The 53,358-nt window shown below is 62.6% G+C and carries 61 protein-coding genes and 2 tRNA genes; 34 read left to right on the forward strand and 29 right to left on the reverse strand.

The features are described 5' to 3' along the window. Nucleotides 1-143: 143 nt before the first annotated feature. On the reverse strand, nucleotides 144-431 hold the full coding sequence (locus NKJ91_RS24795; RefSeq protein WP_352457678.1) for a VOC family protein: 288 nt from the start codon (nucleotides 429-431) through the stop codon (nucleotides 144-146). Between the two features lie 66 nt (nucleotides 432-497). On the opposite strand from NKJ91_RS24795, the gene NKJ91_RS24800 reads away from it, so the two are divergent. After that, nucleotides 498-1,250 carry a sulfite exporter TauE/SafE family protein gene (locus tag NKJ91_RS24800; RefSeq protein WP_352457639.1) on the forward strand — a complete coding sequence of 251 codons (753 nt, stop codon included), beginning with the start codon at nucleotides 498-500 and terminating at the stop codon, nucleotides 1,248-1,250. 38 nt (nucleotides 1,251-1,288) lie between these two features. On the opposite strand, the gene NKJ91_RS24805 is transcribed toward NKJ91_RS24800, so the two are convergent. Continuing rightward, nucleotides 1,289-1,924, reverse strand: a complete 636-nt coding sequence (locus NKJ91_RS24805; protein ID WP_376704967.1) for a TetR/AcrR family transcriptional regulator — start codon at nucleotides 1,922-1,924, stop codon at nucleotides 1,289-1,291. Nucleotides 1,925-1,986: 62 nt separating this feature from the next. Between NKJ91_RS24805 and NKJ91_RS24810 the strand changes: the two genes are divergently transcribed. Next, nucleotides 1,987-2,517, forward strand: a complete 531-nt coding sequence (locus NKJ91_RS24810) for a DinB family protein (protein WP_352457640.1) — start codon at nucleotides 1,987-1,989, stop codon at nucleotides 2,515-2,517. A gap of 457 nt (nucleotides 2,518-2,974) precedes the next feature. Here NKJ91_RS24810 and NKJ91_RS24815 read toward each other — a convergent pair whose 3' ends face one another. Further along, nucleotides 2,975-3,589: a hypothetical protein gene (locus tag NKJ91_RS24815; RefSeq protein ID WP_352457641.1), complete on the reverse strand. Its 615-nt coding sequence runs from the start codon at nucleotides 3,587-3,589 to the stop codon at nucleotides 2,975-2,977. Nucleotides 3,590-3,928: 339 nt separating this feature from the next. Here NKJ91_RS24815 and NKJ91_RS24820 point away from each other — a divergent pair, with 339 nt between their 5' ends. Further along, nucleotides 3,929-4,525 (forward strand): glutathione S-transferase family protein, encoded by a 597-nt coding sequence (locus NKJ91_RS24820; RefSeq protein ID WP_352457642.1) that lies wholly within the window; start codon nucleotides 3,929-3,931, stop codon nucleotides 4,523-4,525. Nucleotides 4,526-4,603: 78 nt separating this feature from the next. Here the strand turns inward: NKJ91_RS24820 and NKJ91_RS24825 are convergent, their stop codons facing one another. Further along, nucleotides 4,604-5,254: an outer membrane protein gene (locus tag NKJ91_RS24825; protein WP_023677678.1), complete on the reverse strand. Its 651-nt coding sequence runs from the start codon at nucleotides 5,252-5,254 to the stop codon at nucleotides 4,604-4,606. A gap of 419 nt (nucleotides 5,255-5,673) precedes the next feature. On the opposite strand from NKJ91_RS24825, the gene NKJ91_RS24830 reads away from it, so the two are divergent. The 7 genes from NKJ91_RS24830 to NKJ91_RS24860 all read left to right on the forward strand — a co-directional run bounded on the left by NKJ91_RS24830 (nucleotide 5,674) and on the right by NKJ91_RS24860 (nucleotide 11,280). Then, the gene (locus tag NKJ91_RS24830) at nucleotides 5,674-6,450 is read left to right on the forward strand and encodes an SDR family oxidoreductase (protein ID WP_023677677.1); all 777 of its coding nucleotides are present in this window, start codon (nucleotides 5,674-5,676) and stop codon (nucleotides 6,448-6,450) included. Continuing rightward, nucleotides 6,447-8,525: an excinuclease ABC subunit UvrC gene (gene uvrC / locus NKJ91_RS24835; RefSeq protein ID WP_352457643.1), complete on the forward strand. Its 2,079-nt coding sequence runs from the start codon at nucleotides 6,447-6,449 to the stop codon at nucleotides 8,523-8,525. The genes NKJ91_RS24830 and uvrC overlap by 4 nt, the downstream gene beginning before the upstream one ends. A 100-nt stretch (nucleotides 8,526-8,625) precedes the next feature. Then, complete coding sequence (pgsA, locus tag NKJ91_RS24840) at nucleotides 8,626-9,222, forward strand: CDP-diacylglycerol--glycerol-3-phosphate 3-phosphatidyltransferase (protein WP_023677675.1); 597 nt, start codon at nucleotides 8,626-8,628, stop codon at nucleotides 9,220-9,222. 1 nt (nucleotide 9,223) lies between these two features. After that, a complete protein-coding gene (gene moaD, locus NKJ91_RS24845) occupies nucleotides 9,224-9,481 on the forward strand; it encodes a molybdopterin converting factor subunit 1 (protein WP_023677674.1) in 258 nt (85 codons plus the stop codon). 3 nt (nucleotides 9,482-9,484) lie between these two features. Then, nucleotides 9,485-9,964: a molybdenum cofactor biosynthesis protein MoaE gene (locus tag NKJ91_RS24850; protein ID WP_352457644.1), complete on the forward strand. Its 480-nt coding sequence runs from the start codon at nucleotides 9,485-9,487 to the stop codon at nucleotides 9,962-9,964. Nucleotides 9,965-10,049: 85 nt separating this feature from the next. Next, entirely contained in the window at nucleotides 10,050-10,817 is a 768-nt protein-coding gene (locus NKJ91_RS24855) for a YbaY family lipoprotein (RefSeq protein WP_352457645.1), read from the forward strand. Between the two features lie 193 nt (nucleotides 10,818-11,010). Continuing rightward, entirely contained in the window at nucleotides 11,011-11,280 is a 270-nt protein-coding gene (locus tag NKJ91_RS24860; protein ID WP_352457646.1) for a hypothetical protein, read from the forward strand. 75 nt (nucleotides 11,281-11,355) lie between these two features. Here NKJ91_RS24860 and NKJ91_RS24865 read toward each other — a convergent pair whose 3' ends face one another. From NKJ91_RS24865 to NKJ91_RS24890, 6 genes are all read right to left on the reverse strand, one after another. Next, nucleotides 11,356-11,964: a class I SAM-dependent methyltransferase gene (locus NKJ91_RS24865; RefSeq protein WP_352457647.1), complete on the reverse strand. Its 609-nt coding sequence runs from the start codon at nucleotides 11,962-11,964 to the stop codon at nucleotides 11,356-11,358. Nucleotides 11,965-12,227: 263 nt separating this feature from the next. Further along, entirely contained in the window at nucleotides 12,228-12,650 is a 423-nt protein-coding gene (gene ndk, locus NKJ91_RS24870; protein WP_023677669.1) for a nucleoside-diphosphate kinase, read from the reverse strand. Between the two features lie 244 nt (nucleotides 12,651-12,894). After that, nucleotides 12,895-13,050, reverse strand: a complete 156-nt coding sequence (locus tag NKJ91_RS24875) for a DUF1905 domain-containing protein (protein ID WP_352457648.1) — start codon at nucleotides 13,048-13,050, stop codon at nucleotides 12,895-12,897. 12 nt (nucleotides 13,051-13,062) lie between these two features. Continuing rightward, nucleotides 13,063-13,191 (reverse strand): hypothetical protein, encoded by a 129-nt coding sequence (locus tag NKJ91_RS24880; protein WP_352457649.1) that lies wholly within the window; start codon nucleotides 13,189-13,191, stop codon nucleotides 13,063-13,065. A gap of 157 nt (nucleotides 13,192-13,348) precedes the next feature. Next, nucleotides 13,349-13,984: a 5,6-dimethylbenzimidazole synthase gene (bluB, locus tag NKJ91_RS24885; protein WP_352457650.1), complete on the reverse strand. Its 636-nt coding sequence runs from the start codon at nucleotides 13,982-13,984 to the stop codon at nucleotides 13,349-13,351. 313 nt (nucleotides 13,985-14,297) lie between these two features. After that, nucleotides 14,298-15,008: a glutathione S-transferase family protein gene (locus NKJ91_RS24890; protein ID WP_352457651.1), complete on the reverse strand. Its 711-nt coding sequence runs from the start codon at nucleotides 15,006-15,008 to the stop codon at nucleotides 14,298-14,300. A gap of 72 nt (nucleotides 15,009-15,080) precedes the next feature. On the opposite strand from NKJ91_RS24890, the gene NKJ91_RS24895 reads away from it, so the two are divergent. The 3 genes from NKJ91_RS24895 to NKJ91_RS24905 all read left to right on the forward strand — a co-directional run bounded on the left by NKJ91_RS24895 (nucleotide 15,081) and on the right by NKJ91_RS24905 (nucleotide 16,832). Then, a complete protein-coding gene (locus tag NKJ91_RS24895; protein ID WP_352457652.1) occupies nucleotides 15,081-15,593 on the forward strand; it encodes a DinB family protein in 513 nt (170 codons plus the stop codon). Nucleotides 15,594-15,607: 14 nt separating this feature from the next. After that, complete coding sequence (locus tag NKJ91_RS24900) at nucleotides 15,608-15,907, forward strand: hypothetical protein (protein WP_352452962.1); 300 nt, start codon at nucleotides 15,608-15,610, stop codon at nucleotides 15,905-15,907. A gap of 136 nt (nucleotides 15,908-16,043) precedes the next feature. Further along, entirely contained in the window at nucleotides 16,044-16,832 is a 789-nt protein-coding gene (locus NKJ91_RS24905) for a GGDEF domain-containing protein (RefSeq protein ID WP_352457653.1), read from the forward strand. A 12-nt stretch (nucleotides 16,833-16,844) separates the two neighbouring features. Here the strand turns inward: NKJ91_RS24905 and NKJ91_RS24910 are convergent, their stop codons facing one another. The 3 genes from NKJ91_RS24910 to NKJ91_RS24920 form a co-directional block, all read right to left on the reverse strand. Continuing rightward, nucleotides 16,845-17,147: a DUF982 domain-containing protein gene (locus tag NKJ91_RS24910; RefSeq protein ID WP_352452964.1), complete on the reverse strand. Its 303-nt coding sequence runs from the start codon at nucleotides 17,145-17,147 to the stop codon at nucleotides 16,845-16,847. 164 nt (nucleotides 17,148-17,311) lie between these two features. Continuing rightward, nucleotides 17,312-19,393, reverse strand: a complete 2,082-nt coding sequence (locus NKJ91_RS24915) for an ATP-dependent helicase (protein WP_352457654.1) — start codon at nucleotides 19,391-19,393, stop codon at nucleotides 17,312-17,314. A 94-nt stretch (nucleotides 19,394-19,487) separates the two neighbouring features. Next, nucleotides 19,488-19,661: a hypothetical protein gene (locus NKJ91_RS24920; protein ID WP_023677660.1), complete on the reverse strand. Its 174-nt coding sequence runs from the start codon at nucleotides 19,659-19,661 to the stop codon at nucleotides 19,488-19,490. Nucleotides 19,662-19,793: 132 nt separating this feature from the next. Between NKJ91_RS24920 and NKJ91_RS24925 the strand changes: the two genes are divergently transcribed. The 8 genes from NKJ91_RS24925 to NKJ91_RS24960 all read left to right on the forward strand — a co-directional run bounded on the left by NKJ91_RS24925 (nucleotide 19,794) and on the right by NKJ91_RS24960 (nucleotide 29,325). Next, nucleotides 19,794-19,973 (forward strand): hypothetical protein, encoded by a 180-nt coding sequence (locus NKJ91_RS24925; protein WP_352457655.1) that lies wholly within the window; start codon nucleotides 19,794-19,796, stop codon nucleotides 19,971-19,973. Between the two features lie 459 nt (nucleotides 19,974-20,432). Continuing rightward, nucleotides 20,433-22,310, forward strand: coding sequence for an ABC-F family ATP-binding cassette domain-containing protein (locus tag NKJ91_RS24930; RefSeq protein ID WP_352457656.1), 1,878 nt, complete (start codon nucleotides 20,433-20,435; stop codon nucleotides 22,308-22,310). A gap of 146 nt (nucleotides 22,311-22,456) precedes the next feature. After that, complete coding sequence (locus NKJ91_RS24935) at nucleotides 22,457-22,864, forward strand: SMI1/KNR4 family protein (protein WP_352457680.1); 408 nt, start codon at nucleotides 22,457-22,459, stop codon at nucleotides 22,862-22,864. A 69-nt stretch (nucleotides 22,865-22,933) separates the two neighbouring features. Further along, complete coding sequence (locus NKJ91_RS24940; protein WP_352457657.1) at nucleotides 22,934-25,042, forward strand: molybdopterin-containing oxidoreductase family protein; 2,109 nt, start codon at nucleotides 22,934-22,936, stop codon at nucleotides 25,040-25,042. A gap of 56 nt (nucleotides 25,043-25,098) precedes the next feature. Further along, nucleotides 25,099-25,797: a DUF2270 domain-containing protein gene (locus NKJ91_RS24945; protein ID WP_254820271.1), complete on the forward strand. Its 699-nt coding sequence runs from the start codon at nucleotides 25,099-25,101 to the stop codon at nucleotides 25,795-25,797. A 170-nt stretch (nucleotides 25,798-25,967) separates the two neighbouring features. Next, nucleotides 25,968-28,166, forward strand: a complete 2,199-nt coding sequence (locus NKJ91_RS24950; RefSeq protein WP_502903632.1) for a cation:proton antiporter domain-containing protein — start codon at nucleotides 25,968-25,970, stop codon at nucleotides 28,164-28,166. 373 nt (nucleotides 28,167-28,539) lie between these two features. Further along, complete coding sequence (locus NKJ91_RS24955) at nucleotides 28,540-28,776, forward strand: DUF680 domain-containing protein (protein WP_352457659.1); 237 nt, start codon at nucleotides 28,540-28,542, stop codon at nucleotides 28,774-28,776. A 276-nt stretch (nucleotides 28,777-29,052) separates the two neighbouring features. Next, nucleotides 29,053-29,325 carry a DUF680 domain-containing protein gene (locus NKJ91_RS24960; RefSeq protein ID WP_352452971.1) on the forward strand — a complete coding sequence of 91 codons (273 nt, stop codon included), beginning with the start codon at nucleotides 29,053-29,055 and terminating at the stop codon, nucleotides 29,323-29,325. 108 nt (nucleotides 29,326-29,433) lie between these two features. Here the strand turns inward: NKJ91_RS24960 and NKJ91_RS24965 are convergent, their stop codons facing one another. The 8 genes from NKJ91_RS24965 to NKJ91_RS25000 form a co-directional block, all read right to left on the reverse strand. Beyond that, nucleotides 29,434-29,949, reverse strand: a complete 516-nt coding sequence (locus NKJ91_RS24965; protein ID WP_352457660.1) for a SixA phosphatase family protein — start codon at nucleotides 29,947-29,949, stop codon at nucleotides 29,434-29,436. Between the two features lie 4 nt (nucleotides 29,950-29,953). Beyond that, nucleotides 29,954-30,247 (reverse strand): type II toxin-antitoxin system RelE/ParE family toxin, encoded by a 294-nt coding sequence (locus NKJ91_RS24970; RefSeq protein WP_352457661.1) that lies wholly within the window; start codon nucleotides 30,245-30,247, stop codon nucleotides 29,954-29,956. Further along, entirely contained in the window at nucleotides 30,240-30,527 is a 288-nt protein-coding gene (locus NKJ91_RS24975; RefSeq protein ID WP_352457662.1) for a type II toxin-antitoxin system ParD family antitoxin, read from the reverse strand. Before NKJ91_RS24975 ends, NKJ91_RS24970 begins: the two co-directional genes overlap by 8 nt. Nucleotides 30,528-30,586: 59 nt before the next feature. Then, the gene (purN, locus tag NKJ91_RS24980) at nucleotides 30,587-31,294 is read right to left on the reverse strand and encodes a phosphoribosylglycinamide formyltransferase (protein WP_352457663.1); all 708 of its coding nucleotides are present in this window, start codon (nucleotides 31,292-31,294) and stop codon (nucleotides 30,587-30,589) included. After that, complete coding sequence (gene purM / locus NKJ91_RS24985; protein WP_023677649.1) at nucleotides 31,291-32,355, reverse strand: phosphoribosylformylglycinamidine cyclo-ligase; 1,065 nt, start codon at nucleotides 32,353-32,355, stop codon at nucleotides 31,291-31,293. The genes purN and purM overlap by 4 nt, the downstream gene beginning before the upstream one ends. Before the next feature lie 111 nt (nucleotides 32,356-32,466). Further along, nucleotides 32,467-32,874 carry a hypothetical protein gene (locus NKJ91_RS24990; RefSeq protein ID WP_352457664.1) on the reverse strand — a complete coding sequence of 136 codons (408 nt, stop codon included), beginning with the start codon at nucleotides 32,872-32,874 and terminating at the stop codon, nucleotides 32,467-32,469. Nucleotides 32,875-33,009: 135 nt separating this feature from the next. After that, entirely contained in the window at nucleotides 33,010-33,642 is a 633-nt protein-coding gene (locus NKJ91_RS24995) for a hypothetical protein (RefSeq protein WP_352457665.1), read from the reverse strand. A 140-nt stretch (nucleotides 33,643-33,782) separates the two neighbouring features. Continuing rightward, on the reverse strand, nucleotides 33,783-34,427 hold the full coding sequence (locus NKJ91_RS25000; protein WP_352457666.1) for a glutathione S-transferase family protein: 645 nt from the start codon (nucleotides 34,425-34,427) through the stop codon (nucleotides 33,783-33,785). Between the two features lie 200 nt (nucleotides 34,428-34,627). Here NKJ91_RS25000 and NKJ91_RS25005 point away from each other — a divergent pair, with 200 nt between their 5' ends. From NKJ91_RS25005 to NKJ91_RS25020, 4 genes are all read left to right on the forward strand, one after another. Continuing rightward, entirely contained in the window at nucleotides 34,628-35,185 is a 558-nt protein-coding gene (locus NKJ91_RS25005) for a CDP-alcohol phosphatidyltransferase family protein (protein ID WP_023677645.1), read from the forward strand. Beyond that, a complete protein-coding gene (locus NKJ91_RS25010; RefSeq protein WP_031212006.1) occupies nucleotides 35,157-36,383 on the forward strand; it encodes an AI-2E family transporter in 1,227 nt (408 codons plus the stop codon). The genes NKJ91_RS25005 and NKJ91_RS25010 overlap by 29 nt, the downstream gene beginning before the upstream one ends. A gap of 5 nt (nucleotides 36,384-36,388) precedes the next feature. After that, the gene (gene hdaA / locus NKJ91_RS25015; RefSeq protein ID WP_352457681.1) at nucleotides 36,389-37,090 is read left to right on the forward strand and encodes a DnaA regulatory inactivator HdaA; all 702 of its coding nucleotides are present in this window, start codon (nucleotides 36,389-36,391) and stop codon (nucleotides 37,088-37,090) included. 62 nt (nucleotides 37,091-37,152) lie between these two features. Next, entirely contained in the window at nucleotides 37,153-37,347 is a 195-nt protein-coding gene (locus NKJ91_RS25020) for a hypothetical protein (RefSeq protein ID WP_352457667.1), read from the forward strand. A gap of 293 nt (nucleotides 37,348-37,640) precedes the next feature. Here NKJ91_RS25020 and NKJ91_RS25025 read toward each other — a convergent pair whose 3' ends face one another. Beyond that, nucleotides 37,641-38,642, reverse strand: a complete 1,002-nt coding sequence (locus NKJ91_RS25025; protein WP_352457668.1) for a GlxA family transcriptional regulator — start codon at nucleotides 38,640-38,642, stop codon at nucleotides 37,641-37,643. Nucleotides 38,643-38,773: 131 nt separating this feature from the next. Here NKJ91_RS25025 and NKJ91_RS25030 point away from each other — a divergent pair, with 131 nt between their 5' ends. Then, nucleotides 38,774-39,601 (forward strand): alpha/beta fold hydrolase, encoded by an 828-nt coding sequence (locus tag NKJ91_RS25030; protein WP_352457669.1) that lies wholly within the window; start codon nucleotides 38,774-38,776, stop codon nucleotides 39,599-39,601. 124 nt (nucleotides 39,602-39,725) lie between these two features. Here NKJ91_RS25030 and NKJ91_RS25035 read toward each other — a convergent pair. Then, nucleotides 39,726-39,802, reverse strand: a tRNA-Pro gene (locus NKJ91_RS25035). Between the two features lie 160 nt (nucleotides 39,803-39,962). On the opposite strand from NKJ91_RS25035, the gene NKJ91_RS25040 reads away from it, so the two are divergent. The 3 genes from NKJ91_RS25040 to NKJ91_RS25050 all read left to right on the forward strand — a co-directional run bounded on the left by NKJ91_RS25040 (nucleotide 39,963) and on the right by NKJ91_RS25050 (nucleotide 41,682). Next, on the forward strand, nucleotides 39,963-40,268 hold the full coding sequence (locus NKJ91_RS25040; protein WP_023677641.1) for an ETC complex I subunit: 306 nt from the start codon (nucleotides 39,963-39,965) through the stop codon (nucleotides 40,266-40,268). Between the two features lie 56 nt (nucleotides 40,269-40,324). After that, nucleotides 40,325-40,401 (forward strand) — tRNA-Arg (locus NKJ91_RS25045). Between the two features lie 60 nt (nucleotides 40,402-40,461). Next, nucleotides 40,462-41,682 (forward strand): anion transporter, encoded by a 1,221-nt coding sequence (locus tag NKJ91_RS25050; protein ID WP_352457670.1) that lies wholly within the window; start codon nucleotides 40,462-40,464, stop codon nucleotides 41,680-41,682. 107 nt (nucleotides 41,683-41,789) lie between these two features. Here the strand turns inward: NKJ91_RS25050 and NKJ91_RS25055 are convergent, their stop codons facing one another. From NKJ91_RS25055 to NKJ91_RS25070, 4 genes are all read right to left on the reverse strand, one after another. Further along, the gene (locus tag NKJ91_RS25055; protein WP_352457682.1) at nucleotides 41,790-42,101 is read right to left on the reverse strand and encodes a cupredoxin domain-containing protein; all 312 of its coding nucleotides are present in this window, start codon (nucleotides 42,099-42,101) and stop codon (nucleotides 41,790-41,792) included. A 14-nt stretch (nucleotides 42,102-42,115) separates the two neighbouring features. Further along, complete coding sequence (locus NKJ91_RS25060) at nucleotides 42,116-42,640, reverse strand: DUF4142 domain-containing protein (protein ID WP_352457671.1); 525 nt, start codon at nucleotides 42,638-42,640, stop codon at nucleotides 42,116-42,118. Between the two features lie 104 nt (nucleotides 42,641-42,744). Further along, nucleotides 42,745-43,416 carry an RNA polymerase sigma factor gene (locus NKJ91_RS25065; RefSeq protein WP_023677637.1) on the reverse strand — a complete coding sequence of 224 codons (672 nt, stop codon included), beginning with the start codon at nucleotides 43,414-43,416 and terminating at the stop codon, nucleotides 42,745-42,747. A gap of 231 nt (nucleotides 43,417-43,647) precedes the next feature. Further along, nucleotides 43,648-44,817: a cystathionine beta-lyase gene (locus NKJ91_RS25070; RefSeq protein WP_352457672.1), complete on the reverse strand. Its 1,170-nt coding sequence runs from the start codon at nucleotides 44,815-44,817 to the stop codon at nucleotides 43,648-43,650. A gap of 427 nt (nucleotides 44,818-45,244) precedes the next feature. Here NKJ91_RS25070 and NKJ91_RS25075 point away from each other — a divergent pair, with 427 nt between their 5' ends. From NKJ91_RS25075 to NKJ91_RS25095, 5 genes are all read left to right on the forward strand, one after another. After that, entirely contained in the window at nucleotides 45,245-46,273 is a 1,029-nt protein-coding gene (locus NKJ91_RS25075) for an amino acid ABC transporter substrate-binding protein (RefSeq protein ID WP_352457673.1), read from the forward strand. Nucleotides 46,274-46,336: 63 nt separating this feature from the next. Next, nucleotides 46,337-47,524: an amino acid ABC transporter permease gene (locus NKJ91_RS25080; protein WP_023677634.1), complete on the forward strand. Its 1,188-nt coding sequence runs from the start codon at nucleotides 46,337-46,339 to the stop codon at nucleotides 47,522-47,524. 4 nt (nucleotides 47,525-47,528) lie between these two features. Further along, nucleotides 47,529-48,686 (forward strand): amino acid ABC transporter permease, encoded by a 1,158-nt coding sequence (locus NKJ91_RS25085; RefSeq protein ID WP_352457674.1) that lies wholly within the window; start codon nucleotides 47,529-47,531, stop codon nucleotides 48,684-48,686. A gap of 70 nt (nucleotides 48,687-48,756) precedes the next feature. Then, the gene (locus NKJ91_RS25090; protein ID WP_031212005.1) at nucleotides 48,757-49,506 is read left to right on the forward strand and encodes an amino acid ABC transporter ATP-binding protein; all 750 of its coding nucleotides are present in this window, start codon (nucleotides 48,757-48,759) and stop codon (nucleotides 49,504-49,506) included. A gap of 255 nt (nucleotides 49,507-49,761) precedes the next feature. After that, the gene (locus NKJ91_RS25095; RefSeq protein WP_352457675.1) at nucleotides 49,762-51,678 is read left to right on the forward strand and encodes a multicopper oxidase domain-containing protein; all 1,917 of its coding nucleotides are present in this window, start codon (nucleotides 49,762-49,764) and stop codon (nucleotides 51,676-51,678) included. Between the two features lie 74 nt (nucleotides 51,679-51,752). Here the strand turns inward: NKJ91_RS25095 and NKJ91_RS25100 are convergent, their stop codons facing one another. Together NKJ91_RS25100 and NKJ91_RS25105 are read right to left on the reverse strand one after the other, a co-directional pair. Beyond that, on the reverse strand, nucleotides 51,753-52,466 hold the full coding sequence (locus tag NKJ91_RS25100) for a HoxN/HupN/NixA family nickel/cobalt transporter (RefSeq protein ID WP_352457676.1): 714 nt from the start codon (nucleotides 52,464-52,466) through the stop codon (nucleotides 51,753-51,755). Nucleotides 52,467-52,496: 30 nt separating this feature from the next. Next, nucleotides 52,497-53,358, reverse strand: an 862-nt coding sequence (locus tag NKJ91_RS25105) for a cation diffusion facilitator family transporter (protein WP_352457677.1), incomplete at its 5' end; no start/stop codon positions are given.

The following is a 53,358-nucleotide window of genomic DNA, read 5'->3' on the forward strand; positions in this document are numbered from 1 at the left end:
GGGTGTGGTCTCCGGAAATGATTCGGATCGGCCTTAGCAACCAAATTCTACGTCATTTCAACGGCTTGAACCACATCCGCCAACCCACCGTGAATTTTTCAGGTTAGGTGGTCGAGAAAAGGAACACCTGACGGCCATCAGGATCACGGACGATCACACGTCTGCCCATAGCTGTCGCCTTGACGTCCGCAATGATTCCAAAGCCGTTGGCCTTTGGCGGCAGAAGCAGCTTCATCTGCGTTGGCGACTTCGAAGCCGATCATCGTTCCCGCTCCTTCCAGCGTCGTTGCTTCTGCCGGATAGAGTTCGATCGCAAGCCCTTCACCTTGGAACGCGAAATGTATCGGACCGGAGCCATGCTGCTCTTGCCTGAAGACAATTCCGAAATTCGCGTAGAAAGCCGCGGCTGATCTGGGATCGGTTGCGAAAATCGTAGACTTCCATGCATGTCAACGCCAACCGACCACATCGATCACTTTGCGGGGAAACAGCACTACATGGATTCGCTTGTTTATACTGTTGCTCTCGGCGCGGTCGTTGCAGGCTTCGTCCAAGGGCTTTCCGGGTTCGCTTTCAGCCTGGTTGCCATGTCGATTTGGGTTTGGACCGTGGAGCCCCAGCTCGCTGCTGCCATGGCGATCTTTGGGGCGCTCACCGGTCAGATCATCGCTGCCGTCACCGTCCGCCGGGGTTTTGATCTCAGGCTTCTGCTGCCCTTCCTGATCGGCGGGACCATAGGGATTCCGGTCGGTGTCGCCATCCTGCCCTTGCTGGATGTGCAGTTGTTCAAGCTGGTCTTCGGCGCGCTGCTGGTCGTTTGGTGTCCCTTGATGCTCTTTGCGCGTCGCCTCCCTCCCATCACGGTCGGGGGTCCTGTTGCAGACGGTGCAATAGGTCTGGTCGGCGGCATCATGGGTGGACTTGGCGGCTTCACCGGCCCGGTTCCAACGCTGTGGTGCGTGCTGCGCCAATGGGAAAAGGACAGCCAGCGTATTGTCATCCAGAATTTCAACCTTGTGACCCTCTCCATGACGATGGCCGCCTATCTTGCGGCCGGAAAGATCAAGCTCGAAATGCTGCCGATGTTCGCCGTCGTCGCGCCGGCGATGTTGATACCGACACTCCTTGGCGCGAGACTCTACATCGGCGTTAGCGAGGCGACTTTTCGAAAGATCGTCCTCACACTCTTGGCCGCATCAGGTGCGGCATTGTTGGCATCGTCCTTGCCACACCTCATAAGCCGGGTTTGAACGACACACAGAAATCCCGACTTCCGCCGTGCCATGCGCTATCGACCGATGCGGCCTGCTCCCGATAGGTAGGCGCAGATCAGTTCGACGAGTTGCTTTTGCAGCTCCGGCGCGGCGAGCATGTTCCGGCGTGCCGCGTTGTGGATCACACCTTCGATCGCTGACGATAGCACGCGCGCCACGGTCTCCGTGTCGGCGCCTTTCCTTGGCTTGCGATAAGTGGCGACAGCAGTCGCATAGTGATTGAGGTATTGTGCCTGGAACGAAGCATGGGCGGCCCTGGAGCCGCGATCGCCCGGCGCCTCGTCGAGCAGCACCTGGTGTAGTGTCGGGTGAATGCTGTGCGCCGCGATCATGCCGCGCACCAGCTCCTGCGCGAATTTCCTGAGCGGCTTTTGGTCTTCCGCCGAATCGCGAATGACCGACAGCACATGATCGAAGTGACGGCGCCGGACGGCAGCGAGCAGGGAAAGCTTGTCGGGAAAATACTGGTAGAGCGTGCCGATGCTTACACCTGCTGTCTCGGCAACCTTGTTGGTGGTGAAGCCGGCCCACCCCAGCCCGCTCAGAACATGAGCCGCCGCCTCGATGATCGCCTCGACGGTTGCCCTGGAACGCGCCTGACGCGGCTGTTTGCGCATGCGCGGATGCGGTTTTGCAATGCGAGTAGACACGTTCGCCCATTCTCCTGAAAATATAAACAACATACTCGCATTTCCGGAAAAGGACACCGACCATGAATGCGCTCGCTCTGCTTCGCAGCCTGTTTGCCTATCAGGCCTGGGCCAATGACGAACTGCTGGAAAAGCTCGCGAGTCTCGACCCGCATGTTCACGGCAAGGAACGGCAGGCCGTGATACGGCTCGTCGATCACAGCCATGTGGTGTCGCGGATATTCTCGGCGCACCTGGTTGACGCAAGCCATGGCTACTCCGCCGACACCACCGAGGACACGCCGGCGTTCGACGAACTTCGCGCCGCGGTCGCAGCGACCGATCGCTGGTATCTCGATTATCTCGAAACCGTTTCGTCGCGGCAGCTGTCCGAGCCCGTCGCATTCGTGTTCACCGACGGGGATAAGGCATTGATGTCGCGACAGGAAATGCTGACCCACGTCGTACTGCACGGCGGCTATCATCGCGGTGAAGCGGGGCGCATCCTGGCGCAGATTTCGGTCATGCCGCCATGGGATACCTTCGCCGTCCATCTCCACAGGGCCGAGCCTTCGCGCCGGCTGCAGATGAGCCGCGAGCCGCTCGGCGCCTGAACGGCCGAGCGCATTCGATCACGAGGTCGGCTCGACCGGATCTATCGAGCGATATCCTGTCTTTCAGAAATGCGAGCTATCTGCTTACTTTCATCGCGTCGTGCAAGATAGTGCAGCGGCGTGCTCGTCGCGTTGCTTCCTACTTACCTATAGTTTATCGTTTCGGACAAGACGAGGCGGGCGACCGCCTTCGCTCTTGACAATGTTCGCGCCGAGCGTCGGACGTTGAAGCGCAAAGCTGGTCGAAAAGGTCCTGAGCTTGACGAGAAGACCGGTCGAGATAGAGCGACCAGAATTTCTGTCGCAGAACTTCGCTGCGGGACACAAAGATTCGCAGCCGATTTTTGCGCGGGTAAAATGGTCGCGCGCTCGCCGTAACCGAAACTTAAGCTACAAAAATCATTCTAATGCTTCGCTGGCTAGCAAGCCGCGAGTCAGATATGCAATGCGCGCCGGGTCAATAACGGCCGTCGGCACAACGGAAGGGGCATGATATGGCTAAGCAGTCATCCAAAGCGCCGGCATCCAAGGCACCGGCAAAGTCACCGGCAAAGAAAGCACCGGCAAAAGCAGCCGCGGCAAAGGCCGCAACTGCTGTGAAGAAAGCAGCACCCGCGGCCAAAGCGAAGGCCGCTGCGCCTAAGGCAAAAGCAGCGCCGGCCAAAAAGCCGGCCGCCAAGGCCGCGGCAAAACCAGCCGTGAAGAAAGCAGCACCTGCCAAGGCAAAAGCAGCACCTGCCAAGGCTGCTCCGGCAAAGAAGGCGGCACCGGCCAAGAAGCCGGCTGCAAAGGCCGCGGCGAAGCCTGCTGCGAAGAAGGCAGCACCGGCAAAGGCCGCCGCTGCGAAATCTTCTGCAGCAGTGAAGAAAGCAGCGCCCGCGGCCAAGCCGAAGGCAGCGCCCGCAAAGGCGAAGGCCAAGAAGTAGTCGCGGTCCTGCTGTCGCAGGGGACAGTACTCAAGACAGCCAGGGCGGGATGCCGGACAGGCGCCTCGCTTCTTGGTTGACAGTCGGGCAGGACCAGAAAGAGGCGGGAGGAAGACGTCTTTTCGCAGCTCCCAGGACTTCGCCATGCGGCGAAGTCCGGTGGGATTTTCGTGGCTGCCAAAACCAACCTTCGGTGCAAGGCCGAGTTGGTAGTTGCTCGGATCTGGATTGTCCGACCTGCTCGCGTCTGCCGCCGCACCTCCGGCTCATCGCATCCGAACGCGAGACTATGGCTGCACGCTGGCGGCGCGGTTTTCCGCCTCTGGCCGTTGATGAACCCTGCATGATCGGTCAACAGTGCCACGCACGAGCCCCTGTCGGAATCGATTTTCGGTAAGGGTCATGCGCGAAGTCACAATGCTACCGCGTCCTTTTGCGCGTCCAACAGGACGTATGGAGCTGTAGCCGGCAAACAGGAATCGACAATGCCCAGACTGCTCTACGCGTCTACTTCCCCCTACAGTTCCAAGGTGCGCATGGCAGCACTTCATGCCGGCATTGCGATCGATCTCGTGCCGATAAAGACCGAGGAAAGGCCGGCCGAACTGATCGGCGCCAATCCGCTCGGCAAGATCCCGGTGCTGGTGCTCGATGACGGCCGCTCGGTCCACGACAGCCGCGCCATCACCCAGCATCTCAACCGGATGTCGAAGAACACATTGTTTCCGCGCAATCCCGACAAGCGCCTTGAGGCGGAGGTGCTGGAGGCATTGGCCGACGGCATCTGCGACTGCGCGCTGTCGATGGTCTACGAGCGGCGCACACGGCCGGAAGAGATGGTCTACCAGCCTTGGCTCGAGCGCCAGTGGACGAAGATTTCGGACGCGCTCGATCTGCTCAACGCGAACCCGCCGAAGCTGCCGAAGAAAATCACCCTCGGCCAGATCGCATTGCGCGCCTGCCTCGGCTATCTCTCGCTGCGCTTCGCTGGAAAATGGGAAAAGGGCCGCGGCCGGCTGACGCGCTGGGCGGCACGCTTCGACGAGAAATTCCCGGAGCTGAAGCCCGCCATCCCGGCTTGAGGGCAAGCGGTCTCAACCGATGCCAACAAAAAAAGCCGGGCGCGAGGCCCGGCTTTTTCGTGTCGTGGCTTGGACGACTTAGAACTTCATACCGACGCCGAAGGTGACGCGATTGTCGGTCGACTTGACCTTGCCGATACCGTCGAAGTCCTTCCTGCCGAAGTCCGTGTAACGATACTCGACACGGCCGAACACATTGTCGGTGATCTTGATGTCGGTACCGACGCCGGCTGTCCAGCCAAACTGCGTGTTGGTGTCGCTTACGCCGGCAGCTTCAATCTTCTGGTTCTTCAGCGCGCCACCGGCGGTGCCGTAGAGCAGGATGTCCGGGGTGACAGCGTAGCCGAGGCGGGCACGCAGCGAGCCCTCGAAGCCACCCTTGGCCTCGATGCCGGCATCGTCGCCCTTGACGCCGTTGTAGCCGATATCGGCTTCGGCACCGTAGACGAAGTTCTCCTGCTGCCAGTTATAGCCGCCGAAGACGCCGCCGACAAAACCCTTGGTGTCGACGTCGACGCCAATGTCTTTGGCTTTGGCATGGCCAGCGAAGCCGTAGCCGACGCTCACACCGGCATAGGGACCGGCCCAGGATGCGACCGGAAGTTCTGCGATCGGGGCAGGTGCCGGCGGCTCTTCCTGAACCACGTCCGCGGCATAGGCGGTTCCGCCGAGGGCGAACAGCCCAAACGCCACCGCGAGCGGTCGCGCAAATTTAAAATTGGCTTGCATTGTTCTTTACTCCTTAAGCCACAGGACACAGGCTTGTTTTTCATGAGCGCCCTCAACCCGTCCGGGGGGTGAAACGGATCCGGCGTTCAACGGTTCCAAATGTCGTGTCGAAATGCGGCTGAAGCGAACCTGAACTTGGGTCATTACCTGGCACGAATGAGGCAGAACCTTGACGTTGCATCTTCGCAACAGCGAATGTCAGCAGGTTCGCCGTGCTGCACTGCACACGGCTTGGTGTAAGGGCTCCAGCGCCCTATATTGCGGGCGGGCTGGCCCGAATTCCGGTCGAGCCAAAACGCCCACCGGCCACTTTGCCACAATCCTGCCCCAGGTGGAAATGGGATTTAACGCTTGGCGGGCCATAATTTGCCGGCGCGATCCCGGCAGGTCGGAATCGGCATCGGATTAAGGATTGACAGATGAGCAAGGTCGCCGCGACGGCACTGGTGACGGGCGGGGCGAAGCGGATCGGCAGGGCGATCGTCGAAGATCTTGCCGCGCATGGTTTTGCCGTAGCCATTCATTGCAATCGCTCGCTGGCCGAGGCGGAGGAACTGGCGGCCCAGATCACCAGTGGTCATTTTGGTCGACATGGCCGGGCCGCAGTGGTTGCTGCCGACCTGACCGACATGGGCGCGGTCAGCAACCTTGTCGGCCGCGCTGCGGCGGCACTCGGGCCGGTGTCGCTGCTGGTCAACAACGCCTCGCTGTTCGAGCACGACAGCGTTGAGGATTTCGACTGGCCGGCCTGGGATCGCCATTTCGCCATGCATGTCAAGGCGCCGGCGCTGTTGGCACAGACTTTCGCCCGGGCCTTGCCGCAGAACAGTGAGGGGCTGATCGTCAACATGATCGATCAGCGCGTCTGGCGACCGACGCCGCGTTATTTCTCCTATGCGCTGTCGAAGTCGACCTTGTGGGCGGCGACCGAGATGATGGCGCAGGCGCTGGGTCCCCGCATCCGTGTCAACGCCATTGGTCCTGGCCCGACCTTGAAGAACACGCGCCAGCACGACAGCGATTTCGATGCCCAGATTGCCGGGCTGATCCTGAAACGCGGCCCGGAATTGCCGGAATTCGGTGCCACTATCCGTTATCTCTGGGCGGCACGCTCGGTCACCGGCCAGATGATCGCGCTTGACGGCGGCCAGCATCTTGCATGGCAGACGCCCGATGTGACAGGCATGACGGAATGAGCCCCATGGACCAGAAACAAAAAACGCGCGGTGGCGCCGACGACCTGCCGCCCGAAATCGACCTCGAGGACGAGGCGGCCGAGGAGGTCGTCGAGCCTGCAGCCAGCGGTCCGGACGTTACTTTCACCGCCATCGACTGGACCCCGCATGCCGGCGACGCCGACGGCATGGTCGGCGCCGAGGTGATCCAGACGCTGGTAAAGCGGCTGCCCAATGCGCCCGGCGTCTACCGCATGATGAATGCCGCCGGCGACGTGCTCTATGTCGGCAAGGCACGCAGCCTGAAGAAGCGGGTCACCAGCTACGCGCAAGGCCGGTTCCACACCAGCCGTATCGGCCGCATGGTGCGAGAGACATCGACCATGGAGTTCGTCGTCACCCGCACCGAGATCGAAGCGCTGCTGCTTGAAGCCAACCTCATCAAGCGCTTGCGGCCACGCTTCAACGTGCTGATGCGCGACGACAAGTCATTCCCCTATATCCTGTTGACCGGCGACCATGTCTCGCCCGGTATTTACAAGCACCGCGGCGCGCGCTCGCGCAAGGGCGACTATTTCGGCCCCTTCGCCTCGGCCGGCGCAGTTGGCCGTACCATCAACTCGCTGCAGCGCGCCTTCCTGCTCAGGAGCTGCACCGACTCCTTCTACGAGAACCGCACCCGGCCTTGCCTTTTGTTCCAGATCAAGCGCTGCGCCGGCCCGTGCACCGGCGAAATCTCGCACGGCGACTATGCAAGGCTTGTCGCCGAGGCGAAGGATTTTCTCTCCGGCCGCAGCCAGAAGGTGAAGACGGAGATCTCCGCCGCCATGCAGCAGGCTTCGGAGAACCTCGATTTCGAACGCGCCGCCATATATCGCGATCGGCTGGCGGCGCTGTCGCATGTGCAGAGCCATCAAGGCATCAATCCGCAGACCGTCGACGAGGCCGATGTCTTCGCCATCCATCAGGAGGGCGGCCAGGTCTGCATCCAGGTGTTCTTCTTCCGCACCGGCCAGAACTGGGGCAACCGCGCCTATTTTCCCAAGGCCGATCCGGCGCTCGAAGCCGGCGAGGTGCTGGGATCGTTCCTGGCGCAGTTCTACGACGACAAGCCGACGCCGCGCACCATCCTGTTGTCGCATGGCGTCGAGGACCAGGAATTGCTGGCGGAGGCCCTCTCCACCCGCGCCGGCCGCAAGGTGTCGATCTCCGTGCCGCAGCGCGGCGAGAAGAAGGACCTGACCGACAACGCGCTGCAGAACGCGCGCGAGGCGCTCGGCCGGCGGCTCGCCGAAACCTCGACCCAGGCGCGGCTGCTCACTGGCTTTGTCGAGACCTTCGGCCTGGAAAAACCGCCGGTGCGCATCGAGGTCTATGACAACTCGCACATCATGGGCACCAACGCCGTCGGCGCCATGGTCGTCGCCGGGCCGGAAGGTTTTGTGAAGAACCAGTATCGAAAGTTCAACATCCGCTCGACCGAGATCACGCCGGGCGACGATTTCGGCATGATGCGCGAGGTGATGCAGAGGCGCTTCTCGCGGCTGTTGAAGGAACATGGCGATGCCCCGCAAACCAAGGGCGCGGACGAGGCGAGCCCTACCGCACCGGGCGACGATATCGAGGACGCGGGCGGCTTCCCGGCCTGGCCCGACGTTATCCTCATCGACGGCGGCCAAGGGCAGATGACGGCGGTGCGCAAGATCCTGGCCGACCTCGGCATCGAGGACCGGGTGGTGGCCATCGGCATCGCCAAGGGTCAGGACCGCGATGCCGGCCGCGAACGCTTCTTCGTCAAGGGCAGGGCCCCATTCTCGCTGCCCGTTCGCGATCCGGTGCTCTATTTCGTCCAGCGGCTGCGCGACGAGGTCCATCGCTTCGCCATCGGTTCGCACCGCGCCCGCCGCAAGAAGGAGATGGTCAAGAGCCCGCTCGACGAGATCAGCGGCATCGGACCCGGCCGCAAGCGCGCGCTGCTGATGCATTTCGGCACGGCCAAGGCCGTCAGCCGTGCCGCCGTCGAGGACCTGGTCAAGGTCGACGGCATTTCCGAGCAGGTGGCGAAATTGGTCTACAATCATTTTCACGAGAGCTAAGACGTATTGCCGACATTTCGGCTGGCTAATCGATTCTGGCCTGTTGACCCCCCACATTCGCTTCTGATTTGACTAAGCAGGCAGAAAGAGTTCCCAAAACATGGCTCAGCGCGCATTCAACCTGCCCAACATGCTCACTTATGCCCGCATCCTGGCGGTGCCGCTGGTGGTGCTGTGCTTCTTCCTGGAAGGGCATCTGAAATCGAGCGACTTCGCGCGCTGGTCGGCGCTCGTCATTTTCCTGCTCGCCTCGATCACCGATTACTTCGACGGCTATCTGGCGCGCGCCTGGCAGCAGACCTCCAACATCGGCAAGATGCTCGACCCGATCGCCGACAAGCTGCTGGTCGCCACTTGCCTGCTGCTGCTTGCCGCCGACACCGACCGCCATGCCGGCATCGCCGGCTGGTCGCTATGGGCGGCGATCATCATCCTGTGCCGCGAGATCCTGGTCTCGGGCCTGCGCGAATATCTGGCGGCCTTGAAGGTCTCGGTGCCGGTGACGCAGCTCGCCAAATGGAAGACCACCATCCAGATGATCGCCATCGCCTTCCTGCTGGCGGGACCTGCCGGCGACAAGATCTTCCCGCTGACCACCCAGACCGGGCTGGTGCTGCTGTGGATCGCCGCCCTGGTGACGCTCTACACTGGCTACGACTATTTCCGCGCCGGCCTCAAGCACATCATGGACGAGTGACATGTCGACCAAGCTCATCTATTTCGCCTGGGTGCGCGAGCGGATCGGCAGACCGGAGGAAGAGGTCGAACTGCCGGCCGGCATCGAAACGGTCGCCGACCTGTTGCGCTGGCTGAAATCGCGCGGCGAGGAGTACGAGAACGCGCTGCAATATCCTGACGTGATCCGCGTCGCCATCAACCAGGAACATGTCGAGCACCGCGAGAAGATTGCCGGCGCGCGCGAGATCGCGCTGTTCCCGCCGATGACCGGTGGCTGAACCATGTCCGCGGTGGTGCCGGTCGTGCGCATCCAGGCGGAGGATTTCGACGTCGCCGCCGAGATCGCCAGGCTGACCAGGGGTCGCAACGACATCGGCGCTGTGGTGACCTTCTCCGGCCTCTGCCGCGACGAGCAAGGCAGGCTCTCCGCGCTCGAGCTCGAACATTATCCCGGCATGGCCGAAGCCGAGATATCCCGCATCGCCGGCGAGGCAATCGAGCGCTGGCCGCTGCAGGGGCTCACCGTCATCCATCGCCACGGCAAGATCGCGCCCGGCGAAAACATCGTGCTGGTAGTGGCGGCTTCCGCCCACCGGCAGGCGGCGTTCGAGGCCGCGAATTTCCTGATGGACTATTTGAAATCACGCGCGCCGTTCTGGAAAAAGGAACACCATAGCGACGGTTCCGAAGGCGGCTGGGTCGACGCCAAGGAGGCCGACGACAAGGCGGCGAGCCGCTGGAAGCAGCCGCCGTCCAAATAAATCCCTGCGACAGCCATCCCATACCCGGCCAGCCATTCATTGACCGCAATCCTGCGAGACCCTTGGCCGGAAGGGGAGCAGGATCATGCTGGACAGGATCGCCGAGTTCTTCATCTTCGGACTGGTGCCGCTGGCCGTCGGCATCCTGGCCGTTCCGGATTATTCCGCGGCTGCCGAAAAGACCCTCAAGGGCGAGGTGATGTATCGCGAGCGCATCGCGCTGCCGCCCAATGCCGTGCTTTCCGTGCAGCTTGCCGACGTGTCGCTGGCCGACGCGCCGGCCGCAATCATCGGTGAGCGCAAGGTGGTGCCGGCCGGCCAGGTGCCGATCAAGTTCGAGATCAGCTTCGATCCGCGGGTGATCCGGCCTGATATGACCTACGCGCTGCAGGCGCGCATCACTGTCGACGACCGGCTGCTGTTCGTCACAGATGCGCGCCACCAGGTCGACCCGCTCAGCGACGCGCCACAGACCATCATGCTGAAAATGGCGGCGCCGAGCGATGCGCCGGCGGCAGCTTCGGTGTTCGGCCAAAGCTGGCTGGTCGAATATATCGACGGTGTCGGCGTGATTGCCGAGCCGCGGGCGACATTCCGGATCAGCGAAGCCGGCAAGGCCGGCGGCAGCGGCCCTTGCAACGTCTATTTCGCCACCGCCAGGGTAGACGGCTCGACGATCGCCATCAGCGACATCGGCTCGACCTTCAAGGCCTGCGCGCCTCAGGTCATGGCCGAGGAAAAGGCGCTGTTCGAGGCGCTGGCCAAGGCGACATCCTACCACGTCGACGCCGGCAAGCTTGTCATCATTGACAGCGGCGGCCGCGACATTCTGCGCTTCAACGCCGCGAGCTAGCGCATCACCCAAGCCGATTACTCTCTGCGGCAGCTGCATGCCGATCACATTGTGTTTCAGCGGGAATAGGCCGGGCAGAGGGCGCGTTAGTTCCACATAAAATTGCGGGTAAGGCAAAAGGGACGTTGTCCCTTCGTTGAAGCCGCCAGAATGGCTGCGGCTCGTTCTGGCCTTAACTCAAAGGAGTCCAGACATGAAAACGCACACGCTTATCCTTGCCGCCACCGGTGCATCGCTCCTTGCCTTTACCGGCCTTGCCAAGGCGGACGACCATCTCGTCAATGCTCTTGACCACGGTCTCAAAGCGGACAGCCAACCGTTCCAGACCAACAAGGCCGGCAATAGCGGCGATCTCGCACCGGGGCAGGGCAGCCCGTTTTCAGGTGAAGAGACCAAGACCCCGTCCACCGACACGGAAGCGGCGAACGAACATGCGAACGTGAAGGAACGCCAGGCGAAATAGACTGGCAGAACCCGCCGCTAGGGGGCGGCGGGCGACATGTATCGGGCGACGATGCCGCATCTCATGCGATATTTCTCAATTCGTCGCGAGTTTGAATACCGCGCCATAGTGATAGGGCGGCACATCAACCAGCTCGGCGAGCTTGAACCCGCTCGCTTCCACCGACGCGGTGGTCTGTTCGGGTGACAGCCTCAGCTCGGTCTTTGGCCCGCGCGGCTCGCCCAGGACCGTGGTTTGCTCGCGCGGATATTGGTGCCAGTTGACGATGGCAAAACGACCCGCAGGGCCAAGCGTCGCGCGCACGGCGCGGGCAAGCCGCGGCCGATCCGGAACGCCGTGGAAAGCGTTGGCGATAAAGACGAAGTCGACGGTTTGAGGCACCAGCCTGGCAAGGTCATAGGCGTCGCCCGCCAAAAACTCGCAATTGCCAGCGCCTCCTTCGGCCAGCCGCCGCCTGGCGACTTCGAGCAGATCGGCATCGATGTCGATAGCGATCACATGACGGGCGACCCTGGCGATTGGCAGCGTGAACCAGCCGTCGCCGCAGCAGAGATCGACCACGTCCGTGCCGGGCTTCATGCCGACCGCCGCCAGGACGCTGGCGGGCTCGGGCCACAGCGCTTCCCACCAGCCGCCGGTTGGCATTTCGGTGCCTTGGAAGAAACCGGGAATGGTGCTGGTCATGGCCTGGTCGGCTCCATTGTCGGGACCGCGTTTGATCCGCCCCTCCGAGCTTAACGCACCCGTGACCCGTCGAGGAGCGTGAAGCTGAAAATGTCCGCCACTGCATGTCGCGCAAAAACTGTGCAGCGGTTTTGCGATAACGACATGCATCAAGACAAGAAACCTAAAGCGCGTCGCATGAGGCCGGTCGAACGCGACGCGCTTTAGCAAAAGAAAAAGGCCGGCGTTGCGCCGGCCTCTTTGATGAGGTTCGGGATGCCGGCTCAGCCGACGATCTCGGTGTCCGAGAACCAGTATTTGATCTCCTGCGCGGCGGTTTCCGGCGCATCGGAACCATGCACGGAATTCTCGCCGATCGACAGCGCGTGCAGCTTGCGGATGGTGCCTTCGGCGGCGCTTGCCGGATTGGTGGCGCCCATCACTTCGCGGTTCTTGGCAATGGCGTTCTCGCCTTCCAGTACCTGCACGACTGTCGGGCCCGACGACATGGACTCGACCAGCTCGCCGAAGAACGGACGCTCCTTGTGGACGGCATAGAAACCTTCCGCCTCGCGGCGGCTCATCCACACCCGGCGCGAAGCGACGACGCGCAGGCCGGCATCTTCCAGTATCTTGGTGATAGCGCCGGTGAGATTGCGACGGGTCGCGTCCGGCTTGATCATGGAAAAGGTGCGTTCGAGCGCCATGGGATCGTCCTTGTGATGGAGAGTGGAATTGAAAGTGGCGGGCTCTATACAAGCCGCCCGCCGCCTTGCCAAGGGGAGGCCGGCCCGGCGCGCATTTCTGCGCTGGGGCGGCGGACTTTCAAGTCGAACCATGCCGCCGCTCCATCTTTTTGCTGAGCATCGGATTTTCCAGAAACCGTACTCACTTTGGGTCCGATCGACTGGCCGCCCTATAGCGCGTCGTCGCCAGCCTGAGACTACGTCGTCATAACTGCATCTCGATCGTCAGGTTGGCCGTGTCGCCAGCCCCGAGGCCTTCGCGAACCCGCACCGCGGTCTTGATCGGCAAGAGCAGGCTGCCGGATTTCTTGTCGGGAAACAGCGATGTCCGCCATCTGGTCTGGCCGATGACGGCTTCCACGCCAAGCGAGCCCTAGGGCCGTGCCATCCCCACCATCGCCGTCTTGATCCGGGCTCCAAGCTCCGGCGGCAGCGTCACGAAATGCCAGCCGCCCTTGCCCGGATAGACCCAGATCTCGGCCTGCATGTCGTAGCGAAACATTCTATGCCCTTCCTCAGGTTAAGGCCGTCACGACTGGCTTTGCCATGGTGTCTTGCTGGCAATGATGACGATCGGCGAAACCATCCATGACATCCACAGCCCTGCAGGGGGAGGAGTCATTCTTCAGCGCAAAGAGGATGGCAGCGCCGCCATTGCACTACCGCCTTGTCACGATAGACGGCCGCCGGGTTTCCCAGCCTTCCCGTTCCAGTTCCGGCACGCTGTGGTTCTCGCTGGGGTAGCCGATGCAGAAGTAACCGATCAGCGTCCACTCCGCCGGCACGTCCAGGATCGTCGCCATCTCGGCCGGATCGAGGATCGAGACCCAGCCCATGCCTATTCCTTCGGCGCGCGCCGCCAGCCACATCGTGTGGACCGCCATGACAGCGGAATAGTCTATGGTGGCTGGCATGGTCAGGCGGCCAAGCCCATGCCCTTGCTCGGTTGCGCGGTCGGCGAAAACCGCAAGCTGGCAGGGCGCCTCATTCAGGCCGGCAAGCTTCAGGCGCCCATAGAGCGCGGCGCGTTCACCGCAAAAATTTGCGAGTGCCTCCGCGTTGCAGCGCTCGAAGCAGGCCCTGACGGCGGCGCGGCATGCTTCGCTCTCGACGACGACGAAGCGCCAGGGCTGGCTCAGCCCGACGGACGGCGCGGCGCTGGCAAGCTCGAGCAGCCGCTCCAGCGCCCCTTCCGGGAGCGGCGTCGGCTTGAACCGCCTGACGTCGCGCCGCCACAGGAAGAGCTTGGCGAGCCCGGCGCGAAAGTCGGCCGGGAAATCTGGGTTTGCGATCATGGCGCGCTGCCTTTGTTGTGATTGCCCGGTTCGCCGGATGTTCGTCTTGTTTGCTTCGATCCAGGCGCTGATGAGGCGCTTCAAGCGACACTTCGTCTACCCGCATTGTCGCATTTCGCCGGCTGGCAACTTTCAGCTAAGGCCGGACGACGTCCCTGCCGGCAACGCCGTTGGACCTCGATCGGCAAAACAAAACCCGCCTCGGCAAGCCGGGCGGGGCGTCGGTGCGAATCATCACCATATCGAGATTAGTAGCATAGCTGCCGGCACAAAGCAAGAACAAAATGTGGCGTTGCCGATGAAATTGCCGATTTCAACTCTCGAGCGGGGAGATCGCTGCCGCCGCGACGTTGCGGCCGAGGCTGCCATGCAGATCGAGGCATCGTTCGAACCATTGCGCCACGACATCGCCGTCGTCGAGCAGCCGGTAGGGCGTGGCGATGCGCGCCCATTGCAGCGCGCCGAAAACGATGTAGTCGGCAAACAGCGGCGACGGGCCGCCGATGAAGGGCTGATAGCCAAGCATCGAGCGGAGCGGCTCCAGCGAGGCGCGGAAGCCGGCGAGCCCACCGTCGCGGGTCGCGTAAACCGCCTCCAGGCGCTTGCCGAAGCGCTGCTCGCGGTTCTGCCGGAAATAGGCGGCGTTCGCCTCGTCCTGCATGGCGTGCAGGTCCAGTATCGCAGCGGTGGTGACGTAGGGATGGATGGTCAGCTGCGACCAGCGTTCGATGAAGCGCGCCGTCGCCTTGCCGCCGTCGCCGGAAAACAATGTCGGGCGCTCAGGATAGGCCTCCTCGAGATAGAGCGCGATAGCGAAGGAATCGGCGACCACCGTCTCGCCGTCGCGGATCACCGGAACGAGCTTCGAGACGCCGCCTTCCACCTTCGGCACTTCGAGGAAACGGGTCGGCACGCTGGTGATGTCGAGCCCTTTGTGGGCCAGCGCCATCGCCGCCTTCCAGCAATGTGGGCTGAACGGGCGGGCGGCGTCGCGTCCGACAAGGTCGTAGAGCAGAATGGTCATTGGCGGCAGCGTCCTTGCAGTCTAACTATGCCCGAAACGGACCCGCGCAGGGGTCTCGCAGGTCGAGAGAAAATGAAACAGCATTTCAGGATGTTTGCGGCCTACAATCAATGGGCCAACGGCCGCATCTACGATGCCGCCGCCGATCTCGATGAGGAAGAGTTCGACCGCAATATCGGCGTCTTCTTCGGTTCGATGATGGGAACGCTCAACCACCTCCTGGCAGCCGACCGTATCTGGATGAAACGCTTCACGGGCGAGGGCGACGCGCCGGCAAGGCTCGACACGATCCTGCACCGCGCCTTGCCCGGCTTGCGGCTGGCGCGCGAGGCCGAGGACAAACGGATCATCGACTGGGTCGACGGCCTGAGCGACAAGGCGCTGTCGGGCCGCTTCTCCTACATGACCGTCTCGGATATGCGCACCGTCTCGCAGCGGCTGGCGCCGGCGCTCGACCACTTTTTCAACCACCAGACCCACCACCGCGGCCAGGCGCATGCGATCCTGACCATTCTGGGCAAGCCAAGCCTCGGACTGGACCTGACGATGTTCCAGCGCAGCGAGGAGGGCAGGGCTTTCGCCTGAACCTGGGGCGGCTGGTGAAGCGGACGGTGGATAGAGGACGATCTGCCGAGATTGCAAAACGCGCCAAAACATTTTATGGAGCGGACGGTCGTGAGGGCGGCCGCTTCAGCAGCATTCAGCAGCAACAGCGAGAATTGGCACGCATGCCCAATGAACCCTTGCGCCTCGTGGCGTTCTTCGCCGTGGTCCTGGCGCTTCTCAACTCCGGTTATTATTTCCACCAGGGCGACATTGTCGCGACCATCTATTTCATGATCGGCGCCATTCTTGTGACCGCGGTAACGCGGATGAGCATCAGACGGCAGCTGATTTAGGACCGATCTTCTTATCTGGCCGCCATCTCGACGGCTGGTTCGCTTCGACTGCGATCGAATTGAAAGCAAAGTCTTAGGACTTCGTTTGCGCTGTTGCTTCAAGGTAGCCTGCTGAAGCAGGAGCAAAAGCAAAAGCATGCAGATCGATTTGTCCCCGACGAGCTGGGGCAGGGTCGTGGGGGTTACAATCGCGGGCACGGCGGTCTGCATTGCAGCCGCGTTCTTCGTCGATTCCTTCAATTTTCCATATTCGTCGCCGGAAGCGCTGTGGCGGGCGCAGCTCACAGACCTGCTGCTGCCGCTTGTCCTGGCCAGCTCGTTCTTCTTCTTCCTCATGTGGAAAATGCGCCAGCTGGCGATCGCGCAGAAGGTACTGGCTGTCGTCGCGGCGACCGACAGCCTGACGGCGGTATTCAACCGGGGTGCGTTTTCCATGCTCGTCGAGGCCTATCTCGAACAGGCCCGCAGCCATTCCGTCGTTAATGCCGGCGCCTTGCTGATCGTCGATGCCGACCATTTCAAATCCGTCAACGACCGCCTCGGCCACGACTGCGGAGACCAGGCGCTCAAGCTGATCGCCAAGACAATCCAGGGCCAGTTACGCGGCGCCGATATCGTCGGCCGGATCGGCGGCGAGGAATTTGCGGTTTTCCTTCCCGGCGCAGATCCTTCGCAGTCCTGGCTGGTGGCGGAGACAATTCGCCGACGCGTCCGTGAGGCGGAGTTCACGCGTGGCGGCCGGCCCTGTCCTCTCACGGTCAGCGTCGGCGGCGTCGCCTTCAGCGGGCCGACCACCTACGCCGAGATATTCGTGGTGGCGGACAGGCACCTTTACAAGGCCAAATCGAACGGCCGCGATCAGGTCAGTTTCGAAACCGCGGCAGCGGGCGACCCGCCGGGCGGCGGCCCGATGACGGTCCATTGATGGTCGTTTCTGTCAGGCGGCGTAGCCGCCGAGACCCCGGGCGACCGGCTTGACCGAGACTGCCGGCTGGGCGGCCGGCCAGAGGATGCCTGCCGTTACGGCAAAGGTGATCAGGGCGTCGCGTGCCGCTTCGGCCGAGATCTCGCCGGCACGTGCCGCCTCGCAGGCCTTCACCGCGGCGCCATAGCTCAGCCGGCGGCGCGAAGGCGGGAACTCGGTGAGGAATTCGTGCATCTCGGAGAACGAAGCGATCGTACGCTTGTAGCCGGCGCCAACGGTTAGGGCGACCGGGGTGGAAAACGTCCTGTCGTGCATTCTGGCCTCTCGAATGGGCGGAGGTCACGGCGGACGCCGTTCTCCGGTCTGGGGGTCGGGCAGAAACGCGGATCACGGCGCGAGGTTCCATGTTGCCGGTATTGTTTTTTCGCCGGCTCCGGGAGCGGTCGCCGGGCGAGCAGCGCCGACGTCGAGGCGGGTGCCTATTTCCACATGCCGCGCATGCGGGCGCCGAGGTCGACACGCACGTGCGGCTGGCGGCGCGGATCGTCCGGGGCCTGGACGCTGGCCCAAGCCACCTGTTCGAAGGCGCCTAGGATCGAGCGCGGGATGAAGCGCGTGCGCGAGGCATAGACATGGCGGTCGCCGCGCGCCGCCTGCCCGTGGACGAAAAAGCGATGCGGCATGACCAGGTGCAGGCTGTCCTTGGCCCGCGTCATCGCCACGTAGAGCAGCCGCCGCTCTTCGTCGACGTCCTCCTTGCTGCCGACGCCGAGATCGATCGGGATGCAGCCGTCGACGGTGTTGAGCACGAAGACGTTCTTCCACTCCTGGCCCTTGGCCGAATGGATCGTCGACAGGATCAGATAATCCTCGTCGCGGTGCGGCGGGCCGGCCTCGTCGCTGGTCGCGTCCGGCGGATCGAGTGTCAGCTCGGTGAGGAAGCGCTCGCGCGACGCATAGCCGGAAGCGATCTGCTCGAGCTGCAGGAGATCGGCCCGGCGCGTCGTTGCATCCTCGTGGATACGTTCCAGATGCGGCTCGTACCAGAGCCTGACCTGTTCGATGTCGGCCGGCCATTTTTGCGCGCCGGCACGCAGGCCGCTATAGAGCGCGACAAAGCCCGGCCAGTCGTCGGCGGCACGCTGCGGCGGCCGATAGCGGGCAAGCCCCATCGTCTCGTCAAGCGAATTTGCCATGGTCTCGACGATCGCATTGGCGGCCGAAGGGCCGATGCCCGGCAGAAGTTGCAGCACGCGAAAGCCGGCGACGCGGTCGCGCGGGTTTTCGGCAAAGCGCAGCACGGCCAGCAAGTCCTTGACGTGAGCTGCATCGAGAAATTTCAGCCCGCCGAACTTGACGAAGGGGATGTTGCGGCGCGTCAGCTCGATCTCCAGCGGGCCGCTATGGTGGGAGGCGCGAAACAGCACCGCCTGTGCTTTGAGAACGGTGCCGGCTTCGCGTTCGGTGAGTATCGCCTGGCAGACATAGCTCGCCTGCTCGGTCTCGTCGCGCACGCTCACCAGCTTCGGCTTTTCCGCCGATTTGCGCTCGGTCCAGAGATTTTTGGTGAAACGCTCCGAAGCTTCGCCGATCACCGCATTGGCGGCCGCCAGGATGGTCTCGGTCGAGCGGTAGTTGCGCTCCAGCATGACGACTTCCGCCGGCTGCGCGAACTGCTTCGGAAAATCCAGGATATTGCGCACTTCCGCGGCGCGGAACGAATAGATCGACTGCGCGTCGTCGCCGACCACCGTCAGCCCAGATCCGTCGGGCTTGAGCGCCGTCAGGATCGATGCCTGCAGCCGGTTGGTGTCCTGGTACTCGTCGACCAGCACATGGTCGAAACGTGCACCCAGATGCGCGGCGATTTCCGGCTCGCCGGCCATCTGCGCCCAGTAGAGCAGCAGGTCGTCGTAATCGAGCACGTTCTGCGCCTGCTTGGCCTCGACATATCGGGCGAACAATTGCTTCAGCTGTTCGGCCCAGCCGGCGCACCACGGGAACACCGAACCCAGCACCTCGCCGAGCGGCGCCTGTGCGTTGACGGCGCGCGAATAGATCGCCAGGCAGGTGCCCTTGGTCGGGAAGCGGGCTTCGGTCTTCGAAAACCCAAGCTCGTGGCGGGCGAGGTTCATCAGGTCGGCGGAATCCTCGCGATCGTGGATGGTGAAGGCCGGATCGAGACCGATCTCCAGCGCATAATCGCGCAGCAGCCTGGCGCCGATGCCGTGGAACGTGCCGGCCCAGCTCAGCGCATCGGTAATCACCGAGGCATCGCGCCCCAGCACCTCGCCGGCGATGCGCTCGACCCGCTTGGCCATTTCCGCTGCGGCACGGCGCGAAAATGTCATCAAAAGGATGCGGCGCGGGTCGGCACCCCTGACGATCAGATGCGCGACCCGGTGCGCCAGCGTGTTGGTCTTGCCGGAGCCGGCGCCGGCAATGACCAGCAACGGCCCGGCGATCTTGCCGTCGCCATGTTCGACGGCAAGCCGCTGCTCGGCGTTGAGCTTCGCCAGATAGGCGGGCTGGAAGGACGAATCACGGGCGGCGAGGTTCATCGCCCACCAAGCATCGTTTCTGCTTTGTTCGCAACGGTTTGCGGAGCCGGAATAGGGCCCGTAAGCGAAGAAGCCTTGCGGGCAGGCCTGTCGACTAACGCTCGGGCTCGACGCCCATCCTTGCCGATTGCCGCCGCAGCGCCTCGCGATCGTCCTGTGGCGGTGGCAACAGCAGCGGATCGAAATCGTCGGGCACCTCATCGATCACTTTCTTGGCGACGCGATAGGCAACATAGACGATTGCCCCGGCGATGAGCAGACGGATCATGCCTTCCTCCATTGATTGTGGAGCAACCGGAGACGCGGCATTTTGTTCCCAGGCCCCTTGGCGAATGCAGGAACGACACCGGCCGCGCAACCAAATCGCCGACGCCTCGTTGTCGGGCGAGAGGAGACTGCGATGAAAAAGCGCTCAATCCTGCTGCTTATGGCAGCTCTGACTGTTGCGGGTTGCGACAACAATATCCAGCCGACCAAGGCCACTGGCGACACGGTCGATCAGAACCCGCAGGTCGACAAGAATCCGGTGCCGAAGTCGACGACCGGCGGCGATCAGCCCGGCACGCCGCCGAAACAATGACCGCCTCAAATGGCGTCGATCGGGCAAGCGGCGCCGGTCAAGGAAGGTGGCCGGCGCCGCTTGGGAGGAAGCTGATGGCGCCGGCCAGGCGGAGATCAGGCCCGCCGCACATCCAAGGATAGCCGAGTCTTTCCGCAGCGTCATGGTCGATAGCGTACAGACGGCACGCCCCTGTGGACAAACCTGCCGGCCACAGCAGCGTTTGTTCATCACATAGTTCGTTCTTCCCATGGAACAAACCAAGCTGCTGCGTGTTTGGATGTCGATCGGACGCTCCCAAGGCCGCCGTTCACGAAAGAGCCCGCTCTCCTTGTCCCCCCTCAGGATAGCGGGTTCTTTTTGCGTTTTGCGGGAAGTCGCGGCGCGGCCGCTGACTTGCTTGCCGGTTTTCGCGGCTTATGCGGCGAACCGGGGCTCAAGCCCTTGCGAAGCATGGTTGTCCCGTGCAAAAGCCCGGCCATGCTGATCATCAACGACCTTTCGCTCCGCATGGCCGGACGCCTGCTTCTCGACCATGCCTCACTGACCTTGCCGGCCGGCAGCAAGGCCGGCCTTGTCGGCCGCAACGGCACCGGCAAGACGACCCTGTTCAAGGCGATCACCGGCGACCTCGCCTCCGAGACCGGCTCGATCAGCCTGCCCAAGAACACGCGCATCGGCCAGGTCGCGCAGGAAGCGCCGGGCACCGAGGAGCCGCTGATCGAGATCGTGCTCAAGGCCGACCTCGAACGGAGTGCGCTGCTCGAAGAGGAAAAGACGGCGGCCGACCCGCACCGCATCGCCGACATCCACATGCGGCTGGCCGATATCGATGCGCACTCGGCCGAGTCACGCGCGGCCACCATTCTCGCCGGCCTCGGCTTCGACGATGCCGCGCAGCGGCGCCCGGCCTCGTCCTTCTCCGGTGGCTGGCGCATGCGCGTCGCGCTGGCCGCCGTGTTGTTTGCCGAGCCCGATCTGCTGCTGCTCGACGAGCCGACCAATTATCTCGATCTCGAAGGCACGCTGTGGCTGGAAAACTACGTGTCGAAATACCCGCACACCGTGCTGCTGATTTCGCACGATCGCGACCTCCTCAACCGCGCCGTCAACTCGATCGTCCATCTCGACCAGAAGAAGCTGACCTTCTGGCGCGGCGGCTACGACCAGTTCGAGCGTCAATACACCGAGCAGCGCGAATTGCAGGAGAAGGGCCGCGTCAAGCAGGAAGCCGCGCGCAAGCACATGGAATCCTTCGTCGAGCGCTTCCGCGCCAAGGCGTCGAAGGCGAGGCAGGCGCAGTCGCGCATCAAGGCGTTGGAGAAGATGAAGCCGATCGCCGCGATCGTGAACGACACGGTGCGGCCGTTCTCCTTTCCGGAGCCGGTGAAGTCGGTGGCCTCGCCGATCATTGCGCTGAACAACGTCAACGTCGGCTACACCGAGGGCGAGCCGATCCTGAAGAAGATGACGCTGCGCATCGATGCCGACGATCGCATCGCTCTGCTCGGCGCCAACGGCAACGGCAAGTCGACTTTCGCCAAGCTTTTGGCCAGCCGGCTGAAGCCGGAGACCGGCAGCATGACGGTGGCGCCCGGGCTGAAGGTGGCAATCTTCGCCCAGCACCAGCTCGACGACCTCAGGCCCGACGAAAACGCCTATGAGCATGTCCGCCGGCTGATGCCGGACGCGCCGGAATCGAAGGTGCGCGGCCGCGTCGCCCAGTTCGGCCTGACCACCGAAAAGATGAACACCGCCGCCAAGGATCTGTCCGGCGGCGAGAAGGCGCGGCTCCTGATGGGCCTGTCGGCCTTCGAGGGGCCGAACCTGTTCATCCTCGACGAGCCGACCAACCATCTTGATATCGACAGCCGTGAATCGCTGATCCATGCGCTGAACGATTTTCCCGGCGCGGTCATCCTGATCTCGCACGACCGCCATCTGCTCGAAGCGACCGCCGACCGGCTGTGGCTGGTCAAGGACGGCGCGGTTAACCAATATGACGGCGACCTCGAGGATTACAAGACGCTGGTCACCGGCGTCTCCGGCGACCGCCGCGGCAAGCGCGAGGCGGACAAAGCCTCGAAGGCCGACCGCCGCCGCGATGCAGCCGCGCGCCGCGCCGCCTTCGAGCCGCTGGCCAAGGAAATCCGCGCCACCGAAGCGCTGATGGACCGTCTCCGAAAGCGCATCGACCTGATCGAGGACGAGCTCGCCAATCCGGCCGTCTACGAAAAGGACCCCTCGACCGCGACAAGGCTGGCCAAGGAGCGCTCACAACTCGCGCAACAGCTGGCCGGCCACGAGGAAAAATGGCTGTCGATGTCGGCGGAGTACGAGCAAGGCACGGCGGAGTAGGAAGAGCGCAATCTCCCCCCTCGCGGGGGAGATGCCCGAAATGCCGCGCCTACGACGCGTTGCTCAAGCGTGTCGCGGTCATGTGGCCGGGTACGTTCCCGGATACCCAAATGGTTCGCGGCAGGAGGTGGCAGGAGGTGAATGAGATGCTTGAAGGTCGGGAGTGGCGCAAAAAAGATGGAGCGTCAGACGAAGCGATCGAGAAACTCAGGGACGTGGGGCCTTTGGTCCTGCCTGAAAGCTATGCTGCCCTTCTCTCTTTCAGCAACGGTGGTGAGGGCCCCCTGCCAGTCCAGCCGCTATGGCTTGCCTTGCACGCTGCGGAAGAGGTGATCGAAATAGAGCAACAGGGGACATTCAAGGAGTTCTTTCCGGGTTTTTTCGTTATCGGCAGCAACGGGGGCGGCGAGGCGATTGCGTTCGATCTACGCACAGTGGGGCTTTATCCGCTCGTTGCGTTTGACATGACAAATATTGATCTTGTCGAAAGCGTTTGGCCCATTGCGCCGGACTTTGATGCATTCTTGGACTTGATCGGCCTTTCCGACGAATAGCCCAGAGGGGGATGTAGGCCCGCCCATCTGGCCCTACACGCCGCCGCCACAAACGGCTAGTTTGCTCCCATGAATCAGCACGCCAAGCTCAAAATCGGCCATTCGGCCTGTCCGCATGATTGCCCTTCGACCTGCGCGCTCGAGGTCGAGCTGCTCGACGCCAGGCGCATCGGCCGCGTCCATGGCGCCAAGGCCAACAGCTATACGGCCGGCGTCATCTGCGCCAAGGTCGCCCGTTACGCCGATCGCGTCCATCATCCCGACCGCCTGCTGAAGCCGCTGGTGCGGGCCGGCGCCAAGGGCGACGGCGCCTGGAAGGAAGCGAGCTGGGAGGCGGCGCTCGATCTGGTCGCTGAAAAATTCATCGCGGCGGAGGCAAAATACGGCTCGGAGACGGTCTGGCCCTATTACTATGCCGGCACGATGGGGCTGGTGCAGCGCGACGGCATCGAGCGGCTCAGGCACGCCAAAAAATACTCCGGCTTCTTCGGTTCGATCTGCACCAATCTGGCCTGGACCGGCTGGATGATGGGCGCCGGCGCGCTGCGCGGTCCCGACCCGCGCGAAATGGCAAAGTCCGACTGCGTTGTGATCTGGGGCACCAATGCCGTGGTCACGCAGGTCAACGTCATGACCCACGCCATCAAGGCGCGCAAGGAACGCGGCGCCAAGATCGTCGTCATCGACGTCTACGAAAATGCAACGATGAAGCAGGCCGATCTCGGCCTGGTGCTGAAGCCCGGCACCGACGGCGCGCTGGCCTGCGCGGTGATGCATGTGCTGTTCCGTGACGGCATGGCCGACCGCGCCTATCTGGAAAAATACACCGACGATCCGCACGGTCTGGAAGCGCATCTCAAGACGCGGACGCCGCAATGGGCCGCTGACATCACCGGGCTTTCCGTCGACGAAATCGAGGCCTTCGCCCGTCTCGTCGGCACGACGAAGAAGACCTATTTCCGCCTCGGCTACGGTTTTTCGCGGCAGCGCAACGGTTCGGTCAACATGCATGCCGCAGCCTCGATCGCGGCGGTCACCGGCTGCTGGCAGTATGAGGGAGGCGGCGCCTTCCATACCAATTCGGGCATCTTCAAGCTCAACCAGGAACTGCTCGAAGGCACACGGATGCGCGATCCCTCGATCCGTCATCTCGATCATTCGCGCATCGGCCCGGTGCTGACCGGGGCTGAGGATGCGCTCTATGGCGGCCCGCCGGTGACGGCGCTGCTGATCCAGAACACCAATCCGGTGAATGTCGCGCCGGAGCAGCGGCTGGTGAAGCAAGGTTTTCTGCGCGACGATCTGTTTTCCTGCGTGCACGAGCAGTTCATGACCGACACCGCCAAGCTCGCCGATGTGGTGCTGCCGGCGACGATGTTTCTCGAGCATGACGACGTCTACAAGGGTGGCGGCAACCAGCACATCACGCTGGGGCCGAAGCTGATCGAGCCGCCGGAAGGCCCGCGCACCAACCATTTCGTTGTCGAGGAGTTGGGCAAGCGCCTCGGCGTTGCCGACATGCCGGGCTTCGGCCTGACAGAACAGCAGCACATCGACATCATCCTGGGCAAGCGCGGGCTGGGCAGTTTCGACAGTCTGAAGGAAGACAAATGGGTCGACCTGCAGCCGGATTTCGAGGCCGCGCATTTCATCACTGGCTTCGGCCATGCCGACAAGAAGTTCCATTTCCGCGCCAACTGGACCGGGCAGGCAGCGCCCAACCGGCCGCCGAAAAGCATGGGCCTCTTCGGGCCTGTGCAGCGGCTGCCGGAATTTCCCGATCACGTCGACCTGATCGAGGTGGCGGACGCGGCGCACCCGTTCCGGCTGACCACCTCGCCGGCGCGCAATTTCCTCAATTCGACCTTTGCCGAAACGCCGGTGTCGCAGGCAAAAGAGCGCCGGCCGGAGCTGCTCGTGCATCCCGATGATGCGGCGGCACTCGGCGTCGCCGACGGTGGCCGCATCGAGGTCGGCAACCAGCGTGGCGAAGTGGTGCTGCACGCAAAACTGTTCGACGGCATCAAGCGCGGCGTCGTAGTCGCCGAAGGCATCTGGCCCAACAGCGCCCATGAGCGCGGCGAGGGCATCAACGTGCTGACCGGCGCCGATGCGCCGGCGCCCTATGGCGGCGCCGCCTTCCACGACAACAAGGTCTGGCTGCGCCCGGCGGATTGAGCGCCGGAACGATATCTCCATCCGGCCGTTTTCGCGTGGCGGGTGGAGGCATTGTCATGGCAGAAGTGTTGCCGGCGCCGGATCCCATCGGAAGGACACTGTCGTCCGGCGAACTCGTAACCACGATGTCCCACTTTCATCGCGCCGAGATTGCGCGCATGGCTGGGTGGCGTGACCGCCTGGACCGGACGAGCAACTGGGCGATAACCGTTGTCGCAGCCATGCTGTCCGTTTCGCTTTCGACAGCCAGCGCTCACCATGGCGTGCTGCTGTTTGCCATGCTGCTTGTTCTGCTGCTGCTGTGGATAGAGGCCCGCCGATATCGCTTCTTCGACTTCTATCGGGCTCGCGTGCGCCAGTTCGAACGGCACTATTTCGCGCAGATATTCTCGCCGCAGCCGGACTTCGCGTCCGATTGGCTGTTGATCGTCGGCGAGAGCCTGCGCGCGCCGAAATTCCTGATTTCGCAACGCGTGGCTTTGGCGCGCCGCCTGCGTCGCAATTACATCTACATGCTGCTGATCCTGCTGCTGGCGTGGATCCTCAAACTGTCGACCCCCAGTCTTCTGACCGAAGGCGTCCGCATCGGCTTCGTCGGGTCGATGCGTGAGGCCGTCGCCAGTGCTGCCCTGGGTCCCGTTCCTGGTGGCGCCATCGTCGTGCTGGTCGCCGTCCTCTATGCAGGCCTGCTGGTGACAGCCTTTCTGACAGAGAGCGACGACGGCGAACTCTCCTTCGGTGACGTCCACGTCTAGCAACGCAACGCCCTGTCGCGCGTTGTTGGACACGTGCATTGGGCGATGGGGGTTTCATGGCTTGGCAGGCTCCGACACGTTCCAGCCTGACACTGCTGGTTTGCGCTTTCGTCCCCGCGGGCGCGGCCTGGGCAGCGGAGACGCTCGTTGCCGGTACCCGGGCCTCCGGCATGGGTGGTTCGGGCGAAGGCGCTTTCGTCGCCGAGATCGTGCTTCTGCTGCTTGTTGGGCGCGGCCTGGGCGAAGTGCTGCAGCGTTATGGCCAGCCGGCAATCATGGGCCAACTGATCGGCGGCATCCTGCTCGGTCCTTCGCTGTTCGGCTGGCTATGGCCGTCGGCCCAGCACCTGATCTTTCCCAGCGATCCTGCGCAAAAGGGCATGATCGACGCCGTCTCGCAGCTCGGCATCCTGATGCTGCTTTTGCTGACCGGCATGGAGACGGACCTGCGGCTGGTGCGCCGGGTTGGCGCGGCATGTTTTTCCATTTCGGCGACCGGCATTGTGGTGCCCTTCATCTGCGGTTTCGCGCTTGCGCAATTCCTGCCGGACGCACTGCTGGCCGACGCGACGCAACGCACCGTCGCCGGGCTGTTCCTGGGCACCGCGCTGTCGATCTCGTCGGTCAAGATCGTCGCCATGGTGGTGCGCGAGATGAACTTCATGCGCCGCAACCTCGGACAGGTGATTATTTCCTCGGCGATTATCGAGGACACGATCGGCTGGCTTATCATCGCCGTAACCTTCGGCATCGCCACCAATGGCAGGCTGCAGTTCGCGCCGCTGGTGACCACCATCGCCGCAGTGGCACTGTTCATGGTGTTCTCCTTCACCATCGGCCGCCGTCTTGTCTTCACCTTGATCCGCTGGACCAACGATCAATTCCGCAGCGAGTTTGCGGTGATCACCATGATCCTCATCATCATGGGCGTGATGGCGCTGATCACCAACATGATAGGCGTCCATACCGTGCTGGGGGCGTTCGTCGCCGGTATCCTTGTCGGGGAATCGCCCATCCTCTCCAGCCATATCGAAGGCCAACTTCGCGGCGTCATCACCGCGCTGTTCATGCCGATCTTCTTCGGCATGGCGGGGCTTTCCGCCGATCTCACCGTGCTTGCCGATCCGACGCTTGCCATGCTGACGGGCGCTCTCGTGGTCATCGCCAGCATCGGCAAGTTTGGCGGCGCCTTCATCGGCGCCAGGCTCGCCGCCATGTCGTTCAAGGAAGCAATCGCCGTCGGCAGTGCCATGAACGCGCGCGGCTCGACCGAGGTCATCGTCGCCAGCATCGGCCTGTCGATGAACATCCTGTCGCACAATCTCTTCACCATGATCGTCACTATGGCCGTGATCACCACGCTGGCCATGCCGCCGATGCTGCGCTGGGCGCTCGGCCGGCTGCCGGTTGGGCACGACGAGCAGCAGCGGGTCGAGCGCGAGGCGTTGGATGAATACGGCTTCATTTCCAGGCTGGAGCGGCTGCTGGTGCTGGTCGACGACAGCAGGATCGGCAAGTTCACTGCATATCTCGCCGGACTGGTCGGCGGAGGCAGCGGCATGCCCACCACCTTGCTTCAGCCGAAGGACGGCCGAATTGACAGGCCAACCGACAGCAAAGGACAGGAGCGCACCCTGAAGGAAATCAAGAAGGGTGCAAAAAAAAACGCCCGGGCGGTGAAACGGATTGAAGATACGCTTGTCGGCAAAGTCCACCTGACGGCCCGCACCGAATTGGAAGCCACCGGTGAGACGATCGCCGAAGAGGCCCGCAAGGGATACGGCCTGCTGCTGGTCGGGCTTGACAATGTGCTGACCGCCGATGGCGCCTTCGCGCCGGCCCTCAACGACATTGCCGGAGGATTTGACGGCCCGCTTTGCCTGGTCCTGAACGGCGGCAATGCTGGCGAAAAGATGCCGACGCTGAAGGCCGGCACCAGCATTCTCGTCCTCAACGGTACTCAAGTGGCGCGTCGCGCCGCCGACTTGGCGCTGGCGCTGGCCCGTCCAAACCGGGCGCGGATCAAGGTTCTCTACGTCTCGCAAAAGGCAGCCAAGGGCCGCAGGTCGACATCGGTGTCGCATAGCCGCGAAGAGGCCGTCCTGAAAGACATCGCCGACCTGGCGGGCCGCTACGGCCTGCATATCGACACAGCGTTCCATACCCGCGTCACACCCGACAAGGCGATCACCCGGGAGGCGGCCAAAGGCGCGGCGATCGTCGTGATGGTCGTCACCCAACGTCCGGGCGAGGACCTGTTCTTCGGTGAAACCGCCGGCGCTGTTTTAGCCGCCTGCAACTGCCCCGTCGTGCTTCTGGCCAGCGCGCGGCCCAAGCACGACGCCGCTGGCGCTGAGCTGGCAGCGTGAATTTCACGGCGCCCGTCGGCAGGAATGTCGATCGAGCCTCTGAAAGCGCTGATCAGCCAAACGTAAAAGCACTCGAACCGAACGGTTCGGTTCTGTTGACAGAGAGTACAGGAAAGGGTGAACGCCGGCTCAAAGAATGTTCGCGCGGCAAATCACCACTGACCGCATAACTAGTTGAAAAGAAAGAAGAACATTGTGGCGCAAGGAGCTGCATGTCGAATTTCAAGCGGCCAATTTGGCGCACCCGTACAAAATTTTCGTGATTGGAAACGACAGACTTGCCGACCCATCTCGGGGTGGTCCGAGCGACGCGAATTCCTCCCGAGGCACGCCACTTGACGGACAGACCAAAGAAACTACCGGAGTACCCGAAATGACCAAGCTCGCTCTTACCGCCGCCGCCATCCTCGTTGCCACCGGCACTGCTTTTGCCGGCAGCGACCATTATGGCTCGGACAACGTCAACCAGCCGGCCGCTGCTGCTGCTGCCAACGTCGACAACACCTTCACCGGTTCGATCCGCAAGCCAGTTACTTCCGAGCATACCGGTGCCAAGATAACCTCCGAGTCGGTGGCGCCTGAATCCGGCCAAGGCATCTGGGGCCGCTGATTATCACGGCCCGCACCCCAAAGAGCGGCGGGCTTGGCCCGCTACTCTTGCTTTCGCGTATCAACGGGCGTGTGCGCCGAATAGCATCCTGCGCCAATCGAATACTTTGATTTGCAGGTTTCATCTGTAGCCACAATCTCGGTTGCTGAAATCGTCCAGCAACGTGCACATCGGAAAAAGCCGGGTGCGTATTCGTCGGCGCGGACAGCGCTCTCATCTCGAATGCGTCGAAAGCAACGACAACTCACGAATGACCAGTACACTGGAGTACCTGAAATGACCAAGATTGCTCTTACCGTCGCCACCATCGTCCTCGTCGCCACGGGCAGCGCCTTTGCAGGCAGCGATCACTATGGTTCGGACGGCGTCAACCAGCCGGCCGCGCCTGTTGGCAACGCGCCTGTCGGCACCATCGACAGCGGGTTTACCGGTTCCATCCGCAAGCCGCTCACGGCCGAGCACAACGCCGTCGACACCGAGGCGACGACCCGGTTCGGCACGGATCAACCCGTAGTGCCCCAATCTGGCCGGGGCAATTGGGGCCGATAGTTCCTTAACCGGGAGCACAAAGAGCGGCGGGCCTGGCCCGCCGCGCTTGTTTGGGCAAAGCCCGGTCGGTCGAAAGGATCGGCGATCCCCGGGCCTGTTGGTAAATCCCTAACGCAGATCCTTCGGCCAAATGCAGTGCGTCAGCCGGGCGCTGCCGAAGGTGAGACCGGCCCAATCGCCATCGACGTCGAACCGAGCCAGGGCCGCGGTGGGGTATTTTTCCGCCAGCTTCTTCAGCGCCGCTTCATCAGATCCAGCCCCGGCAAGCCCGCGCGCGAACTCCTCCAGCCCGGGATTGTGGCCAAGCACCAGCAGCGTTCCAGTCCCCGCCTTTACTTGCCGCACCTTGGCGAGGATGTCCGCCGCCGCTGCCTCGTAGAGCGCCTGGGAAAATTTGACCTGCACCTTCGCCGGCAATTCCGCCGAGACCAGCCGCCACGTGTCGCGGGTGCGCAGCGCCGGCGACACCAGCGCCAACTCCGGCAGCCAGCCGCACCGGGCCAGTTCGCGCCCGACCAGCGGCGCTGCCTTCAGCCCGCGCGCGGACAGCGGCCGATCGAAGTCGATGAGGTTGGGATCGTCCCAACTCGACTTGGCGTGACGCAGGAGCAGCAGTTGCTTCATGGATTCAAAATAAGGCCGAAGCGTCGCGTGCGCCATGCACGACGCGGACGATCTCGACCCGCTGTTCGGCCAGGCGATAAAGCACGAGATAGTTGCCGATCGTCAACGCCCGCACCTCGGCAGCGATGTCGGGCCTCTTGGGACCGGATTCCGGGAATGTGCCCAATTGCACGATGCGCTCGGCAATAGCATCCAAAAAGCGGTCCGCGGCAAGCGGGTTGTCCCTTGCAATGCCAAACCAAATATCGATCAGGTCGTCTTCTGCCGCCGGGCTGCGGACAATGCGGATGTCAGCCATTCCGCCGGTTTTTGCTGGTGTTGCCCAACCGGCTGCGGGCTTTCTGTTTTATGTCCTCGATGTCGAACGGCGCAAACGGACCGCTCTCCAGCCCTTCCGTCCAGGCTTTCCGCAACCGCTCCGCTTCGGCCTCGCGCAAGGGCTGGCGAAGCCGCCATTCGCGCAGTGCCTCGCGGATCACTTCGCTTGCCGAACCGTACTGCCCGCTGGCCACCGCGCCTTTGACCATGTCCAGCAGTTCCGGGGAAAGCGCTACGCTGACTTTTTCGACTGTCGCCATCAAGCCGTCTCCTCCCGAATACGGTAGCAATATTTGCTACCAAATTCAAGAACTGACCCTTACGGCGTTATCCGCGCCAGGTGCTCGAGATCGGTCTCTTCGCGCAGCGGGTCGGGGGCAATCACCACCGACGTGGCGTTGTCGGCATCGTCGGCGAAGCGCGAAAACACCGTGCGGCCGCCTTCCATCCGCGCCTTGCCTTCGGCGACAAGGCCCAGCGCCAGCGGATAGAGTTGGTGCTCGGCCTTGAGCACGCGCGCGGCCAGCGTGTCCTCATTGTCGCCGACCATCACCGGCACGGCGGCCTGGGCGATGATCGGCCCGTCATCCATGTCGAGCGTGACGAAATGCACCGTGCAGCCATGGATGCGCATGCCTGCGCGGAGGGCCCGCGCATGCGTATCCAGCCCCTTGAAGGCAGGCAGCAGGGCAGGGTGGATATTGATCATGCGGCCCTGCCACTTCTCTACGAAGCGCGCGCCGAGGATGCGCATATAGCCGGCCAGCGCGACGATCTCGGCGCCGAACGACAACAGGGCCGCATCGATCGCCTCGTCATGGGCTTGCTTGCTGGCATAGTCGGAGCGCGAAATCACTCTGGTGGCGATGCCGCGCGCCGCGGCGATGCCAAGGCCGGCGGCATTGGCGCGGTCGGAGATGACGCCGACGATCTCGGCCGGATAGGCCGGGTTGCTCGCCGCCGCAACCAGCGCCGTCATGTTGGAGCCGCGCCCCGAGATCAGTACGACCGTCCGTTTCCTGGTCATAGGCCAATCGAGCCCCGATAGATGACGCCGGCATCGCGACGCGGCACGATCTGGCCGATCGGCGTCACTGTCTCGCCGGCCTCCTGCAGAACGGCAGCGACCTGCGCCGCCTGGCCGGAGGCGACGACCAGGATCATGCCGATGCCGCAATTGAAGGTGCGCATCATCTCTTCCGGCGCGACGCCGCCGGTCTTGGCCAGCCACGAAAACACCGGCGGTACCTCGATGGCGCCGAGATCGAGCTCGGCCGAAAAATCCTTGGGCAGAACGCGCGGGATGTTTTCGGGAAAGCCGCCGCCGGTGATATGGGCCAGCGCCTTGATGCCATGCGTGTTGCGGATCGCCTTGAGGATCGACTTGACGTAGATGCGCGTCGGCTCGAGCAGCGCCTCGGCCAGCGTCGCCTCGTCATTGAACGGCGCCGGATCGCCCCAGCCAAGGCCGCTTACGGCGACGATGCGGCGGACCAGCGAAAAGCCGTTCGAATGCAGGCCCGACGAGGCGAGGCCGAGCAGCACGTCGCCTTCGACGATGTCGTCGGTCGGCAGCAGCTGGCCGCGTTCGGCGGCACCGACGGCAAAGCCGGCAAGGTCATAATCCTTGTCGTGATACATGCCGGGCATTTCCGCCGTCTCGCCGCCGATCAGCGCGCAACCGGCCTGCCGGCAGCCCTCGGCGATGCCGCCGACGATCGAAGCACCCTGGTCGGGATCGAGCTTGCCGGTGGCGAAATAGTCGAGGAAGAACAGCGGCTCGGCGCCTTGCACGACGATGTCGTTGACGCACATGGCGACGAGGTCGATGCCGATCGTGTCGTGCTTGCCGGCGTCGATGGCGATCTTCAGCTTGGTGCCGACGCCGTCATTGGCGGCGACCAGCACCGGATCGGTGAAGCCGGCGGCCTTGAGGTCGAACAGGCCGCCGAAGCCGCCGATCTCGCCATCGGCGCCCGGCCGGCGGGTTGCGCGCACCAGCGGCTTGATCTTCTCGACCATGAGATTGCCGGCGTCGATGTCGACGCCCGCTTCGGCATAGGTGAGCCCGTTCTTGCGCTTGCTCATTTCCGGCGCCTGCTCATCTGTTGCGCTTGCCTGTCGCTGTTTTCACTCGCGTGCGGGCTCTTCGCATGAACGGTTTTGCCCCGCAAGGCAAGCGCGCGATTAATGGTGTTTTCAGTTGGATGCCGCGGGAACCGGGCGTGATACACTCCAACAATAAAAAGAAATGCCTGCCAGAATTGCGGCGAGGCCACCGACGGTGGCAAGAGATCTGATTTCACCGTCGAAGGGCAGGGTTCCATACGAGAAGCCGGCGGCGACCAAAGCCGCCGCGGCAGCCCACAGACCTGGATTTGCAACGACCGACCGCGCGAACAGGAACGCCACGACCGCAGCCGTCAGCCAGAGGGGCCAAGAGACGACCACGCCCACGGCCAGCTCAAGAGCGAAGGCCCACAGAAGATCTTGCGTCGCTGCGTAGCGGTGCGGGGCTCCGAAAGATGCGAAAGCCAGCAGACTTTCTGTCAGTCCGGCCAGATAGCAAAGCGTTACTCGCCAAGCGATTGTGATTCTCTGCGCCATCGTCATTCAGCAGTGGGGAAATAGGCTGTCGCTTCACGGGCTCTTCGCATGAACGGCCGCACCTCGCAAGGATGACGGCGGGATCAGACGGTCTTGGCTCGACAAAGGAGTGGACAGTCGCCCAAGCTGCCCCCCTTATGGACGCCCCTCTCGTTCCGCCAGAACCATGTCGACGCGGTCGAGTTGTGCCTTGGCATAGCCGCTCAGCGCTATTCCGCTATTGTTCGTTCGAATCCAGTGCACAGCCTGCTTCACCCGCTCGTAGTGCCCAAGTTCGATTTCGCAGGCAATTAGCGCGAGGATTCGAACTGCGAAGGGCTGTGTGAATTCGTAAGGTTTGTCGAGCAACTCGCTATGTCCGGCGACGTAACTGGCGAGGTCCGGGTTCTGAGCCCTGATCCGTCGCGCCAGCTCGACATATTTCCCCAGCAACCTATCTATGCTCGTCTGGTCAAGGTGCTCGAAGTAACGAGCATAAGCTTTCAGCTCATTGTTAAATATCGTTTCAGGATGAAACTGCGACAGTCCGGGCCAGATCCATTTTTTGCCGTACAGCCTTTCAAGCAACGGCCTGACGGTAAGAAAGTCCAGGTAAACGAGCATGTTCAAATGAACATCGCCATAGCTTGCAGTAAAGGCCTCTTCGAGAATCAGGCTGATATCGTCGCTCCGGTCGACTTCGAAGACGCCTTTCCGGATGCGGCGAAAGCCATGTCCCGTCATGAACGTATCGAGATACTTACGCGCTTCGCCAACGGCCAAAGACAAGGTTCCACTCCCTCTTTGTGCGCCATGGTGCCTTGCTAGCGGCCTATTAGTCCATCCACTGCGCGCCTTGTTTCCTAACGGCCAAAGGATAGCGCGCTTCGGGCTCGCTTCCATTTGGTTGGTTCAACGCTGGCTGTTCTTCACGCCCCCTCTGCGTTGATTGCAAATTGCGCGGCGAAAGCCCGGATATAAGCCGGCCGAGCTTCCCCGCGCGCTACATAGGCAGCCAAGTTTTGATATTCGTCCAAAATGCCTGACATTCTTAGTCGCAGCAGCACCGATACCATCAATAAATCGCCTGCGCTGAACGTATCATCGAGCCAGTCGGCGACGCCCAAGTGGGCCGAGAGTTTGTCCAGCCGAGCGCGAACACGGTCCTTTACCAACGGCAAGCGCTCCTCGCTCCAAGGCTTGTCACGTTCGAATATTCTTGCCGTCGTTAATTCGAGGATCGGCGGTTCGACGGTGTTGAGTGCGGCAAACATCCACGTGATCGCACGCGCGCGGGCATTGCGATCCTTCGGCAGCAATCCCGCATGCTCCTCAGCAAGATGAAAGACGATCGAGCCGGTCTCGAACAGCGAGAGAGAACCTTCCTCATAGGTGGGGATCTGGCCGAAGGGATGGATGGCCAGATGTTCAGGCGCCTTCATCTCCGCGAAGGAAACAAGACGAACCTCATAAGGCTGCCCCACTTCTTCGAGCGCCCAGCGAACGCGCGTATCGCGCGCCAGTCCCTTGCCGCCATCGGGCGATCGTTCAAATGCTGTGATAGTGATTTTCATCGCGTCCGTTTCCTTGCCTGGGCGAATTCTTCGGCTTCCTATCGTGAGACGAATGAGTTTCCCCGAAATCGACATTGGTCTTGAACTATTTCATTGCTGGCGCCCTCGTGGGGAGATTGGCAGCTTCGGTGTCGCTTCTCACTTGCCGTAACCCTCCATCTCCATCATGTATCGACAAACAAGAGCGACGGGATATGCGTTTGACCATCCCCAACATGATCACGATCATGCGCTTCGTGCTGGTGCCGGCGGTGGTGCTGGCCATGCTGCAGGAACGCTGGGACTGGGCCTTTGCCGGCTTCCTCATTGCCGGCATTTCCGACGGGGTCGACGGCTTCATCGCCCGCCATTTCAACCAGTTTTCCAGGCTCGGCGCCTATCTCGATCCGATGGCCGACAAGCTGCTGCTGGTCTCGGTTTTCGTGGTCCTGGGCTTCAGCGGCGAACTGCCGCTGTGGCTGGTCGTTACCATGGTGTCGCGCGACGCACTGATCGTCTGCGCCGTGCTTTTATCCACCGTCATGGCGCATCCGGTCGAGATGAAGCCGCTCCTGGTGTCGAAGGCCAACACCGCGATCCAGATCGTGCTGGCGGCAGTGGTGTTGGGCGAACTCGCCTTCGACATCCGTCTCGATCCGCTGAGGCCGGCCCTCATATTGCTGTCTGGGGTCTTGACCGTGGCTTCGGCCGCGGCCTATCTCGTGGCTTGGCTGAGGCATATGAGCGGCTATGGCGAAGGCTCCACACCCGGCACCTGAACGCGGGGCACCTGACCACCGGGCACCTGACGAACGGTCCATCGACGCCGAGGCCGAAGCCGCGGCAGCGGAGGCTGCGGCATCGGCGTCGTTTCGCCGGCAGATCCGCTTCTGGCTGGTCAGCGCCATCATCCTCGCTGTCTTCCTCTATGTCTTCAGCGGCATCCTTCTGCCCTTCGTTGCCGGCATGGTGCTCGCCTATTTCCTCGATCCTGTCGCCGACCGGCTGGAGCGGCTCGGCCTCTCCAGGCTGATGGCGACGGTGGTCATCCTCATCGCCTTCATCGTCGTCCTGGTGCTGGCTGTCGTCATCCTGGTTCCGGTGCTCGCCTCGCAGATGGCTGATTTCGCCAGCAAGCTGCCGGACTATCTGACCCGGCTGCAGGGCCTGATCACCAGCTTCGACCCGAAATGGCTGGAAGAAAAATTCGGCGTCGACGCCAACGGCCTGCGTGAAGGCTTGAACTCGCTGCTGACCTCCGGCTTCGGCCTCCTGACCACCGTCTTCACCTCGATCTGGAGCTCCGGCGTGGCGCTGGTCTCGGTCGTCAGCCTGTTCGTGGTAACGCCGGTCGTCGCCTTCTACATGCTGCTCGACTGGGACCGCATGGTGGCAATCGTCGACAGCTGGGTGCCGCGCGATTACGTCAAGACCGTCAGGACGATCGCCAGGGACATCAACACGGCGACCGCCGGCTTCGTGCGCGGCCAGGGCACGCTGTGCCTGGTGCTCGGCGCCATGTACGCCACCGGCCTGACACTGACGGGCCTGAATTTCGGCATCCTCATCGGTCTGTTCGCCGGGCTGATCTCCTTCATCCCCTATGTCGGCTCGCTGACCGGCCTGGTGCTGGCCGTCGGCGTCGCCTTCGTCCAGTTCTGGCCGGACTGGACCATGATCGCGGCGGTGGCCGGTGTGTTCTTCGTCGGCCAGTTCATCGAGGGCAACATCCTGCAGCCCAGGCTGGTCGGCAAAAGCGTTGGCCTGCATCCGGTATGGCTGATGTTTGCGCTGTTTGCCTTCGGCGCGCTGTTCGGCTTCGTCGGCCTGCTGATCGCCGTGCCGGCTTCCGCCGCCGTTGCCGTTCTGGTGCGCTTCGCCATCGCCCGCTATCTCGAATCGCCGCTCTACAAGGGCCACGCCGACGAGCCGGTGCCGCCGCTGCAGGTGCGCCGCCGCGGGGGCGCGCGCGGTTGAGCCAGATGCCGGACAAGATCGATCCGCCGCGTCAATTGCCGCTCGATCTAGGCCACGGCACCGGCTATTCGCGCGACGAGCTCGTCGTCTCCAGCACCAACAGCCAGGCGGCGGCGCTTGTCGACCGCTGGCCGGACTGGCCGTCGCCGGTCGTTGTGCTGGCCGGGCCGGCCGGCTCGGGGAAAACCCATCTGGCCTCGATCTGGCGGACTCGCGCCGACGCGGTGAAAGTGGAGGCCGGCCGCATCGGCGACTGCATCGAAAACCTCGGCCCGCATCCGGCCCTGATCGACGATATCGATTCCGAACCGATCGATGAGCACGGCCTCTTCCACCTGATCAACGCGGTGCGCGGCGCCGGCTCGAGCTTGCTGTTGACGGCGCGGCGCTTCCCGTCCGCCTGGGGCGTCAGGCTGCCCGACCTGGCGTCGCGGCTGAAGGCGGCGGCGACCGTCGAGATCCACGAACCCGACGATCTTCTGCTGGCCGGCGTCATCACAAAGCTGTTCGCCGACCGCCAGGTCGAGGTCGAGCCGCATGTCGTGCAATATCTGGTGCGCCGCATCGAGCGCTCGCTGGCCACTGCCATGCGGGTGGTCGAACGGCTCGACCGCACCGCGCTCGAGCGCAAGACGCCGATCACCCGCGCCCTGGCAGCCGAGACCGTCAGCGCCATGGATGAAGGGCAGGGCGAGTTCGAGATATAGCGGGATGATCTCGTTTGGCGGGTGTGCTAATCAAGTCGATCTTTTTGACAGTAGGTATTGGAATGAGCCCGATCGTCAGACGAATCGCACTGATATGGCTTGTCTCATCGCTGTTCTGGTCGGCGATCGTGGTCAAAGAGATGTTCGATTACGCGGACTTGATGCTCAGGGCTTACGGCGAGGAGCCTGCTCATATCACCTGGCTCAGGCAAGCCTTTTCGGAGTTTTGGCCAGCTATTCCCTGGGCTCGGCCGTGATCCTGGTCGTGGAAGTCGGAGGCGCATTACTGCTGATTTCAGGAATTCGACTGATCCGGCACATCAGGCAAAAAGCCTCGGCATGAACATCAGGGAGCTCACTTCCGTCTGTGTCCCATTTCGAGAAAAAAGACTGGCACCTGTCTTGCAACAAAGAGCTTGCCGGCTAATCCCGGTCCTGATTGCGTATCAAATCAGGTAGTAGGCTCGCCGGGAGATGGGTGGTTGGGGTTCTCGCCCGGCGAGCTTGCCTTTGGCAGCATCGAATCGATAGCGCCATTGCGCGGCTGGCCTCAGCTCTCTCCGCCTGCAACCACCGCTCGTTCCGTGCCAAAGCGCTTGCGATAGTCGCCGGGCACCAATCCGGTTATCCTGGCGAATACTTTGCGGAACGAGCCGGGATCGTCATAGCCGACCTCCCAGGCGATCTGGTCGATCGATCGCATCGTGGTTTCCAGCATCTCGCGCGCCTTGCCGACCCGCAGGTGCTGACAATATTCGGTCGGCCTGAGGCCAGTGGCGTTGCGGAAGCGTCGCAGAAAGGTCCGCTCCTCCAGCCCCGCATGCTCGGCCATGGCGCCGAGCGTCACGTCGCGCGCGCCGTTCGCCTGCAGCCAATGCTGCACCTTGAGGATCGCTTCGTCGTCGTGGGTCAGCCGCGGCGCGAACGGGCTGTAAAAGCGTTGCTCGCGGCCCGGCGGGTCGACCAGCATGAAACGCGCCGTGTCCATCATGACGGTCGGCCCGAGCACCCTATCCACCAGCTTCAGGCCGAGATCGGTCCAGGCCATGTAGCCGCCGGCGGTGATGATGTCGCCATCGTCGATGACCAGCCTGTCGGCGTCGAGCAGGATGTCGGGAAAGCGTAGCGCCAGCGCGTCGCAATAAGCCCAGTGCGTCGTCGCCGCACGGCCGGACAACAGGCCGGTTTCGGCAAGCACGAAAGCGCCGGCACAGACCGAACCGAGCGTCGCGCCTGCCGTGTGGCGATCCCTGAGCCAGCCGGCATAGGGCGCGGCTGCTTCCCGAGCGATCGGATCTCCCAAGGTCGGTGGGAGGATAACCATGGCTGGTTCATTGTCGGCGCCGGGGTCGCTGTCGAAGGTGCGGACTACGGTGTGGCCCGCGTCCTCCAATTGCCAATGGCTGACGCGAAGCCTCGCCGCCTCGGGCGACCGCTCGACAGCCAGCCGGTTTGCCAGCATGAAAAGATCGGTCAGGCCGAGCACGGCTGCTTCCTGCACGCCGGGATACAAGACAAGGCCGATTTCGATCAGATCACGCGCCGCCGTCATTTGTCAGTTTTGCCACGTTGAATGTCCGTTTTGCCAATGCTCACCCTGACCGCACTGTTATAATTTGTCCAGCTGAAGGGGGCTAAAAGCTTCCCTGTTACCCCCCGACTTTTTCATCAAGGAGTAGAACGATGAGCACATTCACCACCCATGACGGCACCGAGATTTTCTACAAGGACTGGGGTAAGGGCCAGCCGATCGTTTTCCATCACGGCTGGCCGCTCAGCGGCGACGATTGGGACAACCAGATGCTGTTCTTCCTCGAAAAGGGCTACCGCGTCATCGCACATGACCGCCGCGGCCACGGCCGCTCGTCGCAGACCGCGACCGGCAACGAGATGGACACCTACGCCGCCGACGTTGCGGCGCTGGCGGCGCATCTCGATCTCAGGGATGCGATCCACATCGGCCATTCGACCGGTGGCGGCGAGGTGGCCCGTTACGTCGCGCTTTATGGCGGTGGCGGCCGCGTTGCCAAGGCGGTGCTGATCGGCGCCGTGCCGCCGATCATAGTCAAGACCGACAGCAATCCGGGTGGCCTGCCGATCGAGGTCTTCGACGGCTTTCGCGCCGCTTTGGTCGCCAACCGCGCCCAGTTCTACAGGGATGTGCCGGCCGGCCCGTTTTACGGTTTCAATCGCGAGGGCGCCAAGGTCTCGCAAGGCGCCGTCGACAATTGGTGGCGCCAGGGCATGATGGGCGGAGCCAAGGCCCATTACGACTGCATCAAGGCGTTCTCGGAGACCGATTTCACCGACGACCTCAAGAAGATCGAGGTTCCCGTCCTGATCATGCATGGCGACGACGACCAGATCGTACCGATCGCCGATTCCGCGCTGCTTGCGGCCAAGCTGGTGAAGCACGGCACGCTCAAGGTCTACAAGGGCCTTCCGCACGGCATGTGCACCACCCATCCGGAGATCATCAATCCGGATCTGCTGGCCTTCATCCAGGGCTGACGGCTTGCATATCGGACGGGCAGCGCGGGCTCGTGCTGTCCGTCCGTCGCTTAAACATGACCGGCGACGGGAGACACACTCGAGCGTGACCCGCTTGCCCTGCCGACGAGATTTGCTTGATGAATGGTCGGAGTGGAGAGATTCGAACTCCCGACCCTCTGGTCCCAAACCAGATGCGCTACCAGGCTGCGCTACACTCCGAACGGTCTGTTGCCTAGTGATTTCAGCCCGCCAAAGCAAGCGTAAAAAGCCATCGGCCTTGCTGCCGGCGGCATTGCGCAGTAATGACGGGCTAGTGCATAGCCAGAGAACAGTAATGTGGTCTCGGGGTCGTGTGCTTGCAACCAGCAATGAGGTGGTCATGTCAGCCCGCATTTTCAGCCCAGCCAAAACCGCGATGCAGTCCGGCAAGGCCAAAACCGGCTATTGGGTGCTGGAATTCGATCCGGAGCAGCGCAAGAAGATCGATCCGCTGATGGGCTACACCACGTCCGGCGACATGCGAAGCCAGATCAGGCTGACCTTCGACACAAGAGAAGAGGCGGTCGCCTATGCCGAGAAAGAAGGGCTGGCTTTCCGCGTCGAGGAGCCGAAGGAAATCAAGCGCCGCCAGATTTCCTATGCGGAGAATTTCCGCTATGACCGCAGGACGCCCTGGACGCATTGATCCTATGCCGGCCCTGCCGGCGCCCAACAAATCAGCCGGTCATGCGGCCGGCCAGCGGTCCCGTAGCTCAGCTGGATAGAGCACCGGCCTTCTAAGCCGATGGTCACAGGTTCGAATCCTGTCGGGATCGCCAATATTTTCAAGGTCCATTCCGGACAGGTTCACTCGCCAGTCGCACAGGATTTTCCAACACATGACAGCGATGGGCGCGGCGGCACTGCTGATCCTTGTCCTGACCTATGCCGGCGTCGCAATCGGCAGGATACCCGGGCTGCGCCTCGACCGGGCAGGCATCGCGCTGCTCGGCGGTGCGGCGATGATCGCCATCGGCGCGCTCACCATGGAAGACGCCTACCGCGCCATCAGCTTCGACACCATCACGCTTCTGCTCGGCATGATGATCGTCGTGGCGCATCTGAAAGTGTCGGGCGCCTTTCGCGCGCTCGGCGGGTTCGCCATCGAGCATGCGCATGCGCCGTTCATGCTGCTGGTGATGGTGACGCTGTTGACCGGCGTCCTGTCGGCGTTCCTGGTCAACGATGCCATCTGCCTGGTCATGGCGCCGATCGTCGTCCATGTCACCCGCGTCATCAACCGCAATTCGGTTCCCTATCTGATCGCCACCGCCACGGCGTCGAATTGCGGCAGCGTCGCCACCATCACCGGCAATCCGCAGAACATGGTCATCGGCGCGCTGTCGGGGATTTCCTATCCGGCCTTCTCGGCGGCGCTGGCGCCGGTCGCGGCGTTCGGCCTCGTCGCCGTCATCGTCATCATCCGCATCGTCTACCGCGCCGAATTTTCGCGCAAGGCCGAGCTCAGCCCGGAAGTCTATCGCGGCCGCATGCTGCCGGGGCAGGTGGTGAAGGCGGTGGTCGTCTGTGTCGGTTTGGCGATCGCCTTCTTCGCCGGAGTTCCAGTCGCCAAGGCAGCGCTGATCGGCGGCGCCATTCTTCTGTTGACCCGCGCCATCAAACCTGAGCGCATCTATCGCGAGATCGATGGGCCGCTGCTGTTCATGTTCGCCGGGCTGTTCATCGTCGTCGCCGGGGCGGAGAAGACGCTGCTGACGCCCGACATCGTCGCCTCGGCAAAGGACCTCGGGCTGAATGATGTCTGGCGGCTGTCCGGCTTCACCGCAGTGCTATCCAACATCATGAGCAATGTCCCGGCCGTGCTGGCGCTGAAGCCGTTCGTGCCCGGACTGGAAGACCCCGAGCGGGCCTGGCTGGTCGTCGCCATGAGCTCGACGCTGGCCGGCAATTTCACGCTGCTCGGCTCGGTCGCCAATCTGATCGTGGCCGAGCACGCGCGGGTCTCCGGCAAACCGCTGGGCTTCATCGCCTTCTTCAAGGTCGGCCTGCCGTTGACGCTGGTCACGCTGCTTGTAGGGACGGCATGGCTGGCGGCCTAAAAGCGCGTCGCATTCGACCGGCCTCATGCGGCGCGCTTTAGGCTCTTGTTTATGCATGTCGTTATCGCAAAACCGCTGCACACTTTTGCGCGGCATGCATCAGCCAGTCAGGGCGACGTCACCGTCACATAACCCTTCATGTTGGGATGGAAGCGGCAGAAATAATCGACCGATTCCGCCTTCTTCACCGTCAGGCTCGCCGCCTTCTTCGGCGGGATCGTCACTTCCCAACCGCCGTTGACGGTTGCCGTGTGGGCGAACACGTCCTTGTTCACCCACCTGATCGTGTCGCCGACCTTCGCCTCGATCTTTGCCGGCGAAAACACAAGCTTCTCGATCGTCACCTCGATGGTGTCGGCCTTGGCCGGCGCGGCACCCATGGCCAGTGCCAGCGCAACCCACAGATGCCGCCTCGACATCATCGGCCCAATCCTCACTTCAGCATGCCGGCGACGTGTTCGGCGTGCTGTTCGTGGCCCTCGAATATTTTCAGGCCGGTTTCCAGCAGGCTTTTCAGCTCGGCATTGCTGGCCGACGGAATCAGCAGTGTTTCGAGCGCGCCATTGACCTGCTTATGGTAGGCCACCTCGCTGGCGACATAGGCCTTGTCGAACGCCGCGCCCTTGAGCTTGGCAAGCTTGGCACGTTCCTCGGCCGCCGCCTTGGTCAGCGCTTTGCTGGTCGGATTGTCCTCAGGCGTGACCTTGAGCTTCTTGACCAGGTCGAGAGCCTGTTTGTTGACCGCCTCGTGATCTCGCACCATGTCCTTGGCGAAATCCACGACCTCCTTGTTCTTCGATTTCTTCAGCGCCTGCTTGGCCGCCTCGACGTCAAGCACGCCCGCTGTGTAGGCGATATGTGCGATCTGCGGATCGGTCGGTTTGTCGGCAGCTTGCGACAAGGGCGCTGCGCTAAGCAGGAAAACTGCGGCCAGTGCCGTGGTCGATCGAATAAACATGATGCTCTCCTTCGCCCCGACGCGGAACTGCATCGGGCTTCGTTTTCAGTGATGCTCATTGGATGCAGGTCGCCGCCAAACGTTCCCGCGAAAATCGGCGCGGCCTATCCGGAAAGACCAAGCCGCTGCATCACGGCATTGGTCAGCCGTTCGCAGCGCCGGCCCGCGAAGGGAAAGGCGTCGAGCAGCACCGGGCCGATCTGGTCGTCCAGCGCCTTGCGCACCAGCGCGCGGGCGCGGTGCAGCCGGGTCTTGATGGTTTCTGGTCGCACGCCAAGCAGTTCGGCGGTTTCCTCGATGCTCAATCCCTCGATGACGCGCGCCACGAACACCATCCGGTAGACATCGGGAAGACTGTCGGTTGCCCGTTCGACAAGCTCAAGGATCTGCCGTTGCGCCATCGTCCGCTCCGGATCGTCGCTCGGGTTGAGGGGAAACCGGATGATTTCGGCTTGCGGGTTTTCAGGCATCGCTACCATTCGCCGCCTTTTGCGCAAGCGGCCGAGCGCTTCGTTGATGACGATACGCGATAGCCACGTGGCGAGCGAGGCATCGCCGCGAAAGGCCTCGAGATGGGCAAAGGCGCTGACATAGGCCTCCTGGACGATGTCCTCGGCCTCGCTGTCGTTACGCACGACGCCTCGGGCGATGCGGTAGAGCCTTTGGTTGTGCGTCTTGATGATGGTGCGGAATGCATCGCCATCACGTGCCAGCGCGCGGCCGACAAGCTGCATGTCGCCGGAAGCGGCGGGCGTTGCCGTCAACGCAGCAGGCATAGCCGATCTCCTGATAGGCTTCTCATCGCGACATTGGATGCATCGGCCGACAAAAGGTTCCCGACCGATCCCGCCGGCCAGCCTCAATCCGTGTCAAGGACTGGCAGAGGCTATTCTACCGCCTTCACCACACCGCCTCATCGGCCGATCGGTCGCCATGATATCGCTCAGGATCGCAATTTTTCCAGGCTGTTACGCCGATTTTCTGACTCAGTGTGAAAAGGTGCTGGCTCAGGCCTCAGCGGCCGCCGCCAGCCCGCGCGCCAGGTCGGCCTTCAAATCCCCTACATCCTCGAGCCCGATCTGCAGGCGCACCAGCGGCCCGTCATACGGGCCCTTGGCGATGGTGCGGTCGCCAAGGAATACCGGCACGGCAAGGCTCTCATAGCCGCCCCAGGAATAGCCGAGGCCGAAAAACTTCAACGCGTCGAGGAAGGCGTGCTGCTGCTTCTGTCCGCCGCCCGCGAGAACGATCGAGAAGATGCCGCTCGATCCGCAAAAATCGCGCTTCCACATGGCGTGGTCGGGATGACTGGGCAGCCCCGGATGCAGCACCTGCGCCACGCCCGGCTGGCCCTCCAGCCAACCGGCGAGGGCAAGCGCGCTCTTTTGATGGCGCTCCAGCCGCACGCCCATCGTGCGCAGGCCGCGCAGCACCTGGTAGACGTCGTCGGGCCCGGCACAACAGCCCATCGTGTTGAACGTCTCGCAAAGCTGCTTCCAGCAGTCCGCATTGGCCGACACCGTGCCAAGCAGCACGTCGGAATGGCCGGCCGGGTATTTCGTCGCGGCGTGGATCGAGATGTCGACGCCATGGTCGAGGGGGCGGAAGTAGAGCGGCGTCGCCCAGGTGTTGTCCATCATGACGATGGCGCCGGCGGCATGTGCTGCCTTGGTGATGGCCGGTATGTCCTGCACCTCGAAAGTGTTGGAAGCCGGCGATTCGGTGAACACCACCTTGGTGTTGGGCTTGATCAGCGCCGCGATGCCGGCGCCGATGCGAGGTTCGTAGTATTCGACCTCGATGCCCACCCGCTTCAGCATCGTGTCGGCGAAGTTGCGGGTCGGATGATAAACGGAATCGACGATCAGCAGATGATCGCCGGCCGACAGGAAGGCGAGCAGCGGCAGCGTCACCGCCGCCAGGCCGGACGGCACCGCGACCGTGCCTGCCGAACCTTCCAGCGCATCGATCGCGCTGTTCAGCGCATCGGTGGTCGGCGTGCCGCGCGTGCCGTAGGTGTATCTCTGGCTGCGTGAAGCCATCGCCGCCGCATTGGGATAGAGCACGGTCGAGGCATGCACCACCGGCGGATTGACGAAGCCGAAATAGTCATGCGGGTTGTTGCCGGAATGGGCGAGCCGCGTGTTGGCGCCCATCTCGCTGTTGTCTTTTGCCATTGCTTTTCGTCCCATGGGTTGGTCGTTAGCCATAGTGCGGCGGCATTGGCCGCGCAACCGCACCGCACCCGCCAGGCCAAGGTCTTGAATATGCCAATTCAGCAACGAGCCGTGGATCCGCGGGAAGGCTGCCAAGTGCGCTTGGCAACTCACGGTCGGACTTTGCCGGCTTTATTGGCGCGCTGACCAATTTGCGAGCGCGTTTGTCTGCAATTTCAGGCATTTCAGGCGGTTGGTTTTCAAAGTCTTTCGGATTTGGTCATTTCCCTTGACCTCACAGGAATAATCGCCTTCGATGTTGTTCGTGAATGGGAGGCAGCGCGTCGGTGACGATGCGGGATTCCGGTAACGGGCCGGGATACTTAGCTGCGTTCACACGGGAAAAAGTCAGGTTCGCCTGGAAAAAACAGAAAAGGGTCTGTGGGTCATGAAACACATTGCAATCGGCCTTTTGGGCGCCGCCGCGTTTGGCTTCGCGGCTTCGGCCGCATCGGCGAGCACGCTCGACGATGTCAAGGCGAAAGGCTTCATCCAGTGCGGCACCAATACGGGTCTTGCTGGCTTCGCGGCGCCTGACGACAAGGGTGAATGGAAAGGCATCGATGTGGATTTCTGCCGCGCCGTGGCGGCCGCCGTCTTCGGCGATGGCACCAAAGTCAAGTTCACGCCGCTCAGCGCCAAGGAGCGGTTCACCGCGCTGCAGTCGGGCGAGGTCGACATCCTGTCGCGCAACACCACCTGGACCATCAACCGCGATACGGCGCTTGGCCTGAACTTCGTCGGCGTCACCTATTATGACGGTCAGGGCTTCATGATCAACGCCAAGAAGCTTCCGGGCGTGAATTCGGCACTGCAGCTTTCGGGCGCGGCGGTGTGTGTGCAGAGCGGCACCACGACCGAGCTCAACCTTGCCGACTATTTCAAGTCGAACAAGATGGAGTACAACCCCGTCGTTTTCGAAAAGCTGGATGAGGTCAACGCCGCATATGACGCCGGCCGCTGCGACGTCTACACCACCGACCAGTCGGGTCTCTACGGCATTCGCCTGACGCTCAGCTCGCCGGCCGACCACGTCGTGTTGCCCGAGATCATCTCCAAGGAGCCGCTTGGGCCGGCCGTGCGCCAGGGTGACGACCAGTGGTACCACATCGTCAAGTGGACCTATTTCGCGCTGCTCAATGCCGAGGAACTGGGCGTCACCCAGGCCAATGTCGACGAGATGAAGAACTCGGACAATCCCGAGATCAAGCGCGTGCTCGGCCAGGAAGCCGACACCAAGATCGGCACCGATCTAGGTGTCTCCAACGACTGGGTCGTCAACATCGTCAAGGCCGTCGGCAATTACGGCGAGATGTTCGAACGCAATGTCGGCTCCGGCAGCCCGCTGAAGATCGCCCGCGGCATCAACGCGCTGTGGACCAAGGGTGGCCTGCAGTACGCTCCGCCGATCCGCTGATCGAAAATGGATCCGGAAGGCAGATCGTCTGCCTTCCGGTCTCTCTTTCCAGGGGACTGTCGAATGGCATCGCAGGAAGTTCTTCGCGAGGAGCCAAGCCGCGGTTCCTTCATCAATGATCCGCGCGTCCGCGGCATATTCTTTCAAGCACTGGTCCTCGTCCTGCTGGTAGCGGGTGTCTGGTGGGTTACCCACAACGTCATCGCCAATTTGACGCGGCTGCACATCGCTTCCGGCTTCGGCTTTCTTAAGGGCCGCGCCGGCTTCGACATCAGCGAAAGCGCCATCGCTTATTCATCGGATTCGACCTATTTCCGTGCCATCCTGGTTGGCTTTATCAACACCGTGATCGTTGCTGTCGTCGGCATCATCACCGCCACCATCATCGGTTTCATCGTCGGCATCGGCCGGCTGTCGCATAACTGGCTGATCAGGAAGATCTGCACCGTTTATGTCGAGGTGTTCCGCAACATCCCACCGCTGCTGGTCATCTTCTTCTGGTATTCCGGCGTGCTCGCCGTGCTGCCGCCGCCGCGCGAGAGCATCAATCTGCCGTTCGGCTCCTTTCTCAACCAGCGCGGCTTCTATTTTCCCCGCGCTATATGGGGCGAGGGCTCCTGGCTGATCCTGGTCGCACTGCTCCTCGGCATCGCCATGGCCTGGTTCGTCGCCCGCAAGGCGCGGCAGCGGCAGATGGCGACGGGACAGCCATTCCCGGTGTTCTGGACATCCATGGCGTTGATCGTCGGCCTGCCGCTGCTGGCCTACGCGCTGAGCGGCTTTCCGCTGAGCTTTGAATTTCCAAAGCAGTCGACCTTCAATCTCGTCGGTGGCTTTCAGGTCAGGCCCGAGTTCCTGTCACTCTATCTGGCGTTGTCCTGCTATACGGCCGCCTTTATCGCCGAGATCGTGCGCGCCGGCATCAGGGGCGTCAGCGCAGGCCAGACCGAGGCGGCCGCGGCACTCGGGCTGCGCTCGGGATCGATCCTCAGGCTTGTCGTCGTGCCGCAGGCGATGCGCATCGTTATTCCGCCGCTGACCAGCCAGTATCTCAATCTGACCAAGAATTCCTCGCTCGCCATCGCCATCGGCTATCCGGACCTGACGGCGACGGCCGGCACGGTCTTGAACCAGACCGGGCAGGCAGTCGAAGGCGTGGTGATCATGATGGCGGTGTACCTGGCGCTCAGCCTGATCACGTCGGCGATCATGAACGTCGTCAATGCCAGGATGGCGCTGGTGGAGAGGTAGGGCCATGCAAGAGCACGATATGTCCTGGGTGCGGACGGAGATGGCGCTGGCGCAGCCGGCGCCGTCGAGCGAGCGCGGCATCACCGCCTGGGTCCGCAAGAATCTGATCGCATCGACCGGCGACACCATCCTGACCATCATCGGCATCGTGCTGGTTGCCATGATCCTGCCGCAGATCGTCAATTGGGCTTTCATCAACGCCCAGTGGACGGGACCGGACCGCACGGTCTGCGCCACCGTGGCGCAGGGCGGCATCCAGTCGGACGGCTGGACCGGCGCCTGCTGGGCTTTCGTCAACGCCAAGTTCGGCCAGTTCATGTTCGGCCGCTATCCCCTGGAAGAGCGTTGGCGCCCGATCCTGGTGGCCATCCTCTTCGTGGCGCTGCTGGTGCCGCTGCTCATTCCGCGCGTACCGCGCAAGGGGCTGAATGCCATTCTTCTCTTTTTTGCACTGCCGGTCGTCGCCTTCGTTCTGCTGATCGGCGGCATGTTCGGCCTGCCCTATGTCGAAACCCCGCTCTGGGGTGGACTGCTGGTGACACTCAGCCTGTCCTTTGTCGGCATAGCTGTGTCGCTGCCGGTCGGCATCGTGCTGGCGCTCGGCCGGCGCTCGAACATGCCGATCGTCAAGCTGCTGTGCGTGATCTTCATCGAGACGGTACGCGGCATCCCGCTGATTACGGTGCTGTTCTTTGCCAGCGTGATGCTGCCGCTGTTCCTGCCGGCCGGCGTCAGCTTCGACAAGTTCCTGCGCGCGCTGATCGGCGTGTCGCTGTTTGCCGCCGCCTACATGGCCGAAGTGGTGCGCGGCGGCCTGCAGGCGATCCCCAAAGGCCAGTATGAGGGCGCCGATTCGCTCGGCCTCAGCTACTGGCAGAAGATGGGTCTGGTCGTCATGCCGCAGGCGCTGAAGCTGGTCATTCCCGGCATCGTCAACACCTTCATCGGCATGTTCAAGGACACCAGCCTGGTCATCGTCATCTCGATGTTCGACCTCCTCGGCATCGTCAAGCAGAACTTCTCCGACGCCAATTGGGCGACGCCGCAGACGGCCAGATCCGGCCTGGTCTTCGCGGCCTTCATCTTCTGGCTGTTCTGCTTCGGCATGTCGCGCTATTCAATGTACACGGAACGCCGTCTCGACACCGGCCACAAACGCTAAAAAAGGGGACCTTGTCATGGCCATAGAAAACGCCGTCAGCGCGGAAGAGATCAAGGTCAATGCCGCCAAGATGCACATTTCCACCACCGATGTCGCCATCGACATCATCGCCATGCACAAATGGTACGGCGAATTCCATGTGCTGAAGGACATCAATCTGAAGGTGATGCGCGGCGAGCGTATCGTCATCTGCGGCCCGTCGGGCTCCGGCAAATCGACGATGATCCGCTGCATCAACCGGCTGGAGGAACACCAGAAGGGCAAGATCATCGTCGACGGCAAGGAACTGACCAACGATCTGAAGAAGATCGACGAGGTGCGCCGCGAGGTCGGCATGGTGTTCCAGCATTTCAACCTGTTTCCGCATCTGACCATTCTGGAAAATTGCACGCTGGCGCCGATCTGGGTGCGCAAGATGCCGCGGAAACAGGCCGAGGAAATCGCCATGCATTTCCTCAAGCGCGTCAAGATCCCGGAACAGGCCAACAAATATCCCGGCCAGCTTTCCGGCGGCCAGCAACAACGCGTGGCGATCGCCCGCTCGCTGTGCATGAACCCGCGTATCATGCTGTTCGATGAGCCGACCTCGGCTCTCGACCCGGAAATGATCAAGGAAGTGCTGGAGACGATGGTCGGGCTGGCCGAGGAAGGCATGACCATGCTCTGCGTCACCCACGAAATGGGCTTTGCGCGCAAAGTCGCCAACCGGGTGATCTTTATGGATCAGGGTCAGATCGTCGAGCAGAACACGCCGGCCGAGTTCTTCGACCACCCGCGCCATGAGCGCACGAAGCTGTTCCTGTCGCAGATCCTGCACTGATCCTGTACGCCGGTTCGGGACAAGACCGGCGGACCGGGCTCTCTGTCTTGCTGGCTTCGCGCGTATTCGACGAGCGCTGACCGTGCGCTGCGCGAGAAGATAGCAAGCGTGCTTCAAGCCGTTCGAGTGACCACCTTGCAACCTGGTAACTAAGGCCGGCACGGATCATAAGCGCGCCGGCTGCGTTCATTGCCATTGGGAGTTGTATAACAAGCAGCGTGGGCGCGTGCGGCGGCAGGTCAAGGTTTCATCCTGATGCTCATCCAACCGATCGATTATTTTCTTGTCGTCTGGTTCGCGCTGGCGCTGGCTTCGACGCTTTATGTCGGCTTCGACCAATATCGCAACAATCCCGAGCCGGTGGTGATGAAATGGGGCTTCATCCTGGTCACCCTCTATATGGGTCCGCTCGGCTTGCTGCTTTACGTGCTCGCGGACAAGGAGCCACGGCCGGGCGAGCATGAGGTGTTCACCCGGCCGCTCTGGAAGCAGGGCGTCGGCTCCACCATCCACTGCGTCGCCGGCGATGCCACCGGCATCATTCTTGCCGCCGCCATCACGGCGGCGCTCGGCCTGCCGATGTGGATCGACCTGATCGTCGAATATCTCGCCGGCTTTGCCTTCGGCCTGTTCATCTTCCAGTCGCTGTTCATGAAATCGATGATGGGCGGCACCTATTGGGAAAACGTACGCAAGAGCTTCCTGCCCGAGTTCATCTCCATGAACTTCATGATGGCCGGCATGGCGCCGGTCATGAGCTTCCTGATGATGGGCCGCGACATGCGCGCGATGGAACCGACGGAGCTGCTGTTCTGGGGCGTGATGTCGATCGGCGTCATCGCCGGTTTTGCGCTTGCCTATCCGGCCAATGTCTGGCTGGTCGCCCGGGGGCTGAAACATGGGTTGATGACACAGCGCGCGCAGGCAGCCGGCATCGATGGTCGAGAGCAGCCTGCAACGAGGCAACATGCGCAGATGCAAATGCAGCAGGCCGACGCCAGTGGCCATCGCGGACAGCGCCACGATATAGCTTCCCACAAAGGCAAAGGCGGCGGCCATCACATGGAGACGGATGCCACAACGCCGCAGGTGGCTGCCCTGGGTGCCGTCTCCCTGCTGGCGCTCGCCATCGGCATGATCGCGCCGGCGAATTGGCTGAACCTGACGCTGTCGGCACGCGACGTCGGCGGGGTGATCATGCCGCAAGGCATGATCATGGATCGCGACACGCCGGCTGATACGATGCGCGACATGGCCGCTACCGATCCACGTCTCGTGGCCGCCTCTTATGGCCTGACGGCAAGGGGCGACCAGGAACTACCGTTTCGGATAGAGAACGGCATCAAGGTGTTCGAGCTCAGGCCTTCAGTGGTCCGCTGGCAGATACTGCCGGACGTCGCGGTCGACGCCTATGCCTATAATGGCCAGATTCCCGGCCCGCGAATTCACATTCGCCAGGGCGATCGGGTCAGGATCAACGTCACCAACGGCCTGCCTGAAGAAACGACGGTGCATTGGCATGGCTTGATCCTGCCGAACCAGATGGATGGGCCGGCCGAGATCACCCAGGCGCCGATCGAGCCCGGCCAATCCTATTCATACGAATTCACCGCAACCCAGCGCGGAACCTATTTCTACCACCCCCATGCCAAGCCGGACCGGACCCAGGCGCTCGGCCTCTACGGTGCGCTGATCATCGATCCCGCCAATCCCGCCGACGAGGTCGCGGCCGACCATGATTACGTCATCCAGCTTCAGGAATGGCTGGTGCGGGAAGGGCTGACCTACCCGTCGATGCCGATGGACGGCGGCATGCCGAATTTCTTCACCATCAACGGCAAGGCCTATCCCTCGACCGAGACGATCCCGATGAAGGTCGGCGAGACGCTCAAGGTGCGGTTCATCGGCACCAACAACGGCTTCATCCATCCGATGCATATCCATGGCGGACCGTTCGAGGTCGTTGCCCGCGACGGCGAGACGGTCCCCGCTTCGGGTCGTTTCCTTGCCGATACGATCAACGTCGGGCCGGGTCAGCGCTACGACGTGATCTGGAAGGCGCAGCGTCCGGGCAAATGGCTGATCCATTGCCACATCCCGCATCACACCACGAACAACAATGTCGAGGAGAAGGGCGGCGGCGGGCTGATGGTCGTGATCAATGTGACATGACCGGCGTCGCCTAGGCTCGTTCCAGCCGGTGCACCGGCCCGGACGCCATGCAATGGCTGGGGCCAAATTTTCTCTCAAAATGAGGTGATCTGCCAGACAGCGACGCCGGCAAGGGCGAGACCGGCGGCGCCCTCGATGGCCCGGGAGATGGTTTCGAACAGCCGTGGCTGGCGCGCGAAAAACTGTACAAGCCGTTCCCGAAACACGATCGACAACACGGCGACGCAGGACAGCGTCAGCGCCACGCCGACCATCATGGTGATGGCAAACAGGACGCCCGCTGCCGGAACACCCCTGGACATCGCGAAAGTCATCGCGAAAAGCGTAAGCGGACATGGGATCAGGCCTGCCATGACGCCGACAGCCTCGCCCTCGTGCCTGTGGTGATGGCTGTGGCTCAAAGCGCGCCAGAGCATCCAGACGCCAATGAGGCCGAGCAGCCCGCGACTGATGTGCTCCAGAAGCGGAGCGCGGCCGACGCTGCCCAATGCTATTGATACCAGTGGTAGCGAGAGAGCCGCAATCAGAACGGCAATCGTCACATGCGTGAACGATAGCGTGATAGATACGAGCAGGCCGCGCGAGACCTTCGCATCCGAACCGGCAAGATAAGTCGCCAGGACGGCCTTGCTGTGCCCCGGCGTCAGCGCATGGGCAGCCCCGAACACGACGCCCATCGGCAGGAAGGCCATGAACGCCAGCCAATTGCCTCCGGCCGCAAGCAGCTTGATCTGTTCGCCGAGCGTCAGATAGATCGTGCGCTGAAATTCGACGAGCGTCTGGAACATCGGACGAGACTAGCAGAAAATCGGCGAGCGTCAGTGCATGTGGCCGTGGTCATGCGTGTGCTCGTGAGGATGGTCGTTCTCTCCACGTTCCGTTGAAAACCGCACATTCGCCTCAGCCAGGGCCGGCATATGCTGGGATAGTTCGTCCTTCAGCGCTGCGGCGATCTTGTTCGCCGCCGACAGCGGCAGGGTTTCGTCCGCGGCAATTGCGATGTCGGCATGCAATCTATGACCGATCCAGCGCGCCTTGGCATCGACAATGCGCGCGCCCGGAACATGCTCGGCGGCATGTCGGATTTCGTCCATCACACCGGGTTCGATTCCATCCAGCATGCGGGTCAGCACCGAGCGGGCCGATTGCCAGACGATACCGAAGATCGCAATCGTGATCAGCAGACCGACGATCGGATCGGCCAAGGAAAAGCCGAACCAGACGCCGATGGCTCCGATGACCACGGCAAGGCTGGTAAGTCCATCTGTGCGGGCGTGGTAGCCGTCGGCAATCAGTGCCGCGCTGTTGATTTCGCGACCGACGCGGATACGGAACACGGCAACCGCCTCGTTGCCGAGGAAGCCGACAATGCCCGCCGCAGTCAGCCAGCCCAGGTGTGTCACCACTCGTGGATTGATCAGCCTGTCGATGGCTTGGTAGGCAGCGACTACAGCGCTGAACAGGATGATGAGCACGATGATGATGCCGGCCAGATCCTCGACCCGGCCAAAGCCATACGTGAAGATCCGCGACGGCTTGCGCCGCGCCAGCACGAACGCAATCCATAGCGGGATCGCCGTGTTGCAACCAAGTTCGAATGTCGCGATGTCAGCAAAGTAGAAATGTCGCATAACGGTGCCGCCGGCTGCGACGTGAGCGCCCGACCGGGCGTCAGCTGGT

The sequence above is a fragment of the Mesorhizobium sp. M0040 genome (assembly GCF_040323505.1).
Lineage (GTDB): Bacteria > Pseudomonadota > Alphaproteobacteria > Rhizobiales > Rhizobiaceae > Mesorhizobium.

Bases quoted from the DNA above. Each gene is read 5' to 3' on its own strand.
- NKJ91_RS25040 (WP_023677641.1), top strand. From the start codon at position 39,963: ATGTCAGCCCGCATTTTCAGCCCAGCCAAAACCGCGATGCAGTCCGGC.
- NKJ91_RS24975 (WP_352457662.1), bottom strand. From the start codon at position 30,527: ATGGCGACAGTCGAAAAAGTCAGCGTAGCGCTTTCCCCGGAACTGCTG.
- NKJ91_RS24920 (WP_023677660.1), bottom strand. From the start codon at position 19,661: ATGATCCGTCTGCTCATCGCCGGGGCAATCGTCTATGTTGCCTATCGC.
- NKJ91_RS24810 (WP_352457640.1), top strand. From the start codon at position 1,987: ATGAATGCGCTCGCTCTGCTTCGCAGCCTGTTTGCCTATCAGGCCTGG.
- NKJ91_RS24940 (WP_352457657.1), top strand. From the start codon at position 22,934: ATGAATCAGCACGCCAAGCTCAAAATCGGCCATTCGGCCTGTCCGCAT.
- NKJ91_RS24855 (WP_352457645.1), top strand. From the start codon at position 10,050: ATGCTGGACAGGATCGCCGAGTTCTTCATCTTCGGACTGGTGCCGCTG.
- NKJ91_RS25080 (WP_023677634.1), top strand. From the start codon at position 46,337: ATGGCATCGCAGGAAGTTCTTCGCGAGGAGCCAAGCCGCGGTTCCTTC.
- NKJ91_RS25025 (WP_352457668.1), bottom strand. From the start codon at position 38,642: ATGACGGCGGCGCGTGATCTGATCGAAATCGGCCTTGTCTTGTATCCC.
- NKJ91_RS24910 (WP_352452964.1), bottom strand. From the start codon at position 17,147: ATGCACGACAGGACGTTTTCCACCCCGGTCGCCCTAACCGTTGGCGCC.
- NKJ91_RS24960 (WP_352452971.1), top strand. From the start codon at position 29,053: ATGACCAAGATTGCTCTTACCGTCGCCACCATCGTCCTCGTCGCCACG.
- NKJ91_RS25070 (WP_352457672.1), bottom strand. From the start codon at position 44,817: ATGGCAAAAGACAACAGCGAGATGGGCGCCAACACGCGGCTCGCCCAT.
- NKJ91_RS25075 (WP_352457673.1), top strand. From the start codon at position 45,245: ATGAAACACATTGCAATCGGCCTTTTGGGCGCCGCCGCGTTTGGCTTC.
- ndk (WP_023677669.1), bottom strand. From the start codon at position 12,650: ATGGCGCTCGAACGCACCTTTTCCATGATCAAGCCGGACGCGACCCGT.
- NKJ91_RS24830 (WP_023677677.1), top strand. From the start codon at position 5,674: ATGAGCAAGGTCGCCGCGACGGCACTGGTGACGGGCGGGGCGAAGCGG.
- hdaA (WP_352457681.1), top strand. From the start codon at position 36,389: ATGCCGGACAAGATCGATCCGCCGCGTCAATTGCCGCTCGATCTAGGC.
- NKJ91_RS24815 (WP_352457641.1), bottom strand. From the start codon at position 3,589: ATGGCGAAGTCCTGGGAGCTGCGAAAAGACGTCTTCCTCCCGCCTCTT.
- NKJ91_RS24820 (WP_352457642.1), top strand. From the start codon at position 3,929: ATGCCCAGACTGCTCTACGCGTCTACTTCCCCCTACAGTTCCAAGGTG.
- NKJ91_RS25000 (WP_352457666.1), bottom strand. From the start codon at position 34,427: ATGAAAATCACTATCACAGCATTTGAACGATCGCCCGATGGCGGCAAG.
- bluB (WP_352457650.1), bottom strand. From the start codon at position 13,984: ATGATCGCAAACCCAGATTTCCCGGCCGACTTTCGCGCCGGGCTCGCC.
- NKJ91_RS24890 (WP_352457651.1), bottom strand. From the start codon at position 15,008: ATGACCATTCTGCTCTACGACCTTGTCGGACGCGACGCCGCCCGCCCG.
- NKJ91_RS25090 (WP_031212005.1), top strand. From the start codon at position 48,757: ATGCACATTTCCACCACCGATGTCGCCATCGACATCATCGCCATGCAC.
- NKJ91_RS24850 (WP_352457644.1), top strand. From the start codon at position 9,485: ATGTCCGCGGTGGTGCCGGTCGTGCGCATCCAGGCGGAGGATTTCGAC.
- NKJ91_RS24880 (WP_352457649.1), bottom strand. From the start codon at position 13,191: ATGTTTCGCTACGACATGCAGGCCGAGATCTGGGTCTATCCGGGCAAG.
- NKJ91_RS25100 (WP_352457676.1), bottom strand. From the start codon at position 52,466: ATGTTCCAGACGCTCGTCGAATTTCAGCGCACGATCTATCTGACGCTC.
- purN (WP_352457663.1), bottom strand. From the start codon at position 31,294: ATGACCAGGAAACGGACGGTCGTACTGATCTCGGGGCGCGGCTCCAAC.
- moaD (WP_023677674.1), top strand. From the start codon at position 9,224: ATGTCGACCAAGCTCATCTATTTCGCCTGGGTGCGCGAGCGGATCGGC.
- NKJ91_RS25065 (WP_023677637.1), bottom strand. From the start codon at position 43,416: ATGCCTGCTGCGTTGACGGCAACGCCCGCCGCTTCCGGCGACATGCAG.
- NKJ91_RS25055 (WP_352457682.1), bottom strand. From the start codon at position 42,101: ATGTCGAGGCGGCATCTGTGGGTTGCGCTGGCACTGGCCATGGGTGCC.
- NKJ91_RS24955 (WP_352457659.1), top strand. From the start codon at position 28,540: ATGACCAAGCTCGCTCTTACCGCCGCCGCCATCCTCGTTGCCACCGGC.
- NKJ91_RS24935 (WP_352457680.1), top strand. From the start codon at position 22,457: ATGCTTGAAGGTCGGGAGTGGCGCAAAAAAGATGGAGCGTCAGACGAA.
- NKJ91_RS24800 (WP_352457639.1), top strand. From the start codon at position 498: ATGGATTCGCTTGTTTATACTGTTGCTCTCGGCGCGGTCGTTGCAGGC.
- NKJ91_RS25020 (WP_352457667.1), top strand. From the start codon at position 37,153: ATGAGCCCGATCGTCAGACGAATCGCACTGATATGGCTTGTCTCATCG.
- NKJ91_RS24905 (WP_352457653.1), top strand. From the start codon at position 16,044: ATGCAGATCGATTTGTCCCCGACGAGCTGGGGCAGGGTCGTGGGGGTT.
- NKJ91_RS25030 (WP_352457669.1), top strand. From the start codon at position 38,774: ATGAGCACATTCACCACCCATGACGGCACCGAGATTTTCTACAAGGAC.
- NKJ91_RS25085 (WP_352457674.1), top strand. From the start codon at position 47,529: ATGCAAGAGCACGATATGTCCTGGGTGCGGACGGAGATGGCGCTGGCG.
- NKJ91_RS24860 (WP_352457646.1), top strand. From the start codon at position 11,011: ATGAAAACGCACACGCTTATCCTTGCCGCCACCGGTGCATCGCTCCTT.
- NKJ91_RS24965 (WP_352457660.1), bottom strand. From the start codon at position 29,949: ATGAAGCAACTGCTGCTCCTGCGTCACGCCAAGTCGAGTTGGGACGAT.
- NKJ91_RS24895 (WP_352457652.1), top strand. From the start codon at position 15,081: ATGAAACAGCATTTCAGGATGTTTGCGGCCTACAATCAATGGGCCAAC.
- NKJ91_RS25060 (WP_352457671.1), bottom strand. From the start codon at position 42,640: ATGTTTATTCGATCGACCACGGCACTGGCCGCAGTTTTCCTGCTTAGC.
- NKJ91_RS24945 (WP_254820271.1), top strand. From the start codon at position 25,099: ATGGCAGAAGTGTTGCCGGCGCCGGATCCCATCGGAAGGACACTGTCG.
- NKJ91_RS25095 (WP_352457675.1), top strand. From the start codon at position 49,762: ATGCTCATCCAACCGATCGATTATTTTCTTGTCGTCTGGTTCGCGCTG.
- NKJ91_RS24915 (WP_352457654.1), bottom strand. From the start codon at position 19,393: ATGAACCTCGCCGCCCGTGATTCGTCCTTCCAGCCCGCCTATCTGGCG.
- NKJ91_RS24930 (WP_352457656.1), top strand. From the start codon at position 20,433: ATGCTGATCATCAACGACCTTTCGCTCCGCATGGCCGGACGCCTGCTT.
- NKJ91_RS25010 (WP_031212006.1), top strand. From the start codon at position 35,157: ATGGCGAAGGCTCCACACCCGGCACCTGAACGCGGGGCACCTGACCAC.
- NKJ91_RS24990 (WP_352457664.1), bottom strand. From the start codon at position 32,874: ATGGCGCAGAGAATCACAATCGCTTGGCGAGTAACGCTTTGCTATCTG.
- NKJ91_RS24970 (WP_352457661.1), bottom strand. From the start codon at position 30,247: ATGGCTGACATCCGCATTGTCCGCAGCCCGGCGGCAGAAGACGACCTG.
- pgsA (WP_023677675.1), top strand. From the start codon at position 8,626: ATGGCTCAGCGCGCATTCAACCTGCCCAACATGCTCACTTATGCCCGC.
- NKJ91_RS24925 (WP_352457655.1), top strand. From the start codon at position 19,794: ATGAAAAAGCGCTCAATCCTGCTGCTTATGGCAGCTCTGACTGTTGCG.
- NKJ91_RS24950 (WP_502903632.1), top strand. From the start codon at position 25,968: ATGGGTGGTTCGGGCGAAGGCGCTTTCGTCGCCGAGATCGTGCTTCTG.
- uvrC (WP_352457643.1), top strand. From the start codon at position 6,447: ATGAGCCCCATGGACCAGAAACAAAAAACGCGCGGTGGCGCCGACGAC.
- purM (WP_023677649.1), bottom strand. From the start codon at position 32,355: ATGAGCAAGCGCAAGAACGGGCTCACCTATGCCGAAGCGGGCGTCGAC.
- NKJ91_RS24825 (WP_023677678.1), bottom strand. From the start codon at position 5,254: ATGCAAGCCAATTTTAAATTTGCGCGACCGCTCGCGGTGGCGTTTGGG.
- NKJ91_RS24865 (WP_352457647.1), bottom strand. From the start codon at position 11,964: ATGACCAGCACCATTCCCGGTTTCTTCCAAGGCACCGAAATGCCAACC.
- NKJ91_RS25050 (WP_352457670.1), top strand. From the start codon at position 40,462: ATGACAGCGATGGGCGCGGCGGCACTGCTGATCCTTGTCCTGACCTAT.